Raw genomic sequence first — 57,671 nt, 5'->3', positions numbered from 1 at the left:
AATATGTATGCAGCTGCGGGCTGGGGAAAAGTGACGGTCAGGGACTTCTGTTTTGAGGATAAGTCAGCGAAAATGGAGCTTAGAGACAGTTGGGAAACGAAAATCAATATCGCGCAGGGGAAAAGGAAGGGTACGAATTTTATTCCGGCGCATTTCGCAGGAGTCATCAGCGGTCTGTTTGGCACGAACATTTGGTATCGAGTTGTGCAGGATCAAGTTGAGGGGCATGAATACAGTATTGTCGAATATTACCCTTCTGAGGTGACAGTCTCCCAAAATATTCGGGAGCTTGCCAAGAAGGAGGAAGAGCAGCAAATACAGCAGCTGGAAAAGCTGGCTGATGAGAAAACCAGCGAATTGAAGGAGCTTATTGAGAAGCTGTCCTCTCCGATTATCCCTGTGCTTGAAGGGATTGTCGTCGTGCCGCTGATTGGGGCGTATGATGAAGACCGGGGAGATAAGCTCGTGGTGAACACGCTCAATAATCTGCCAGCGTATAAGGCGAACTATCTCGTGCTGGATTTGACCGGCTTGGATCAGAACCTAGGGGCTCATACCGTCAGCATGATCGAGAAAATTGCCACAGCCGCATCCCTGATTGGGACAACAACCATCCTGGTCGGAATATCAGCCGAACTCGGGATCCAAATCACTCAATCAGCCATTAATCTATCCCGATTCGACTGCTTCCAGACCCTCCAGCACGGCATCCACTTCGCCCTCGGCCAGAGCGGAAGAGAAATCATCTAGGAGCAAGGGGACGTACCTGCTGCTTCCGATTGAAGCGCGGGGAAGCAGGGGGACGTATCTAGTGCTTCCATTTTAAATTGGAACAAAAACCCATCTGAAAAAGAAGCAGAGGGTACGTCCCTGTGTGTATAGGCATTTGCCTATGCACTTTTTTTATTTCTAAAGCTGTCGTTCTGGAAAGGAATTTGGCGACTTGCAAAGAATTAGTAGTATACTAATTTTTTTACTAAGGGTGTTTTCCATATGAATGAACAAGGGAAGCGGGTTGACTACGAACAATTTATTCCAAGAGAAAGCGGCTTTATTTTTAAGTTCGTGAAAAAGGATGGGCAATTCATTCATACTTTTATCGAAGGTAAATTGATTGAGAAATTGGGACTTACACCTGAATGTGTTAAAGGAAAATCATTGATGGATTTTCTTCCTCCAGAGCAGGCGATCCGAAAGGAAGCTTTTTATGAAAAAGCCTGGAATGGGGATAATGTGAATTATGAAGGAAGCTTTGGCGGTGTGCATTATCTAGCCATCCTGCACGCGACCCGGAGAGGTTCCCAGACTGTAGAGGTTATTGGTACTGCCATTGATATCACTAGGGAAAAAGAAAGGGAACGGCAGATACAGCAAATGGAGAAGCTCTCCATGGTGGGGGAGCTCGCGGCAGGCATTGCGCATGAGATCCGGAATCCGCTTACTTCAATTAAGGGATTTGCGAAAATCGTAAAGGAAAGTGTGGAAACTCCGCAGTTAAGGCAATACCTTGATATCATGCTGGAGGAAATGGATCGGATCAATAGCATCGTTAACGAATTTATGTTCATATCTAAGCCGTATGAGAATGTGAACTTTCAGCCAGTCAATCTGAGTAAGCTTATGCAGCATTGCATCCAGTTTATGGAGCCGCAGGCGATTTTAAAGAGCATTAAGGTCGATTTTCGTTTTGATAAAGAAATGATTGTGGTTTGTGATTCCAATCAGATCAAACAAGTGCTGATCAATCTTTTGCAAAATGCGATTGAAGCGACAGATAATAGCGGACACCACATTGCTGTGGCCCTGGAGGAAGTCAGTTTAAATACCATTATGATTATTATTAAGGATAAGGGCTGCGGCATCTCTGAAAGCAGGCATAAGAGGCTGTTTGAGCCGTTCTATTCAACAAAAGAAAAAGGGACAGGGCTCGGGCTGATCACCTGTAAGCGGATCATCGACCTCCATCAGGGCAGCATTGATATAGAAAGCAAGCAAGGTGAAGGAACCACAATAAAAATTATCTTGCCAAAACATATGGAGCAAGACATCAGGCCATTTACCGCTGAGGTTTCAGGGTAGGGAGCATGGGGACGTATCTCATGCTTCCATTTTTATTGAGGCTTAAAGGTGGACTCCATTATGGGAAGGGAAGCGCTGGGTACGTCCCTGTGCTTCTTAAGAAATAAACGGTTTTTTTTCTTGATTTTGGATACTTTAATATAGAGTTCCAAAAAGCAGTTGAGGTGAGATCGTTTATGATAACTAAGAGGCATTTACTATTCAATCTATCTATCATCATTTTTCCGTGGCTGACATTGTTATTCATTGGTAAACGAAGTTTCAGGCGCTATGCTTTTTCTGGCGTGTTCGTAGTGATTTTTGAAATCGTTAACCATTTGTACGGACATAAGCGGAAATGGTGGAAGTTCTATGATAAACGGCCATCTTTTTTTAAGGATGAACTGCCGTTTAGTATTGGTCCATACATGCCTCTTTCGATGTGGCTGCTGAAAATTTCATATGGGAATTTTCCGAAGTTTGTCATGCTTAATGTGATTGCGGATGGACTGTTTGCGTTCTTTTTCATTGATGTTCTGAAAAAATTGAAAATCATCAGCCTGAATAAGCTGAGTCATGTCCAATTCTTTTTCTATCTGCACTATAAAGCGTATTTAATGTATGGAGTGCAGTATTTGTATGAAAAAGTGAGAGGGCCATTGAGGACGATGTAGTTTTGTGCTTCCGCTTTTATAAAATTAGTACTAAGTGACTCTTAAGCAGGTTGAAAATATTTAATTCCAAATGCAAAATCTAGATTTGATTGCCTATTCGAGTAAACGTCTTATTTCTTAAGTAAAGCGCCCGCTTTGTCAAAATGGACAGAGCGGGCGTTTGTTTAGGTATATTGAAATGTTAAAAATCTTGATCGTATATCATATTGTTAGCCGGAAGGTTTTGTGCTCTGCTTCTCTTTTTATCTAATAATCGTATTCCTTCAATAAATATTCTTACAATCGTAAAGGTGAATGAGAGAATGAAAAATGTGTAATAGCCATTCCAGCCCTTGTGATATCTCACTAATCGAGTATTTTTTTCAAGCCAGCCCTCTAAGAGAGTCATTGGTAAACTAAAAAGAAAAACACTGAAAAAGGTGCTAATAGGCTTCATTTTATATGTAAATTGATTATACATGACACATGATAAAGGAAATAAAACATAGAGGAATACTATATTAGAATCAAATAATTTGGGGAAATATCGGATTGGGTATTCCACGTATTTCCTCTTTACAACTGGGCCGTCAAGCAAAGTGGAAATTAAAGTTTTAAATAAAAATATAAGGAACCAGTCTTTTGGCTCACCGCGCCTTCGCAATAAAAAAAATAAGCTCCCGATAATACCGAGTGTCGTAATCAAATGCAATATTGTCTTATCCTTCACCATAATCACCTCTCCTAAATAAAGTGTTCATTTTCAAAAATATTATGTAGTTTGGTCAAGTACTATTTTCTTTCAGCTCATAAAATAACTTCGATTAAAATGAGATTTAACTAACGAAGGAATCAAAGGTATTTTTTGAAAGAGTATTGAGTAGTGACTTACAGTTGGCAGGTTGCCATTCTGTCGGAACGGGCGGCTTTTTTTATGAAAAAGAGAAGGAACATATGACCAATTTATGGAACTGTAAAGGTAATAATATTTCTGGAATAAGGTGAAGAAATGGAAGTTAAAAAGCTGCCTAAAGTCGATTTAAGGGATTTAAAGCTAGAGGATGCAGATGATCGTTACAAATGGTGTTTAGACAGAGAGGTAACGAAGCATTTGAATATGCCTGACAAGTATCCACCTTTTACAATAGATGAAACGAGAAAATGGATTTCGATGTGCATTGGCCGTTCAAATGGATATGAACAAAAGGCGATTATCGCTGAGGACGGAAATCATATTGGCTGGGTCGACTTGAAGAATATCGACCGATTAAATTTACATGCTGAGCTGGGCATTGCCATTGGGGATAAAAACTATTGGGGCAAAGGGTACGGCTTGTCTGCCATGAGGGAAATGCTTTCCTTTGGTTTCAACGAACTAGGTCTTAATAAGATTTGGCTTAGGGTAGAAATCGATAACGACAAAGCAATTAAATCCTATAAAAGAATGGGTTATATCGATGAAGGAGTTTTAAGACAGGATCGGTTAAGAAATGGGGAGTTTGTGGATCGGGTAAGGATGAGCATTTTAAAAAGTGAATTTGAATACTGAAGCAAGCCCCGCTTTTCGTGGAAGCAAGGGGACGTATCTCGTGCTTCCGCAAATTTTGGGGTGAGAGCAATGGGACATGCTTCCGCTTTAAATTGTTAATTTTTCACTTTAAATTGTGAATTTTAAGCTATGAATCCCACATTAGAGGCAAAGGAAGCGCCCCTGTGCTTCCGAAGGAGATATTATGAAAATCATTGATACAATTCCTTATTTCATGGAAAACTATCGGTCTTCGGTGGATTTTCTTAGAGGCTATTATGCTCAATACCAGGATGTATTTAAGGAGTATTTTGCATATCACTGCAAAGATACGGAGGAGAGGCACCGGCAATCGCTGGCGAAATATCGGGAGGCTTTGCAGGCCATCAGTCAAGTCCATGAAAATATCGTTCCAATTATTAAGGAAGTCACGGATGAATACTTTAAGAGATATAAAGTTACCTTCCCGATTGAGATCAACCTGATTGTTGGCGGTTTTGGCTCGAATGCTTTCAACCATCGGCAAATCGTTCCTAATATTACATTTGCTTTGGAAAAATTGTCGCCTGTGCCGGAACATTTACAAGCAATTGTGGCACACGAGTTTGGGCATGCCGCTCAAAATATCCTTTCAAACGCGGCTGGGATGGATTGGGCAAAAATGAAGTGGGGCAACCCGCTTATCTGGCTGAACCAGGAGGGCGCGGCGACTCATTTTTCCAGAATGATTGCTCAGGACTTAAAGCCGCATGTCTATTTTTCTTTTAGCGATGAAGGGGACGATTGGCTGGACTTTGCTGAAGCAAATACGCAGATAATAAAAATGGAATTTGCAAAGGATTATGCTTTAGAGACCGCTGCGGCAATCTTCCGTGAGTGGTTCTCGATCAATGGCGGTAATAAATTTGGCCATAGCAGGCTGGGATACTATTTGGGAGATTTATTTTTTCAACATCAGGTGGAAAAGCTAGGAGACATGCAGGCCGTGTTAACCTGGAAGGAACCAGATTTCATCGAAAAAGTGGAACGCTGGCTAGGAGAGTAAGAACATGCGTGATTGTGCTGCCATTCAAGGGCGGCATTTTTTTTATGCAAAGGGACGTATCTCGCGCTTCCAACGTGTTTTAATATGGAATAGAAGCAAAAGGAACGTCCCCGTGCTTCTGTTCTATTTATCTCCAGGGTTCGTATGATATTAAGGAATATAACGAAATGGAGGAGGTTAAATGAAGGCGATTGTGTACACGAGATACGGTTCCCCTGATGTTCTTCAGCTGAAGGAGGTGCCTAAACCTGCTCCAAAGGACAATGAAATTTTGATAAAAATTAAAGCGACAACCGTTACAGCAGCAGATATTCGTTCGCGGAGTTTTACTGTGCCACCTGCTTTCTGGCTGCCTGCCCGATTAACTCTAGGTTTCAGGCAGCCGAAAAGAGAGATATTGGGTATGGAGTTAGCGGGCGAAGTCGAGGCAGTTGGGAATAACGTAAAAAGGTTCAAGACGGGTGACCAGGTGTTTGCAGCATCCCTAGCTGGTTTTGGTGCTTATGCAGAGTATAAATGTCTGCCGGAAGATGGTCCCGTATCAATTAAACCATCCAATATTACTTATGCAGAAGCCGCTGCTATTCCAATTGGAGCGAGAACGGCGTTATTTTTTCTGGAAAAAGCCAGTGTCCAGAAAGGCCAGAAAATTCTAGTCTATGGTGCCTCGGGAAGCGTTGGAAGCTATGCCGTACAGATTGCCAAGTACTTAGGTGCTGAAGTTACCGGTGTATGCAGTACCGCAAATGTGGACATGGTAAAATCTCTTGGGGCTGACAAGGTTATCGATTACACATCAGAGGATTTTTCCCGATCAGGGGAAACTTATGATGTGATTTTTGAAGCGGTAAACAAGAGTTCGTTTGCAGCTTGTATGAAATCGTTAAAAAGGGACGGCGTCTATATAAATATCACGGAACCATTACCTAGTCTTGAAATGCTATGGGCGAATATAACAAGCAAAAAGAAATTGATATTGAGCCGGAATTCGCCAGAAACTCCGGAAGCTCTGCACTTTCTCAAAGAACTTGTTGAGACGGGGAAGCTGAAAGTCGTTATTGATCGATCGTATGGATTCGAAGAGGTGATTGAGGCCCACCGATATGTTGAATTAGGACATAAGAAGGGAAATGTGGTCATAAATGTGGAGGATAACAAATTGTAATGCATGAGGGCGGGATGGATTAGTGATTCTTTGAATTAGATATAAAAGAAGCATATTTCTTCTGTAACATGTAAAGGTGCCGGTGATCCAAGAAGGATTAACGGCCTTTTTTGTTGAATTTCTTGAATAGACGGGGCAGCTCGATTTATGAAGTGAACATGATAAGTCATTTTACAGACTTAAAAAGAGTAAGAGTGATTTATGAAACCAACCACTAATTGCAGGGGTGGCCTTAAATGAAAATTATTGAAACCGAAAGGCTGTATTTGAGGGAACTGGTTTTGGAGGATGCACCGGAGCTGGCGAAGGTCCTTTCCGACCCGGAATCGATGCAATTTTACCCTGAGCCGTTTAGTCATGAAAAGGTGGAAGAATGGATCCGCTGGAATCTCGATAATTATAAACGATATGGGCATGGATTATGGGCCGTGATTTTAAAAAGTGGAGAGCAATTCATTGGGGACTGCGGCATCACCATGCAGCGGATTGAGGATGAAGTGGTTCCAGAGATTGGGTTCCATATCATAAAGGATTATTGGCATAAAGGATATGCCACAGAAGCATCGCTTGCCTGTAAGCAATACGCGTTTGAGGTGATGAAGTATCCCGAGATTTTTTCATACACCACTATTAAAAATATCGCTTCACAGAAGGTAGCGGAAAAAATCGGGATGCGCAAATATAAGATATTCGAGAAAAATGGTGAAAAACAAATTGTTCAAGCAGCGAAGCATGGGGACGCTTCTTCTGCTTCTGTTTTAATAGAAGCAGAAGATAATAGGAGCTGAACCATAGGAGAGGAAGCACTGGGTACGTCCCTGTGCTTCCAGCGGGGGAGGGCAATATGAAGACGGTAATTGCATTTAGCGGCGGCAAGGATTCTACTCTTGCTTTATATAAAATTCAAAATCAGCCTGGATATGAGGTGGATTCATTGTTGGTAACCCTTACCGAAGGGTTTGGCAGGGTATCGATCCATGGAGTCCGGCATGAATTGCTGAAGCAGCAGTCGGAGTCTCTGGGAATTCAATTGAGGGAGGTTTGGATTCCTCAGGATTGTCCGGATGCTAAGTATCAGGAGTTGATGGGCAAGGCAGTTGCGGACATGAAGGCTGATGGTGTTACACATATGGTATTTGGGGATATTCATCTGCAGGATGTTCGGGACTACCGGGTGAAAATGCTTGAAGGAACAGGGATTACGCCACTCTTTCCCCTTTGGGATCGGCCGGTTGAGGAGATTAGCCGGGAATTCATCGACCTTGGATTTAGGACGGTGCTGACATGTATTGATATGGATAAATTGGATAAAAGCTTCGCTGGCAGAGTGTATGATTCGGAGTTTATTAAGGAATATCCAAGAGAAGAATATGATATTTGCGGCGAGAATGGAGAGTTCCACACCTTTGTATTCGACGGGCCGAACTTTAAGTTTCCGATTGAATACGAATTGGGAGAACAGAGGATAACACCAGATTATTTTACTAAGAGGGATCGGTTTTTATTTGTTGATCTTGTTCCTATTAAAGTGGCGGATTGAAGGCAGGAGGGATGGAAGATGGCTGCAGCCTATAAATGGCTTGGATTAATTGTTTTAACTTTCATTGCTTTATTTATGTTCAAACATGGATTAGAGTTATGGTCTCTTGGAACCAATGTCGATGGTGATGGGATTGGAGTATACTTTTTAGGCCTGGAAATCAATGATCGCGTACCGGAAGCGGATATTCCTCAATATGCTATTGGTTTTTTTATCTCAGGTTTGATTACGATATTGATTTCTTTATTTCTTTTAACAAGGATATGGAGGCTGCGATGATCTATGTAATCCGGCATGGTGAAACAGATTTAAATAAGGACCGAAGAATGCAGGGGCGATCAGGTCTGCCGCTGAATGAAACAGGAATTGAGCAAGGGGAGAATCTAAAAGAAAAGTTCAATGGCATTAGATTTGATTATGTGTTTTCCTCCCCGCAAGAAAGAGCTGTCCAAACAGCTGAAATAGCCACAGGGATGAAGGCTATTATCGACCCGAGGCTTGATGTTTTTGATTTAGGTGAAGCAGACAGGCTGAAAATCAATGAAGTGAAAATGGATGGCGTGGTACCTGATTCAAGCGTTTATAAGGGAGTGGAAGACACCAGCCGATTTGTTGAAAGAGTGTTTAGTTTTATGAGTGGGCTTGAAGATAACTACGGTGATAGGGAATTGAATATCCTATTATCTGGACATAGGTGTACAACAGGATGTATTGGTTCTTATTTTAGAGGTATTCCTAAAGATGGCAATATTTTAAGGCACTCTTCGAATAATGGAGACTTTAAAGTCTATGAATTTAGCAGGAAAGAATCTGAATGATAGTTAACACGGGGACGTACCTAGTGCTTCCATTTTAAAAAGAGTTTGCGAGAGACAATGGCGCGATAGAAGCAAAGGGTACGTCCCTCTGCTTCAAAGAAAGGAAGTCTTGTTGGTGTATAGAGTAATGCTTATTGAGGATGATCTGCAGTTGAGTGGGCTGATGAAGGAAAATTTGGAGCGGTATGGGTATTCCGTGACGGTGCCGAAGCAGTTTGCGAATATAGTAGAAGAATTTAGAGAAGCGGATCCGGATATAGTTTTATTGGATATTAATCTGCCTTATTATGATGGCTATTATTTGTGCCGGAGTTTTCGCCAGGTATCCAATGTCCCCATCCTGATGATTTCTGCACGCAGCCAGGAGATGGACCAAATCATGGCGATTGAGCTCGGAGCAGATGACTACATAACGAAGCCGTTCACGTTTGATATGCTGCAGTCGAAAGTAAAGGCAACCATCCGCAGGGTTTATGGAGAATATGCCGCCAAGGAAGAAAAATTGACCTCTGTCGGACCGCTCGTTCTGGACGATAAGAATCTATCATTAGGATATAGAGGCAAAAAAGCAGAACTATCCAAAAATGAATACAAGCTGATGAAAAAGCTGATGGAGAATCATGGCTCCTTTGTCTCGAGGGAAGAACTGATTGAAGAAGTGTGGGATTCGCTCACTTTCGTCGATGATAATACACTGACGGTTAATATTACCCGGATCAGGCAGACGCTTGCAGAGCTGGGAATGAAGGACCTGATCAAAAGCAAAAGAGGAGTAGGGTATATGCTTGAATATGCTGAGGAGTGAAGCATGGAGACGTATCTTCTGCTTCCTTTTTGATAGTCACTTATTATAGGGGGAGCACGGGGACGTATCTTCTGCTTCCATTTTTGATAGTCATTTATTCTAGTAGGTTAGTAATTTTACTGAAATGGAAGCACAGGGTACGTCCCCCTGCTTTCTGGGAGCGGGAGTACCATGCTTCCTGGCTGAAAAAGAAGCACTGGATCCGTCCCCGTGCTTCGTGGAGGTTTTTATGTTGAGGGTGTTGTTGTTGGGTTTTTTGAGGGATCGGTTTCTCTTTATTTTGTTCTATTTGTTGAACATGGCTTGTGTTTTGTTGTTTTTTTATCTTAGTGTGCCGGGGGATACGGAGTTTTTTTATCCGATGGTGATTGGGCTTTTTTTGCTGGCGTTTTATTTAGTTGTGGACTGGCTTCGTTATTACCCGATGAACATGGCGATTGCGCGGCAATTAATGGATCAGCCTGCTGAGCTGAGGCCGCATACGGTTGAGCAGAGGGCGTATGAGCGCTTGCTGAACAAGCTGGTGGAGGAACATGCCGGTCGATACAATGATTTGAAGGAGCGGAGTAAGGAGCGGCTGTATTTCTTGTCCCACTGGATGCATCACTTGAAAACGCCTGTATCGGTGATTGAATTGATCATCAATAAAGAGGAAAAGACGGATGCGCTGGAGAAGATACTGCAGGAGAATAAGCGGCTGCATACTTCGATTGAACAAGGATTGACGATGATCCGCATGGATAGTCCTGAGAACGATTTTGAAGTGAAGTCTGTAGACTTGATTTTATCTCTGCGAAAATTGATTAATACGAGAAAAAAAGAACTGATCTATCAATCAATTTTTCCATCGATTGAATTCGAGGGAGAGGAAGTTTTTATCATCACGGATCCAAAATGGAATGAGTTTTTAATCAATCAAATCTTCTCAAACGCAATTAAATACTCCGGTTTGAAAGCTGGCAACAAAAGGCTGATCTTCCGGATTGTGCAAACTGATGAGCATGTTCTTTTAGACATCATTGATGAAGGCGTTGGCATGCCGGCATACGATTTAGAACGAGTCTTCCAGCCGTTTTTTACAGGTGAAAATGGGAGGAACTATCCAAACTCTTCTGGTATCGGGCTTTACTTAAGTAAAAAAATCGCCGATATTCTTGGTGCGGAGATCACAATAAAATCGGTGTTGGACGAAGGCACAGCTGTCACGATCAAATGGCTGAGGGGAAATAAATCCTAAGATACCTTACAAAACTGTAAGGTATTTTTTAGCGTTATCGATGGTTGGACTTTTGGTTGTATTTTACCATTGAGGTAGTTGAAAAGGAGGGGAACGATCGTGATTTTGGATGCTAAAAATATCGTGAAAGTTTATGGCGGGTCAAGCGGGGAAGGTTCAACCAAGGCGTTGAACGGTGTAAGTCTTTCCGTCAATGAAGGGGAATTAATCGCCATCATGGGGCCGTCGGGCAGCGGCAAAACGACTTTGCTTAATGTTCTGAGCGGGATTGACCAGGCCACTTCAGGCAGGGTGATGATAGCGGGCAAGGAAATAAGCGAGATGAAGGGTGATGCGCTTGCGCTGTTCCGGCGCCAGCAGCTTGGTTTTGTTTTTCAGGAATTCAATTTGCTGGATAGCTTGACGGTGAAAGAAAATATGATTTTGCCAATGGTGCTCGAAAAGAAAACGGCGGCCGATATGGAAACGAAGGTCCAAAGCCTGGCGAAGCTCTTTGAAATTGAGACGATTTTAGATAAATATCCTTATGCCATTTCAGGCGGACAGCAGCAGCGTACCTCGGTTGGCAGGGCATTGGTGAATGAGCCTGAGATCATTTTTGCCGATGAACCGACTGGGAATCTGGATTCCAAATCTTCAGCGGTGATCATGGAATGCTTTGAAAAAATTGTGAACGAGCTTGCGACAACTGTCCTGCTCGTCACTCATGATGTTTTTGCGGCCAGCTATTGCCATAAGGTCGTTTTTATCAAGGACGGAGTCATCCATTCAAGCATTGTGAAAAAAGGCACTAAAAAGGAATTCCTGAATCAGATTATGGCTCACCTTGCCGTCCTCGGAGGCCGGACCTATGACATTTAACCAAGTTGTCTGGAAGATGGCGAAGGCCGGATACAAGAAGTACATCTTCTATTATCTTTGCAACAGCTTTGCTGTGATGTTTTTCTTTATGTTTGCAACGGTTTATTTCAATGGCCGAATTGAGCAGGGGAAAAAGCTGGACGGAATTCAGGATGCTTTATCCATTCCGGGTGCTGCCCTGATCATCTTCACGGTTTTTTTCATCAGCTACGCACACAATGTTTTTATGAAGCGGAGACGGAATGAATTCGGCCTGTTCATGACATTAGGTATGTCGAAACGGGATATCAGCAAATTGCTCCTGTTTGAAAATGGTGTGATTGCTCTTTCTTCGATTTTGACGGGATTGCTTGCGGGCTCAATTTTTTCCAGACTCTTTTTCATGCTGCTGATGAACCGTGTTGGCCTTCAGGAGGAAATTCCGTTCGAGTTAAACAGTAAAATGTTCATCAGCTCTGTGAGTGCGTTTTTGGCTGTTTTTATCCTGGCAGTCGGGAAGTCGCTTTTCCAGACGCTGAGAAGCAGCCTGATCTCCAGCATGAGAAGCAACCGCTTTGCTGAGTCGATAAAATTACGAAGTCCGATCATTGGAGCTTTGGGGTTGCTGGTCATGGTCGGGCCGATCCTGATTCTTTATTTTACCTATTCAGAAACAGCCGGGGGTTTGCTGCCGCTCTGGACGATGATGATGCTGATCGGCTTGTTCATCACGCTGAATCAGTTCACCAGTTTCTTGATCAGCCTGCTAAAAAGGATGCCGGGCGTATATTACCGCAGGCTGCTGTTCCTTTCGGGACTTGACTACAAATTCAAGCAGCTGACATCGATGATCATGCTTGTCGCAGTCATGATCATGGTCACGATTTTTTACAGCACCTTGCTGTTGACCTTCTATAAGGCGTCGGAAAAAGATGCGGCAGCTAATAATCCGTATGATGTGGCTTTTTTTCAGACAGAAACGAAAAATGTTATTTCTGCTGCAGAGTTGAATGCGGAGCTGGACATGAAGGAGCATCAGGAAATAGCGGTTTTTTATCACTATAAAAAATTTGAGTATATGGATGGCTATGAGAGTTTTGCGTTTATGTCGGTGGGGGATTTCAATAAGCTGGCTTCGCAGGATCGAGGATTGGATGATGGGGAATTTCTCTTTTATGTAAATGCAGACCCGGAATACAGCAGCCCTGAACCAGCAAAGAGCTTAGTGTTTTCGAGTGGCAATAAGGAGACTGTGTATACCCTTAAGGACACGGTAGTTGAACGGCATATCAACTTATTGCCCAATGCACATGAATTTGTTGTTGTGAATGAGAAAGAGTTTGAGCTGATCAGAAGCGGATGGGATGGATTTGAATCCGAACTGCACTTAATCAATTTCAAGGATTGGAAAACGAGTGGAGAGGCAGTCGAACTCCTGAAGGCGAAATTTGAAAAAGCAAACCAGGCAGCTGCGCCGATGGATGAACTACATGCCCAGTTTGCCGATGAGCAAGAGGTTTTTCGCGTCCAATCGAAAATAGAGGATTACCATAAAAACAGAAATACAGCCGGGCTCATGTTTTTCGTCATCACTTTCCTGAGCATCATGTTCTTCATCGGCACCTTTGTGCTTTTGTATCTCAACCTTTTCGCAGAAATTGATGTTGAGAAGGCGAAATACAGGAAGCTGTACAAAATCGGCGTCACCTCCAGGGAAGTTAAAGCGAATATAGCCAAAGAATTACGGACAATATTCTTCAGCCCGACACTGATCGGCACCGTCCTGGCCTTCATCTACATCGTCATCCTGTCAACCGATGTCGGCGGGATATCAAAGAATCCGGATATGCTGCGACATTTCATCCTCATCGCGGGAATTTACAGCAGCATCCAGGTTGGAGCATACTTCTATGCGAAAAGAAAAATGATCCAACAATTGATGCCATAGCAGGAGCACGGGGACGTTTCTCATGCTTCCGTTTTCAGAGTGGAAGCACGGGGACGTTTCTTGTGCTTCCATTTTTTATTGAAACTTATTTATAGGGTATGCAAAACCGATCAGGAGAGAAGCAAAGGGTACGTCCCCGTGCTTCAAGCGACCTGTGCCCCACAAGAAGGAGAAGTGGTCTTTTGTGTTGAATTTCTTGGAATATACAGGGGTTTTTTTATGAAGGGAATTTGGTGAGGTATGTAATGGAGCTTAACTTTAATGGGTTGCTTAGAGAGGAGTTAACGATTCGTGAAATCCGGGAGGCTATGGATACGGGGAGGTTAACTTCGAAGGAATTGGTCATGTATTACCTATACAGGATTGCGAAGTTTGATCAGGATGGTCCTAAAATAAACTCGGTTCTGGAAATTAACCCTGATGCGATTTTTATTGCGGAAGGCTTGGATCATGAAAGAAAAACGAAGGGAGTGCGGGGGCCGCTTCACGGGATTCCAGTGCTTCTGAAAGACAATATTGAAACGAACGATAAAATGCATACAAGTGCAGGAGCCCTGGCATTGGAAAATCATATAAGTGAGAAAGACGCCTTTCTCGTAAAGAAGCTTCGGGAAGCTGGAGCTGTAATCATGGGCAAGACAAATATGACAGAGTGGGCTAACGGTATGGCATCGTCTATGTGGGCAGGGTACAGCTCAAGGGGCGGACAGACGCTCAATCCATATGGATCGGGAGAGTTGTTTGTTGGCGGGTCCAGCTCAGGTTCTGCTGTGGCCGTTGCTGCGAATTTTACTGTATTGGCCGTAGGGACTGAAACAGATGCATCGATTCTTAGTCCGGCAATTCAAAACTCAGTGGTGGGAATTAAACCGACCGTTGGCTTAATCAGCCGCAATGGAGTGATTCCTTTTACATATACACAAGATACGCCAGGGCCAATGGCAAGGACTGTGGCCGACGCGGCGATTTTGTTAGGAGCTTTAACTGGTGTTGATAAGGATGATCCTGCGACGAATAAAAGTCCAGGGTTGTCTCTCGAAGACTATACAGCCTTTTTGGATTCGGAAGGTCTTTCCGGTGCGAGAATTGGTGTTTTTCATGAAACGTCGGAAGAGTATTACAGGGATTCTGGCGAGTATGATGCAATGCTTTTTAACGATGTCATTAAAGTGGTTCGAAGTAAAGGGGCAGAAGTAATAGAGAATATTGAAATTCCTTCTTTTAAAAGAAAATGGAGCTGGGGAGTCCCTATTTATGAAATGAAACATGCATTAGGGAACTATCTCTCAAAATTGCCGGCAAATTTACCAGTGCATTCAGCTGCGGAATTAATCCAATTTAATAAAAACAATGAAGAGACAGCATTAAAATATGGCCAAAACATGCTCGAACATAGAGAGGGACTGCCGGATAATAATTTGTCCAACCCAGAATATTTAAAAGCAAAGCTGGAAGATTTATATTTTTCCCAGGAACAGGGGATTGATTATGCGATGAAAAAGAATAATCTTGATGCAATTCTTTTTCCTTCCTACATCGGCTCTACGATTTGTGCGAAAGCAGGCTATCCATCCATTGCCGTCCCTGCAGGCTATACAGCGAGCGGCAGACCCTTCGGAATCACATTCGCCGGCGGGGCCTTTAGCGAAGGAACATTAATCAAACTAGCATATTCATTCGAACAAGCTGCAAAACATCGGAAGGCGCCTGGTCTGAAGCATGGGGACGCTTCCTGTGCTTCTGCAGTTGAGTAGTGGAAGCACGGGGACGTTTCTTGTGCTTCTGTTTTGAGGAAAGAGGAAAATATTGTGTTTCAAAACTATATTGTGAAGAAGCAGAGGGTACGTCCCTGTGCTTCCAAGGGGAGTCAGCTTCATGTTAAATCGTGTCATTCGGCAATTTGGCTTGCAGGTCCAATCACAAAATGAGGTTGAAGATTCTTTTAGCTCTACTGTCTATCAATGTACCTTGTCTAACGGGGAGAATGTTTTTGTGAAAATTCCCTATACCAACCTGAAGTACCAGCGGGAGTTGGAGGCCTATGAAATTCTAAAAGGGAGGCTAGCCATTCCTGAATTGCTGGATTCCTGGTCAGGGGATGATGAGTGCCCTGGGGCGTTTTTGTTATCTGGTTTAAAAGGGAAACCGTTAACGCCGGAGGCTTCGCCGGCGGTAGCCTTTCAAGTGGGGGTTCTTCATGCAGAGATGCATTCCATTCATCCGCCTGATGAGAAAGTGTTAACGGGCATCCAAAATGAATTTGCGAATTGGAATGAATTTGTTGAACAGCAATTTAATAGTTTTGCAGAAGATGTGAAAGTCATTTTGGAATCACAGTTATACGAACAAGCCATTGAAAAGTTTGAGAAAATGAAAAATGAGCTGCCATCTCCAGACGGACCAAGTTTTGTACATATGGATTTTCGCCCAGCTAATATCATTGTGGACGGTGATAAAGTGTCCGGAGTTATAGACTTCGAAAGTGTCAGGTTTGGTTCAACGGAAGTCGATTTCACCAAACTGTATCGTGACTTTTTGAGCTTCGACCCTGTCTTAAATAAGTCCTATCAGGAAGGATATAAAAGTATCAGACCCTTAATTGATTTAGAAGTTGTCCTGCCTTTTTACCGATTTACAGATGCATTTAATAGCATTGGATGGTGTAAACGCCGTGGCATTGAGGAGAATGCTCTGTTTCTGGAGGAAAACTTAACGAGGTTAAAGGAATTTTTGCTATGAAGCATGAGGACGTTTCTCGTGCTTCTTTTTCAAAACAGAAATATGATGAGCAGTTCCCTTACTAAGGGAGCAGTAGCACGGGAGATTCCCGCTTTTTAGGGTAAGCTGCTTAGTCTGCATTAAAATGGCGAGGTTGCTAAAAACGAAACCTTTTCCAAATTTTTACGTAATAAGTAGGAAAGGGGGTTTTGTTTTGGGGAAAATTTTAAGTATTGTAATCACTTTGGTTTTCATATTGGGATTAAATTATGGAGTATCTGTTTACCTAAATGCAGCCTTTATAGACTACTCGTTTATTGTGGGACTCATAGCGGCATTGATAATAGGTTTTTTCACATCCAAAGGTGGATTTACTACCCAGAATAACAATATGATTGTCCAGTCCCAAACTATGTACAAGATGGAAGTTGAAAAATTAAAACTCACACCAACCTTTGCATTTTATACCGCAATTGTATATACCATTGTTTCTTTAATTATTACAATCTATTTTTACAGAAATTATTTTTAAAAGAATAGATTTATAGGGCGGGGTTATTTAGCGCTTTAAAGTGCCGGGGGTCTGACCCCCGGTGCTTTAAAGGGGTAAAGGGGCAGAGGTGTTTCGGAAAAACCCCTTGCTTCTAATCAAAAAGAAGCAAAGGGTACGTCCCCATGCTCCCATTTCACGATTAAAAAAGAAGCAAAGGGTACGTCCCCGTGCTTCCTCTTTCTTTTCTTGGGCTCTATTCCCGAATCTGTTACAATAGTATTGTTACTCCTCTTAAAATTCCTCAAATTTTTCTCATTGAAAGGAGCCCGCCTATCTTGCTTCAAAAAGCCCTTGAGTTATTGCAAAATCATTTTGGTTATTCGTCGTTTCGTCATGGCCAGGAACAGGCGATCAGTTCTGTCCTGGAAGGAAAAAACACTGTTTGTGTGATGCCTACTGGTGGTGGCAAGTCGATTGTTTATCAGATTCCTGCGCTGGTGCTGCCGGGTACGACGATTGTTATTTCGCCGCTCATCTCCCTGATGAAGGACCAGGTGGATACGCTGGTCCAGCATGGGATTCCGGCGACGTATATCAACAGCTCGCTGTCTGCCGGGGAAGCGGCGGCCCGCATGGATGATGCGCGCCGTGGAAAGTACAAGCTGCTGTACATTGCGCCTGAGCGTCTTGGTTCATGGGAGTTCATGGATGATCTGCAGGACATGGACATCCCGCTGATTGCTGTCGATGAAGCGCACTGTATTTCCCAGTGGGGCCATGATTTCCGCCCGAGCTATCTGCACATCTCGAGTCTTGCTGACCGGCTGCCGAGGCAGCCAATCGTGCTCGCGTTAACAGCGACGGCTACACCAAAGGTCCGGGAGGATATCTGCGCATCGCTAAAAATAAACCCTGAGAACACAGTGATTACAGGGTTTGAGCGGACAAACCTAAGCTTTTCTGTCATTAAAGGCCAGGACCGCCAGGCTTTTATGAAGGAATTTGTAAAAAAGAACGAAAAGGAAGCTGGGATCATCTACACAGCGACCCGGAAGAATGTTGACCAGCTTTATGAATGGCTGAAAAAAGAAGGTGTAAACGCAGCCCGCTATCATGCCGGCATGAATGATGAGGACCGGAACAGCGAGCAGGAACGATTTTTACAGGATGAAGCAACGGTCATGGTCGCGACCTCGGCATTCGGTATGGGTATCGATAAAAGCAATATCCGCTATGTCATCCATTTTCAGCTGCCGAAGAATATGGAGAGCTATTATCAGGAGGCGGGCCGTGCCGGCCGTGATGGTTTGGACAGTGAATGTATCGTCCTGTACTCCTCGCAGGATGTCCAGGTGCAGCGCTTCCTGATCGACCAGTCTGCCGATCGCGAGCGAATTGCCCCTGAGCTTGAAAAACTGCAGCAGATGGTTGGCTATTGCCATACCGAAGAGTGTCTGCAATCCTATATCCTTCACTATTTTGGCGAGACCGAAACGACCCCGTGCGGCCGCTGCGGCAACTGTACCGATGCCCGCGAAACGCAGGATGTCACGAAGGACGCGCAGATGGTGCTGTCATGCATCATCCGGATGGGCCAGAAATTCGGCAAGGCGATGACCGCCAATGTCCTGACTGGCTCGAAAAATAAAAAGGTCCTCGAGTTCCGCCTGGACAAACTGCCTACCTATGGGCTGATGAAGGACAGAAGCACAAAGCATGTGAATGACCTGATCGAATTCCTGATTTCCCAGGAGCTGATTGGCGTCGAGCATGGTTCGTTCCCAACGATTTTTGTACCGGCGAAGGGGAAGGATGTTCTTTTAGGCAAAACGAAGGTTTTCCGGAAAGAGGCTGTCCAAATTAAGCAGGTGGCAAATGATGATCCATTGTTCGAGGAGCTGCGGGCCCTGAGGAAGGCGGTGGCGGAAACGGAAAAGGTGCCGCCATTTGTGATTTTCTCCGATTCCGCTTTGAAGGACATGTGCCTGAAGCTGCCATTAACAGAAGCTGAGTTCCTGAATGTCAATGGTGTCGGTGAACATAAGCTGACGAAGTACGGAGCACCTTTTATCGAGAAAATCATCGAGTTTTGCGAGGAGCATCCGGAAAGGCAGCCAGTGCTGAATGCTGCTGCCGAGCCGCCAAAGCCTGCGAGGAAGAAAACCGTAGGCGACTCCCATCTGGAAACGTACAAGCTTCATCAGGAGGGGCTTAAGGTCGGAGAGATTGCGGCCAAACGAGAGCTCGCAGAAAGCACGATCGAAAACCATCTGACTCTTTGCATCCAGCAGAAAATGGACGTCGATTACTCGCTGCTGATTCCTGCCGAGTACCTAGGAGATCTCGAAAAAGCAGTCGCAGAAGCCGGCCGCGACAAACTTAAGCCGATTAAGGAACTCTTACCCGATGAAATCAGTTATTTTATGATAAAAGCGTTCTTATATATGTCGAAGCAAAAAGTGAAATAAACAAGAAAGACGGAACTGCCAAGGTTCCGTCTTTCTTTTTCACTAATATACAAGGAAAAATAACACATAAGCACATAGGCCAAAAACGCCGATGGGCATCGTCTCTTTGAATCCATCCTTCACACGAAGATGGGTCAGCACGCCTCCGATGCAAATAATTCCAAGCATCAGCGCTCCAGCTGCGGCATAATCAGTTTGCCAGAAACCTAAGATCAGTAACACCGAACATAGCAGTTCCACAATCCCTGTCACGATACGAAACCCCTGAGGAAGTCTCCAACGGTCAAAATTCTCCCGATGCATCTTCAACCCAAGCACCTTGCCCGTTCCGGCCGCGATAAAAATAAAAGCCAGTATGCCTTTTAACACCATTGAAGCAATCAGCATCCCCATACTTCCTTACATGATATTTATTCATCTTCACCTAGAAGATGATGGTAAAATGGAGAGGAGAAATTTGTGCGGGGGATGAAAATGGAGTTTTTAACACTATTGGCAATTGCCTTGCTTTTGGAGTTTGTCATCGAACCAATGTTTAAAATAAGAGAAAAAATGCTGGATAAATTCGGCAGTGTGAAGACTTTCATTATTGCCTTTCTGGTAACAGCCATAATTTATGTGTCCCTTGTGACATTTTATCCCGATTCATTTGAGACGAAGCTGCTTCCTTTTATTCTGCTGCTATTGATGCTGCACTTTATCCCAATCGGTTTTAGAAAAAATAGATAGAGGAGTATAAGGGATGCATCCTATAACGATTATTGAAATTATGATGGCGGTCGGAGTGATTCTTGGACTCTTAATTTTAGTGTTCATCTTTCCGAAAAAATACCGCAGGATTGGCCTCTGCATCGTTTTACTGGTCGCGCTCGCTGAACTCGTCTTTTTCGCTGTTCGGCCATTCTGGATTGATTATCATGTAGCAATCAAGACCGAGCAATTAGATGAATATCTTGAAACGAAGTACCCGGGGGAGGAATGGGAAATCAGCAGGAGAATAGGCCGCCAGTATGGACCGTACCAATTGGAAGTACGATTTGAAAACGAACCAGGCTGGGTCTATTTATATTCAATTAATGAGGATAAAATCAAGCAGGTATCAGTCGGGGTGCCAGACAGCGAATATTATGAAGCTGGGAAGCATTTCGAAGATTATGGGGAATAAGAGATCCTTATCAGTTGTTTAGCGATTGTGTCTTTTGTGAAATAATAAAATATCTGTTGCCATCATAAGGAGATCTGTATGTCTTTTCTAAAAAAAATTAAAAAGCTTGGCATGATCAAATTATATCCTGCACATATTCTTATCTTGGGATTCATGACTTTAATCATCATAGGAACAGCACTATTCATGATTCCCGCTGCCACTAGGGACAGGCATCATTTAAGCCTGATTGATGCGTTATTTGAGGCAACCTCTGCAGTCTGTGTTACCGGACTCGCGGTCGTCGATACAGGAACCACTTTTACGCTGTTTGGCCAGATTGTCCTTTTGGCCTTGATCCAGGTCGGCGGCTGGGGCTTCATGACAAGCGGAGTTTTAATGTTCATTGCCATGGGGAAGAAGATTGGCTTTAGGCAAAGGATGCTGCTACAGGAGTCGATGAACACTTTTTCGCTAAAAGGAATCATCCTGCTGCTTAGGCGCGTTATTGTGATCACCCTGACTGTTGAAGCAGTAGGAGCCACTATTTTGGCAATCCGCTGGTCGCAGGATATGAGTGTTGGAAAGGCAATCTACTATGGGATTTTTCATTCGATTTCGGCTTTTAACAATGCGGGATTTGGGCTGGAGCCAGACAGCCTGATGAAATGGGTCGGTGACCCTGCCGTGAATCTGGTTATTACAGGTTTGTTCATTATTGGCGGAATCGGCTTTTTCGTGATTGCCGACTTATTGGAAAAGAAAAAGTTCACCAGGGTCACGCTCCACACGAAAATCGTTGTCACGTTCACCCTGCTGCTAAATGTAGTAAGCACACTGCTGATTTTCGCCCTGGAATTCAATAATCCTGAAACACTTGGGAGCCTGGGTACGGCCGATAAATGGTGGGCTGCCTATTTTCAGGGAGTTGTTACTCGTACCGCCGGCTTCAATACGCTTGATACCAGCCAGATGACGTTAAGCTCGCTTGTCTTGATGATGGGCCTGATGTTCATCGGTGCCGCGCCAGGTTCGACAGGTGGCGGGATAAAGGTGACGACATTTGCTGTATTGATTCTGACGCTGGGAGCAGTCATTTCCAATAAGGAAGAAATCAATCTATTCCGCAGGAGAATCCCGAGTTCATTGGTATTCAGGTCTTTGGCAATCGCTGTTTCGGGTATGATTTTTATCTTTTTGATTTTCTTTTTGCTGACGATTACCGAAAAGGGAGCCGAGATGCATCTGATTGCTTTTGAAACTGTTTCAGCCTTTGGGACGGTCGGGATGAGCGCGGGTCTGACGGCGGACCTTAGCCATTGGGGCAAAATCCTGATCACGATCTTGATGTTCATCGGCCGTGTAGGCCCGCTCACGATGGCATTCGCATTGGCCATTCATACGAAAAAAGCAAATCTGCGTTACGCCGAGGAAAAAATTCTTATTGGGTAGGGCACTTTAAGGCCCATAAATCCTCCATGGGTGTAACTTTTTCCTCATTTTCTATGACAAATAGAATGAAGGATCTTTTTATATGGAGGAATAGCGATGAAAAAGCTATGGATGATATTACTGCTCGGATTACTGATTTCAGGATGCGGGACGGAAAAAGAAGTATCGAAGGCTGAACCTGCAGGTGGGACGGAAAACAAGGTACCAAAGGATGTGCCTGTAAATGGAACGGACAAAGGAGGGCAAGGAATCGTGGCAGGAGAAATGATGGCAGCCGTGACACAGCAAAGCCCGCTGGTTTTCAGTTACGAAGTGAAAAATCAGACAGAACAAGAAGTCACGCTTAAATTTACAAGCTCTCAAAGATATGATTATTCAGTTAAAAATAAAGACGGCGAAGAAATCTTCCTGTTTTCAAGCACAGCCGCATTCTTACAGGCTCTAGGTGAAGTGACGATCAAACAAGGAGAAACATTGGCCTATACCATCGACCTGAACAACCTTTCACTGGAAAAAGGCGACTACACAATCACAATCTGGATGACCCCAACCGGAGGACCAAAATACAAAGCACAACAAAAATTCACCGTAGAATAAGAAGCACGGGGACGTGCTTCTTTTTAATGGGCTTTTTTAGGCTGAATGGACGGTAACTTTTTTTACCAGGAAATCGTCGAATGGAAAAAGGGGGAAATAGAGATGAAAGCGATGCAGTTCTTTTTTCTGCTGTTGATAGCGATTTCGGTCATCGTGATCGGCTGTACAGGCAAGCTGGAGGCATCTGATGCCAAAGAGGGGTTTATTTTAGAGAAAAAAGAGGGTCGAATGCTGGTGGTTGAGGATATCAGCCGGGAAAGATATGAAGAACTCAAAGATGTTTCCAGTGAAGCGCTGATTGACCAGGGTGGGCTTGATTTGATCTGGGTGAGCTATGACAAGGCGGATCAGTTCAAAAAGGGCGGCCATATCGTATTCTGGCTGGACGGTCCTGTAGCCGAAAGCTATCCCGAGCAGGGGCGGGCCAAGAAAGTGGAAGCCAGATAAGCTTTTCGCAATCCGCCCTTTGTTATGATAAAATCTGACTTAGCTAATTCACAGCAAAGGACGGAAAACATGAGCAAAACAATACCGGTTACAAAGAACGATTTTATAGATGTAGTATTTGAGGATTTGACGCATGACGGTGCGGGCGTGGCCAAGGTCGATGGCTACCCGATTTTTGTACCGGGCGGCCTTCCCGGCGAAAAAGCGAGCGTAAAAGTCATCAAGGTGAACAAAGGATATGGTTTTGGACGCTTAATGGAGATTTTGGAGAGAAGCAGCTTCCGCGTGGAGTGCCCTGCTGAGGATGCCCATAAGTACGGCGGCTGCCAGCTGCAGCATATCAGTTATGAGGGGCAGCTGAAGTATAAGGAGAATCAGGTGAAGCAGGTGCTGACGCGCATCGGCAAGCTTGAGGATGTGAAGGTGCATCCAATTTTGGGGATGGAGAATCCCTGGCATTACCGGAACAAGGCGCAGGTGCCGGTTGGGGAGAAGGACGGCAGGCTGATCGCAGGCTTCTTCAAGCCGCGCAGCCATGAAATCGTTGATACGAACGAGAGTCTTTTGCACCTGCATGAAATAAATGAAGCCGTTCAGGCGGTAAAAGAAATCGCCAGTGAGCTCGGAATTCAGGCGTACAATGAGGAGTCGCACAAAGGAGTGCTTCGCCACATCATGGCCCGCTACGGCAGGCAGACCGGCGAGCTGATGGTCGTCGTTGTGACGAGAACGAATGAGATCCCTCATAAGAACAAGCTTGTGGAGGAAATTATCGCAAGGCTGCCAAAGGTAAAATCGATCGTGCATAATGTGAATTCGAAGAAAACAAATGTAATCATGGGCGATAAAACAGAGGTCCTCTGGGGCAGCGAGGTCATTTATGATTATATCGGCGATATCAAGTTCGCGATATCCGCGCGTTCCTTTTACCAGGTAAACCCTGAGCAAACGAAGGTGCTTTATGACAAGGCTCTTGAGTACGCCGAGCTGACAGGCGAGGAATCCGTCATCGACGCGTACTGCGGCATCGGCACGATCTCCTTATTTTTAGCGCAAAAAGCGAAGAAGGTATTCGGGGTTGAAATCGTACCGGAAGCGATTGAAGATGCAAAAAGAAACGCTGAGCTTAACGAAATCTCAAATGCAGAATTTGCAGTCGGTGAAGCTGAAAAAGTAATTCCTGCTTGGTATTCGGAAGGGAACAGTGCCGATGTGTTAGTAGTCGATCCGCCGCGAAAAGGCTGTGACGAAGCATTGCTGCAGACGATTATCGATATGAAACCTAAGAAGGTTGTGTATGTGTCCTGTAATCCTGCTACTCTTGCGAGGGATTTGCGGATCCTTGAGGATGGCGGGTATAAGACGGTTGAAGTGCAGCCTGTTGATATGTTTCCGCAGACTACGCACTGTGAAGCAGTTGCGAAGATTGTACTTGCATAAAATTTGAGAGCCTTATCCTTTGATGGATAAGGCTTTTTAATCAAGTTTAATCATATGAACAAAGTCTGCTGGATTAGCTGAGACAGTATTATGACGAAAGAGGGTTTTATATGAGAGTGATCGGAATTGATTTATCTGGACCTAAAAATCACAAGGATACTGTTCTCGCTATTTTTGAACAAAAGGGAACACACCTGCAATTGGTTAAGTGGGCAAATAATTTAAGTGATCAGGACATATTGAGCGAGGTCTTTTTGCAAAGTCAGCTAGATGAGGTAGTGATCGGCATTGATGCACCGTTATCCTATGAAGACGGTGGAGGAGATAGAGAAGGTGACCGGGAACTTAGAAAGTTTATTGTGAATTTAGGAATGAGAGCCGGGTCAATCATGCCGCCAACCTTAAATAGAATGGTGTACTTAACATTAAGAGGAATAAAACTTAGCAGAGAAATAGGAAATTTAAATTCCCTGCATCCAATTTCTATGGTGGAAGTCCATCCAGGAGCAGTAATTGGATCAAGACTATCCAGAGAAGATATTAAATATGCATTGGATTACAAACAAGAACAATCAGCTAGAAGTTTTATTCGCAATTGGCTTACGGAGCAAAAACTCACACTAATACCTATTGAAATTGAAGCAGAGAGCCATTCGATCGATGCATGTGCAGCTGCATTAGGTGCATGGCACTGGAAGTCTCCTTCGTATAAGCCAAAATGGATATTCCCGGCTTGCCCGCCGCTGCACCCTTATGACTATTGCTGTTAGGACGAATTCTTAATGAAGGAATTCGTTTCTTTGCGGCTTTGGACTCCTGATTACCAGCCATTTATAATAACCCGCCAGTAGGAAATACTGTATAAAACAAATGGTTAAATGGAGGACAGAATCATGCCTGAATTGCCAGAGATGGAAACATACAGAACATTACTGGGGTCACTGATCGGTGGGCAGAGAATTACAGAAGTTGAGATTGGGCGGGAAAAGTCCATTAACGTACCGGTTGACACTTTTGCTATGCAAGTTTCAAATCAAGCGATAAAAACGATTTCTAGAAGGGCTAAATATTTAATTTTTCAACTGCAGGATGGAAAGTGTTTACTTTTACACCTGATGCTTGGAGGATGGATGTTTTTTGGCAAAGAGGAAGATAAGCCAAACAGGACAATTCAAGTAAAGCTATCCTTTGGAGAACAACATTTATATTTCATTGGACTGCGGTTGGGCTACCTGCATCTTTTGTCACCTGAAGAGGTCGAGAAAGAGTTTGAAAAACTGGGACCTGAAGTGCTTGATCCTGCTTTTACATTGGATGCCTTTCATCAACTCATGCAAAAAAGAAAAGGAACGATCAAAACAACATTAATCAATCAAGAAGTGCTGGCTGGAATAGGGAATGGGTATTCCGATGAGATTCTTTGGCACTCACAGATTCGACCGGATAAAAAAATCACTGATCTTGATGATCAACAATTGTCACGGCTATATCATTCTATTCAGTTCATTCTTAAAAGAGGAATCGAACAAGGTGGGTATATGGAAAACCCGCTATATAAAGGAGATGCCAAAACAGGAGGCTATCAATTTTATGTTTATGACAGAGAAGGTGAAGCATGTTCGCGTTGCCATGCTTCCATTGTAAAAAGCGAAATTTCTTCAAGGAAGACTTTCTTTTGTCCTAATTGCCAGCAGTGAATGACAGTTTTTATGTTCCCTCGGACTAATCGTTCGGGGGATTTTTTGCCTTCTGGGATTAGCTTTTAGGCAGAGATAAGTAATTCTCAGTTTTTGTTCAACCGAATAGTATAATATGGATAATAACATTGTTTAAGAAAGAACGATGCAGGAATTTTAGATTGAAGTAATCGGGTAAAAAAAATTGGGCAACACATTAAGAAATTGAGGAGGAAGTATATGGAGGTTGCGCAAATTGTTGAACGAATAAATGACCTTTTTAATATAGCCAATAAGGAAATCTTTTTAAGTGAATCTGGGATTACATACAATGCAGATAAAAAAGTTAAAAAGGTAGGCTACTGTGTGAACCTAACGCTTGAAACGATAGAGGAAGCAAGAAATCGTGGAGTTGATCTGATGATGACACACCACGATGCATGGGATGAAATATATGGATTAAAAGAGACATGCATAGAAAAACTAACGGAATACGGTATAAGTCACTACTATAATCACTTGCCGCTTGATGACTGTAACTTTGGAACAAATGATAGTTTTTTAAAAAGGTTGGATTTAGAAATTGTCAAAAGGACCCACGAATGGGAAGGGTTATATTTTGGCAGAGTCGCAGAATATGCTGAGGAAATTGAGCTTGATGAATTAGTGGGGAATATTGAAAATCTGCTTGAAGAACCAGTTAGATTCTGGCGGTTTAATGATAGAAAGGTGAAAACAGTGGGCTTAGTCTGTGGTAATGGAGCGCCAACAGCTTGCCTTAAGGAAGCAATTCAAAATAAGTGTGATGTATATATTACAGGAGAATGTAACTTGTATACGATTCAATATGCTCAGTTTAAAGGGATCAATCTTATCATTGGAAGTCATACTTTCACAGAATTCTTTGGAATTGAAAGTTTAGCTTTGAAACTGAATGAGGATATAAAAGAACTTGAAATAGTGGCACTAAATGAAGTGCATTATGAAACGAATATAAAATAAGACATAATAATAGAGATGTTAAAGCTGAATTGTGATTTTTAAACCTGTTGATTGTAGTGGAAGGTGCGAAGACTCCTTCGGGATGAAGCGGGCAGGTGAGACCCCACAGGAGCAAAGCGACGAGGAGGCTCACCGCACGCCCCGAGGAAAGCGAAGCGCCTGGAACGAAAATCAACAGCCTCGTTTAACAGAGCCAAAAGTTAAAATATAGACTTCAATGACTCCATTTGGGATGTGGAAGGCAAGTAGATTTATAGGCGGGCAAACCACTATCATCTCCCCATTAAAACACACTATGAAGCTGTTGCGAAAACTATACTTGCATAAATATTGGAGCTTTATCCTTTGAGGATAAGGCTCTTTATATCCAATCCCACACCAAAAATTGGGCAATGAACCTGCCCTTCGATCTCTAAACATTATGTTATAATAACCTAATTAAAAAACTGTAGATATTTATAGATTAAGAGCCCATTTCAAAACTTTTTTTGTTAAAAAAGCAGGTGGATATATGGAAAATGCTCAAAATAAGGCATATCGTTGTCCGATCGTTTTGACCAATAAGGCGAAGAGTAAAATGCGAGAGGCTGGGTTGGATGAGCGATCGTTTTTTTTATTGGAGAAATCGTTTCATGTTTATATAGAAAAGTATCCGCAATCGGCAGAGGGTCTTAATTCCGCTGCCTTGTTTTTTGACATTGAAAGAAATGAAAGACTGGCAGAGGTATATGGCAGGTTTGTTGTCGTTTTACATTGTTTGGTAAAAGAGGATGGGTTTGTTGCGACAAATGTAACGACGAGACCCGCACATATCCCATTGCCGTCTAATTGGCGCCTTCCAGCAGATCTTACTTTTGACTTGAATGTTAAAGGTAGTGGGCCAATACCGTTTGGTTTACTGAACTTAATTCATAACATGCCGATTGCCCAGGAAAGTTCTATGTATGTGAAAAAGCGTATTGCGAGTTGGGAAGGCTACCTGAAAATTCAGGAGCAGTCCGCAGATATTCCTGATATAACATCCCGCTATTCCACGCTTATATTCAATGATGATTTCAGTCGGGTAAAAATAACAGGCTGTGAGCTGAATGAAAAGGATTGGAAGTCGCTCAAGGATATGAGCGTCAAGCTAAAGGGGATTGAGCAGGAGATTGGCAAAGTTCTGAAAGCGAATCGGTCGGCTTCCACGGTTGAGGTGGAGATACACAGTTATATGGAAGCTCAGGCCCGAAGGCAGCGGCTTGATGTACCTTCTAAGGAAGTCATCTTTAGCAATTTTGCAACCTTAAGCCAGCTGAAAAGACTTCGGCAAGGGTTTAAGCAATTGGAAAACGGTTTGGCCGCGAATCCTGAACTGGAACGCCTTTTATTTGAAAATAAGCCGCCGGTCAAAGAGGTCAAAAAACAGGCGAAGCTGCAATTTCACAATCGATTGAACGAGTTCCAGCAGGCAGCTGTCACGGGCGCTATGTCTGCTGAAGACTTATACGTCATCCAAGGGCCTCCAGGAACAGGAAAAACAACCGTTATTTCTGAAATCTGCCTGCAAAATGCGAAGGCGGGGCTGCGAACTCTAGTTGCGTCGCAGTCGAATTTAGCGGTCGACAATGCCCTCGGCCGATTGCTTGCAACTAAGGATATCCGAATCCTCAGAGTGGGGCGGACGGAAAGCATAGAAGAAGAAGGCAAAAAGTTCATCGAGGAAAATGTCGGACAGTATTGGAAAGACCATACGCTGCAGGAAGTCTCCAGCCAAATCGAAGTTCGAAACCAGCGGGAAACGGAAATAGAATTGGAATGGACCGCGAATGAACAGGCACAAGAGAGGCTTCAGCAACAGTGTGCACAATTGGAAGTTGAAATTGAGGCAAAGAAGAAAACGCAGCAGCAGTATAATGAAGTTCGGTCTTTAATTGAAAAGCATAAAAAGAACATTCATGAGGTTGAACAAGAGGGGCAAACAATTCAGCAGCTTATACAGAAAACCGAACAGTCCCTGCGTTTGATAAATGAAACCATTGCTAAAGACGAAGCTTTTTTGGCCGAAGAGCCTGATTGTGACTTGATTCAAAAAGAGTTGGAAGCCAACCAAGTAGAGATTGTACGGCTGCAAGACAGTGTAGCCCTTCAGGTGCTAGAAGACGAAATAAAGGAACTGAAACAAACGGCAGACAAGATTTCTGCTGAGTCTGAGACATGGAAAGAGGCCATGCTTCAGAAGGAAGCTATATCAGAAAGAATAAATGCCGCCAAAAAGTTTAACAGTTTAAAGTGGATCATTCTGGAACAAAATCTGACGCGCTCTCTGCAAGTGCAGTCATTAATCGCAAAGCTCGATCAACTTAGCGATAGAATCAGTCAGCTGGGTAAATTAAAGGAATTTAATGAAAAGTTAAATTCTGCGATTTCCTATCTTGAGCAGCTTTTGGGGGAGGAGAAGTACGGTAAGCTTCAGGAACAAGCGGGAAAAATGCCTCCCGTTGTTACGACAGCACTCGAAATTGACCAGTTTTTAGAGAAACTGAGAAGTGAGTTAAAAGAAAAATCAACCATTCATCATTACAGGATTGAAACCTATCTTAAGGCCCTTTATGGCCGGAGACATTTCATCTGGCAAAAAGCGAACCAGCTAAAATTGAATGATACAGATAAAAAGTTGGCACAAGAAGCGCTTCACCATTTGAAACAGGAACTGATCGGCCAGCTCCAGCCTATTCTCGATGAAAACAAGATGATGCAGCAAAAGTATCAAAGAGAGATGGACGAACAGACCGCCAAGCTTAATGTCCTGCAAAACAAACATGCACAAAAAATAGTCTCAGCAGTAATAATTCCAAATGCAAATGAATTGCTTCATGAAAAAGAAGCCAAAGCGTTTGAACTGCAAACAAAGATAGAGCAATATGGACAAGCCAGGCTCCGGGTAAAAATGAATCGTCAAAAACAGGAACAAGAATTTCTCCAGCTGCAGAAAGCAAAGCAGAAACAAACAGAAATCGGAGTCAGGCTTGAAAATCTCATCTGTATAATTAAAGAAAAAGAAGCTGAACAAATGCCGCTAAAGGAAATCATTTCTTTAGAACCCGAAAAGGAGCATGAAGAGGTATTAAAGAAGCTGGCTAGCGTTTCTTTTACCCGGGAGTCGTTGAAACAGGAAAAGCAGAGAATACCGCTGTTCCAGGATGTCCAGGGAATGTGGAAGTCATTGCTGGAAGAAGCAAATGACCATGACCTGAATGAAATTCGAAAGCTTTATGTGAAGCATGCAAATGTAATTGGAACAACATGTGTGGCCTCCGCCCGCAAAGACTTCATTGAAAACTACCCAATGTTTGACGTTGTCATAATTGACGAAGTATCAAAAGCAACACCGCCGGAGCTCCTTTTGCCGATGCTGAAAGGGAAAAAAATCATTCTGGTCGGCGACCATCATCAACTGCCGCCTCTTTTGGGGAACGATACACTGGAGGAAACGCTGCAGGAAATGGCGGAAGAAAGTGAAGACTTTGAAGGAAAAGCTGAACTTAAAAAGCTATTAAATGAGTCGCTGTTTGAACGGTTGTTTAAAAACTTGCCGAAAAACAATAAAACGATGCTTGCCATTCAATATCGGATGCATGAAAACATTATGGAAACGATAACGCCATTTTATTTGCAAGAAAACGAAGTGCTCCAATGTGGTTTAATTGACTCCGACCTGGATCGTGACCACAAGCTGGAATCACTGCACATCCAGCGGAACAATCATCTCCTTTGGCTTGATATGCCAAACGAGCCTATATTTTTCGAAGAAAGAATGAAAGGCGGAAAAAGCCTGTACAATCCTGCTGAATTGAAAAGAATTGGCGAATTGCTGAAGGAACTTGATGATGCAAGTGCGGAGGCAAAGAGATCTGGAAGAATGGATACCAATGAGAAAAAAAGTATTGGAGTTATAAGTTTTTACGGAGAACAAGTGAAAAGAATCGACCGCATGCTTCAACAGGAGCTGCATTTGCCCCACTTAACGATCCGCACAGGGACAGTGGACAGATTCCAAGGCATGGAGATGGATGTAATTCTGTTAAGTATGGTGCGTAATCACGATAATAAGCAGGATGATATCGGGTTTGCCAAAGACTATCGCAGGCTGAATGTAGCATTGTCGAGAGCAAGAGAGCTGCTTGTGATGGTGGGCAGCACGAAGATGTTCACCGAGCGGACGAAACATAGGGATGCCAGAAAAATGTATACTCACGTTTTTGAAACTGTCAAAAAGCACAATGGATTGCGAACCCTTGAAGAGGTGGGTATGAATGGATAAATTAAAAAAGCAGCTACATGCGAATTTACTTAAAAATCCAGCTGTCCAAATCAGGAAAGAGGTTATCTGGCAATTCCCGGTGACGATTTATACTGTGGCGTTTAATCGTGTAAAACGGTATAAAATGGACATTCTCATGAAAATGATGCTGCTCACTTTTGAAAAGGCCCAAATCCATCGTGCAGCCAATTTATCTCAACTGCTGCTGGTCGAGGAGCTGTTCATTGAAGATTTACTGAAGAAAATGCAGCGCACGGGTTTGATCACACTGGAAAAAGGAAGGTACAGGCTGACATCGAGAGGGCGCGAGCAGTTGAATACAGGGATTATGGAAGAGGAGCTGCCAGAAGAGTCGACAATGCTTTCATACAGCCCAATTCACGATGAGGTTTGGTCAGAGATGGCCGAGCCTTTGCCTGAAATTGACGAAGGACTGCCATATTACCGGTATGGAAGTCATCAGAACATCTTAGAGAAGGACCGTATTCTGCAAGTGCTGGCGGAGAGCGAAAATGGCGAGGAGGAAGGTGGCTTTCAAACAGTAGTGTCAGCTGTAAATAGCTTAGATCAGCTGAAAGTTGAGCACATCCCATGCCTCGAATTTCAACTCTACGATAAAGAACAGGACAAATTCTATGCGCGAGTCTGGAATACCTGTCTCCAACGCTGGGACGAAACGTTCGAAAAACAGATAGAAGAGAAAGAACGTCTGTTATGGCGGGAATAAGTTGAACGTTCTTGTGTTTCTATTTAAAACTAATAGAGGTGAACGGAAAGCAATGGGACGTATCTGGGATATGTCTCTTTGCTCCAGTCAATTCACTGTTCTTCCATTGTCTTTATTAGCTAAGCGTTTTTAACGCAGTCAATGGAATGCTATTTGAAGGTTAGTAGAGGATATATTGACTATACAAAGACTGTGAAGTTAAAATTACCATTCCCATCCGTTTGATAAAAAGTACCTAAGCATGGTATAAGTGTAAAAGAAGCAGGGACATTCTGCTTTTTAATTTTGGGATAAGGGGTTGGCTTGATATCCCTTAATGAGAGGAATTGAATTGCAAGATGAAAGAAAATTTCTGGCGTGATTTACCACGGCCATTTTTTATACTGGCACCAATGGAAGAAGTGACGGATGTTGTTTTCCGCCATGTAGTGAGCGAGGCAGCACGACCTGATGTGTTTTTTACCGAGTTTACAAACAGTGAGAGTTATTGCCACCCGGACGGGATCAAAAGTGTGCGGGGGCGTTTGACTTTTACCGAGGATGAACAGCCAATTGTCGCCCATATCTGGGGGGACAGGCCTGAAAACTTCCGGCAAATGAGTATTGGGATGGCGGAAATGGGTTTTAAGGGTCTGGATATCAATATGGGCTGTCCTGTCCCTAATGTGACGCAGAACGGGAAGGGAAGCGGCCTGATCCGCCGTCCTGAAGTGGCAGCGGAATTAATCCAAGCGGCAAAAGCAGGCGGGTTGCCAGTAAGTGTCAAGACAAGGCTTGGTTTCTCGGAAGTGGACGAATGGAAGGCCTGGCTAAAGCACATTTTGGAACAGGACATTGCGAATCTTTCCATTCATCTGCGCACGAGGGATGAAATGAGCAAGGTACCAGCGCATTGGGAGCTGATCCCGGAGATTAAGAAGCTGCGTGACGAGATCGCACCTGATACACTTTTGACGATCAATGGGGATATTCCTGACCGACAAACTGGCCTGGAGCTCGTGGAAAAATATGGCGTCGATGGAGTTATGATTGGGCGTGGAATTTTCCATAATCCATTTGCCTTTGAAAAAGAGAAGAAAGAACACAGCAGTGAAGAATTGCTGGATCTCTTAAGACTTCATATGGAGCTTCATGATAAGTATGCGCATTTAGAGCTGCGCCCGTTCACGGCTCTCCATCGCTTTTTCAAGATCTATGTAAAAGGATTCCAGGGAGCTGCTGGATTAAGAAGTGAATTGATGAACACCAAAACAACAGATGAAGTGCGTGAATTGCTTGAGCAGTTTTCCTCTAAGAATTTTGATACAGATTGAAGCATGGGGACGTACCTCATGCTTCTTTTGCTTTATGTGAAACGTTCACTGTATGAAGCAAAGGGACGTATCCAAGCTTCAGTTATGAGTTGTTTTCTCGATTGCCTGGTGAATGAAGGACAATAGGAGCAGAGGGTACGTCCCCGTGCTCCTATGCTTTTTCTTCCCACCAGCCAAAGGCGACTCTTGCATATAATTGTCTTTTTCCCGGGGACAAAAAGAATAAGGAAAAGGAGCTTCCCGGGGGGATGATGAACATTCCTTGAAAATCATGTTTTGTAAGGGTTGTGATCGGCTCAACTCTTCTTACAAAGGCATTTGTCCCAATGCTTGGATTTCCTGAAATGAAGCTGCCGCTTTTGATATTAACCTTGGGCATTGGCGGCGGATCAATGGCTTGGTTTCCAGCAGCGAAATTGTTTGATATTTTTCCGTTTCCAGGAAGGATGCTGCTGATCCAGGCTTCCGTGGTTAGTGGCTCATTGGAATAGTTGCTAATGGTGTAGGCGTTCAAAAATATATTCACATTGGAGTCCGCCGGGTTGACCAGTCCGCCCCATCCGTTGTAGCCACCACCGAAGGTTATAAGATCCGTTTGACCGAGAAAGTACTCACCGAGATAAGAGTGATAAACATTTTCGGGCAATACAGTGACCTCATTAAGCTGTTTTTCGATATCCTTTGACTCAAAGTTCATGTCTGTCTTCTCATGATCATGCATTCGCCGCTTCCTCCCACCATGTCAAAACGATTGTCCCTGAAATGTATTGATATCCCGGCGGCCGCAGAAGTATGGAGAAGGAGTCGCCGGGACCAATTATAATGGAGCCATTGTGTGAATCGCTTACAAGGGTGGAATTTTGGTTAACAATTCTATCAAATATATTCACACCTTTGGTCATGGGCTCAGCAGAATAGCCAGCAAATTTCATGACTGCTTTTGGAAGTGGAGAAGGTGTAATCGCCTGATTTGTTGGCGTTACATGGGACGAGACTTCTGCTTTTCTTGGAGGGTTGGCGTTTAACCAGATTTCACTGATGAAATTTTGATTTGAAAAGTTTGTTATCGTAAAAATATCGATATAGACATTCACTCCAGAATCAACTGGATTGACGATTCCGCCCCAGGCGTAATATCCGCCGCCGAAATTCAGTAAACCGGTTTTGCCGATAAAGTACTTTCCGCGTCTTGAATTCAAGGCTGGGCTGGTTACATTCACCACTTCAAATGGCTGTTTATCCATTTCATTTGGCATACCATAACTCCTAACTGTGTAATTTTCATAACCTATAGTATGAAAAAATGTGGGCAGGAGTTCAGGTTGATTTTGGCGGGGAAGCACGGGGACGTATCTCGTGCTTCCGTTTTTTAGAAGCGCAGGGTACGTCCCCGTGCTTCCTACATCTAAAGTTGTAGAGAATCTCAATCTTATTATTCAATACAGTTTCTTCGGGGTTGGATATGATAGGTTCATAAGATTTAGTGGGGAGTGGACCATATGATGCCAGGGACTTTGTACGAAACTCATATTTATACAACAAACTTAGAAGTTTCAGTGGAATTTTATAAAAATTTAGGTTTGGATTTAGCCCGTGTTATCCCAGAGAGAAAAGTTGCTTTCTTTTGGTTTGATAGAAACAATAAGAAAGATCAGATGCTGGGAATTTGGGAGCTGCCTGAAGATAAGATGAGAAAAAGTCATTTTGCATTCAAAGTAAATTATGATGAAATAAGAAATTCAGTTCAGTGGTTAAAAGACAGAGGGCTTGAAGCAGTTTCTGCATTTGGGCATGAAGGGAAAGAACCAGTCGTTTTAAGCTGGATGCCAGCCGCCAGCTTATATTTCCACGATCCCGATGGCAATGAATTAGAATTTATTCACATCTTGGAAGAAGAAAAACAGACAGATAAAGACATTCTATATCTATCAGAATGGGAAAATCTATAAACTCAAAGGAAGCATGGGGACGGAAGCATGGGGACGTATCTCATGCTTCCTTTTTTTGTGGCAAGAGGATGGTTGAAGCATGGAGACGGATCCATTGCTTCCTGCTATGAAACTATAAGCCAATCTACCTGAGTGGACGAAGGAAAATAGAAGCAGAGGGTACGTCCCCTTGCTACCAGCTATTAGTTGTAATCCGAAATGCCTGAAGGAATGAGGGAAAATAGAAGCACAAGGAGCGTCCCCGTGTTCTCTAAATTAGGCTTTTCTGTCCACATCATTAATTTATTCAAATAATTCCAATTATTCATGAAGTTTCGCCTCTAGAAATATATAATAAATCCTATCAAGTGGAAATTGATGGGAGGAATGGGAGTATGAAGAAGAATTTTGTTTTACCTGTAGTTTTGTCGTCGGCAATGTTGGTAGGTTCTATTCCGGTTAGCAGTGTGTTCGCACAGCCTGTTGATTCAAGTGTGGCTGCTGGTGGACAAGCTTCCAAGGAGTGGAATGAGAAGGCGAGTGTTCCTTTGTTCGTGAAGGAGCGGTTTGCAGAAAAATTCTCTTCTAGCACAGCTGCTGAAGCATTAAATTACCTAAAGAAGAACCAAGACAAGACTGGTATTCTTCATCCTGATAAAAACCTCAAGGTGAAGAGCACTCAAAAAGATAAGCTGGGCATGACTCATGTTCGCTTCAATCAATCCGTGAATGGCGTAAATGTTGAAGGTGCCGAGGTTGTTGTTCATTTTAACAAGAATAATGAGGTCGTCTCCGTCAATGGAAGAACCAATCAGACAATTGCGGAGGGTTCAGTTGACACCAATGCTTCATTAAGCAGTGAAGATGCTTTAGACGCAGCACTGGCATCTGTCAATGCACCAGAAGAGCTGACATACGATCCTACTTCGGAGCTTGTTGTTCTTCCTTTTGAGGGTAAAAATTTCACAGCTTATAAAGTGAATGTCAACTTCATGGGAGATGAGCCTGGCAATTGGTTCGTTTTTGTGGATGCAAAAACGGGAGAGGTGATCGACAAGTACAATGGCTTGATGCATGCTGATGAGCAAACGCAAAACGGAGCTGGGAAAGGTGTCCATGGCGAACACAGGCAGCTGCATATTACGCAGGTAAAAGATGCGAATGCTGGTACCAAGTTTGCATTAGCCGATTACTCCCATAAGGACCTTGGAGGAATCGTTACGTACGATGCTAAAAATGATAACACATCCAGTAACGACACTGTTTATGTTGGGAATTCAGCCGCATTCATCAGCGACTATGATCGCGCGGCTGTCGATGCCCATTATAATTCCGAAAAGGTATATGACTATTATCTAAATGAACATGGCCGTAATTCCCTTGATGGAGAAGGGATGGCGATCATTTCAAAAGTTCATTATGGCAACAATTACAACAATGCTTCCTGGAATGGCCGCTGGATGACATATGGTGATGGGGATGGAAAGTTCATGATTTCGCTATCAGCAGGCCTTGATGTCGCGGCCCACGAAATGACTCATGGTGTCATCTCCCATTCAGCAAACCTGGTATACCGCAATCAATCTGGAGCGCTGAATGAATCGTTCGCCGACGTCTTTGGCGCACTCGTTGACGACAGCGATTGGGAAATGGGCGAGGATATCATGGCTCCGGAGGCTAAAGCAGCAGGTTCAACTGTCTTGCGCAGCCTGAGCAATCCAAACGGCGTCATCGTCTCAAATGAGCAAAGAAGGGCGTACAGCACAAATGGCGGAGTCTACCCGGATCATATGGACGAGTTTTATCACATGCCAACCTCCGTTGATGGCGGGGGAGTCCATGTTAACTCATCAATCACGAACCATGCTGCGTACCTGATTGGCGAAGAACTTGGCAGGCAAAAGCTCGGGCAGATTTACTATCGCGCCCTGACAGTATACTTAACGGCCAATTCAGACTTCAGTGACGCTCGCAAGGCCATTGTCCAGTCCGCAACCGATCTCTATGGCGAAGGCAGTGCAGAAGAAGCCGCAGCAAATGCCGCGTTTGACGCAGTCGGAATCTATTAATTCACTCAATTGGCCGAAAGAAAACCATTTGTGCAATTACTCAGACGAAAAGTATTTTAATAGATCGTGCTGCAAAAACAGATACAACAGTTAAAAGTGTGGCGCAACATATTTTAACAAAGGCAACTATCCTATGGTAGTTGCCTTTCAAAGTATACGAAAAAAAGTTCACGTAATTGTTGATAAGTTTGAAAAAAACTCAAATAAAATGAATGCGTAGTATGGTATTATTTTTTCTGCAGGCATACAGCAAATAGAAATAAGATTAATATCCACTTTTCAAATCCTCACGTACCTCACTTATATAATTTCCTTCATAAAAACCAATATAATTTCCTTATTAAATTATTCAAACTTTCCGGAATACCTCTTTGTTGGCTCCTCGTAACTTCTGTTAAAACCGTCTCGTATCCTTTCATCATCTTTCAGCAATCATTTCAATTTTTTTTACAATGAAAGGGGTGGTCAGCAATGTAAACTTTTAATCAGGTGTTCTAATCATAGGTGTTTCAGTTTTAAAGTTGAAGGAGGAATTATAATGGGTCATGATATTTCCGGGTTCAATAAAGCAAGGGAAGAAATTGCCTATGCCCGTTTTAGCATGGGAAATCGAAATGCCATCCTGCTGTACGGTTTACTTGATGCATATCAGTTCTATGCAGGCGTTAGTGGATCAGGCAGAAGTTCAATCTTCTCGGCCAAACAATTTGAAAAGGCTTTGAATGAATATAAGAAAATATTTAAAACTGAATCCCTGTCTGAAAGGGATTGCGTATCCTTGGATCAAAAACAAATCCTGATTTTCATCCAAAACTGTCTGGCAACAGCACAAACAGAAGAAAAAGTAGAAGTGTATTTTGGCTAGTATGTTCTGCAATGCTTGTTATGCTTTCAATGCTCCTCCGTCTCAATAGCAGTCTAGAAAATATCTCCGCTCAAATTACTTACATCCACAAAATATCAATTCATTAATCAACCTGTTTACTTTACCCGAATTCCTAAAACATGGCTTTGTATAGCGGGGCGCATGAATGTAAAAAGACGTACCTTCAGGCAGGCTCTTAATAGCGACCCCCTTTTCTTCCTATGGATAGGAAAGAAGAGTGAGCCTCATTTGAGTCGATCCAAGACTCTATTTAAAAAACGCCAAACCTCCTGTTCCACACTGATCAAATAGACTGTCTGACCCAGGCTTTTTTCTGAGATGGCATTTTGGAATGTCTGCCGGATGTTCTTTTTATATGCTTCACATGGGGGCTTCTGCATCTGATCACCGTATTGGTCAGTCATTTCCTGTCTTGTTAGGTAATGGTCTAATTGCATGTTCTCCCTGTGCATCATTACTAGCAAGATGAAAAAAAGACTACGAAAAGCCAAATGAATAGAAGTTTTCCTAACCTAAAAGAAGCTGTAAAAATATCACCAAAATTCACTAAAAATTAACTAAATATTCTATCTTTGGTGTAATAATCCTGAATTGTGGAGAGTCCAACATGAGAGGGGGGAGTAGGCAAAATATCGGTGAGCAGGTGATTGCGGTAGAGGACTGTGCCAGAGAAACAGAAGCAGAGGGTACGTCCCCCTGCTTCTAATCTCTTCTAATACTGACGGGATACAGGTATGGTGTGTCTGGTTCTTTTGTTTCTTCCCATTTGGATACTTTTATGACGGGCAAGGGGTTGCCCATGTAGGCACCGCTTTGGATTATGCCTTCGATTTTGATCCATGTGTCTTTTTCGATTTTGGCTGCGTCCGGGAATTCTGAGAGGAATCCGATGATGCTGGCATCTGCTATGCAATGGGTGACGAGGAATCGTGAGACGACGAGCTGATTTTCGGTGAAGCCATCTTCTTTATAAACAAAGCCGTACAGGTTCACTTTTCTTCCCTGGAATTTATTAATATTTGAACTGATTTCATCGTAGTAACTTGAATAGATGCTGTCATTGAAGACGATCGTGGAGCCTTCCTCTAATTCTTTCATCATCCTGTTATATTCTTCTTCTGTTTGTTCATTTTCGTACCCGGTTGCGGTTTCGGTGCCTTCTGGTATGGCAGTGTCTTGGCCGGATGCCTGGCCAGGATCATCTTTTACCGTTTCTTCTTCACTTGCAGTAGGGCTTGCCTTCTTTTCTCCGCCGCTTTTACTTGAGCCTGCAATCGACAGCATGGCCCCTTTTTTATCTGCAATCGATGAGTCCAGAATCTTTGCAGGTAGCATAAATCCTGTTAGCAAAGGCAGGATGATGATGGAGTACGACAGCAGTTTTTTTAATGTAAAAGGGGTGGTGCCATGGTCATGAAGATGATCATGTGAGCAGCAATCATCGTGGCCGCATGTGTCTTCATTGCCTGAACCTCGTATCGTCCATATCCTGGTGATCTGAATGAAAAATAACAATAAGAACAGAAAAGCTGCCGCCTGGCTAAGGAGTATATATTTCGGGTTGATGAACAGATAGATGTCACCTGTAAAATGCATCATATAGAGCATGGCGGAAAACCCTAGCAAAATTAACGCTCTGGCGGCCTGCTGTGCATGGAATTGCATGATTACACCTCCTAAAGCATGCTGCTGAATAGCATCAGAGTGGTAAATACAGTTGCTGCGACAAGCGCAAGAACGGTCATGACAAACTTAAAGCGGAATACGCTCAGCATCATCAGCGTGTTTTTCAAATCGATCATCGGCCCGAAGACCAAGAACCCAAGTATCGAGGTGGAAGGGAAAATGCTGCTGAACGATGCACCGATGAAGGCATCTGCTTCCGAACAAAGGGATAGGAAATAGGCTAGTCCCATCATGACAGCAAGGGAAGACGCGGTGCCGCTGCCAATCTCCAATAAGGTTTTTGCAGGCATATAGGTTTGTACCAATGCGGCAAGGAAGGCGCCTGCGATTAAATACTTTGCCATATCGAAAAATTCGTCAATCGAATGCTGAAGCATCGCCCAAAATTTCTCCAGGAATGACTGTTTTTTTGCATGGGAGTGATTGGCAATTGAAATCGATGATTTAAACTGTGTGCCTTTAAAGAGGGCACCAACCATCAAAGCTACAAGAATCGCAATAACGAAGCCGAATCCCATACGAAGGGCGGCTATTTTAAAATCATTGCCAAATGCCATATATGTAGACGCGATGACAATCGGGTTGATGAGCGGGCCAGTCAGCATGAAGCCAATGGCTGCTGCGACTGGAACCCCCTTGCCAACGAGCCTGCGGATAATGGGCACAATGCCGCATTCGCATGCCGGAAAAAGAGCGCCAACACTGCAGCTCATGATAACTGCCAAGTATTTGTTTTTAGGAATCCATTTGCTTATATGGTCCTCTGTAACGAAAATCTGGATCATTCCTGCAATAAGGACACCAATCAGCACGAATGGGAACGCCTCTATTAAAATGCTCAAAAAAATCGTATTCAAGTTTAATAGGGATGGGGGGAGTTCGATTTTATCCTGAAAACCTGTACCAAGACTTAGAAGCCATATCAATGCAAGGATGACAGCGAATCCTGTGAGATCAAGAATATTCGACCGGATCAGACGAGTCATATTACCTCCTGAAAGTTTTATATTTGCTAGAGTATATAATTTTTAGTAATAAAATATGCTAGCTTTATGGAAAATAGTAGAACCGATAAGGAGATTAATTTAACACTTTCTCTAACGTATTTATGTTTTTTCGCATCAGGCTAAAATAATCCTCATCATTCTTCATGTCTTCGGCTGTGATTGACTCCAGGTTGTAAAGTGTTACGGCCTCCGCTCCAATTTCACTCTTAATCATTTCCGCTACCCGCGATGATACATTTTGCTCAAATGCAATGTATTTAAGCTTATGTTCTTTTGCTTCTTCAATGAGTAGGGACAATTCTCTTTGGGAAGGCTCCTCTGTTGGGGAAAGTCCATGAACTGCAATCTGATTGATTCCATACCGATTGGCCCAGTAGCCATAGGCTTCATGGGCAACAAGCAGATGATTCGTTGCAGCATTCCCGGTCACTTCCTTAAACTCCTTGTCTAGTTCCTTAAGCTCTAGTTCTAGTTGGGTGAAATTCTTTTTGAATTCCTCTTCCTTTTCTGGCATCAGCTTGATCAGGGAATCTTTAATATTGGAAGCAAGTTTTATAGACAAGATTGGATCGAGCCAAACATGAGGGTCAATATTTTTGTGTTGTTCATTGTCCTTATGATCTTCGCCGTGATGTTGCTCATCATCGGAATGGGCGGCTTCATCTTCATGGTGTTCATCATCGGGATGGGCAGCATCGTCTTCGTGAGGCTCACCATGTGAGTGATGTTCTCCTTCTTCATGTGTATGATCGGAATCTATCATCTCTACATTTTCTGCAGCTTTCAGGATCAATACTTTTTCATCTTCCAATGCTTGTTGGGCTTTTTCAGCAAATCCTTCGATACCGGCACCTGAATAGATAAATAAATCTGCCTCGGCCAGCTTCATCATATCCTTGGTGGAGGGTTCAAAGCTGTGGGCATCAACATTTGGAGGGAAGATGCTGTTAACGTCTATGTATTCGCCGCCGATTTTTTCAGCAAAGTCCTGAAGAGGGTAGATGGTGGTATAAACAGTAAGTTTGTTAGATTCGGGATTGTTTTCGCTGTTTGTTTCTTTATTGGAGGAGCAGCCTGTCAGTGATACCCCAAGGGATAGAAGCAATCCAAGTGATAAATTAGAAAATTTCATAGTGATCTCCTTTTATTCTTTTTCAAATCGAAACGATTACGATTTAAAGTGTAAAACAGAATAATGAATTTGTAAATGATTTTAGGAATCATTACGATTTATTTTTGTAATTGAATTTAATGTGTAAGATTTTTTGAGTAAAAATATTTATTTGACAAGTTTTAACGAATGGGGTTAATATACGTTTTAAATCGTAATGATTACGATTAATGAATGATCACAACACTTTTTTCTCTCAGAAGGGCCCTCTGATGGAAAAAGAAAATTGAGGTGCAGCATGAACAAAAAGATTCCTGTAACAGTATTGAGCGGATACCTTGGTTCCGGAAAAACAACATTATTAAATCACATATTGAACAATCGTGAGAATAAAAAAATCGCTGTCATTGTCAATGATATGAGCGAGGTGAATATTGATGCTGCATTAATCAAGCAGGGTGGCTTTTCAAAAACAGAGGAGAAGCTGGTCGAGCTTCAGAATGGCTGTATTTGCTGTACGTTAAGAGAGGATCTTGTCATTGAAGTGGAGCGGCTGGCAAAGGCTGGTGATATTGATTATATCGTGATTGAGTCTTCCGGTATTTCAGAACCGATTCCTGTCGCACAGACATTTACATATGTAGATGAGGAGCTGGGGATTAATTTAGGAGAATGGTGCAAGCTCGATACAATGGTCACAGTCGTTGATGCAAATAGATTCTGGCATGATTTTTCTTCTGGTGAAAGCCTTCTGGACAGGAAGCAGGGAACTGATGAGCATGATACTCGTGAGGTAGTGGATTTATTGATCGACCAAATTGAGTTTGCCAATGTCATTGTCTTGAACAAAAAGGACCTCGTTGATGGAGAAGTTCTATCAGAACTGAAGGCGATGCTGCAGAAGCTGAATCCAGGAGCGAGAGTTATTGAATCCAGTCATTCTAAGGTTAACCTTCAGGAAGTTCTTGATACAGGTCGATTTGACTTTGAAGAGGCAAGCCAGGGAGCGGGCTGGATCAAAGAATTAAACGAGGAACACATTCCGGAAACCGAAGAGTATGGCATTTCTTCATTTGTTTACCGAAGAAAGCGTCCGTTTCATCCTGAGCGATGGATGACGTGGCTTGAGTATTGGCCGGAGGAAATCGTCAGGGCAAAAGGCTTCTTTTGGCTGGCGACACGAAATGATACGGCCGGATTATTATCACAGGCTGGACCATCCATCATGCTGCAGGCTGCAGGGAATTGGGTTGCGGCCTATCCAGAAAGTGAAATAAACGAGATTCTAAGCGAAGAGCCGGAATTGAAAACAAAATGGGACAGTGAATTTGGAGACCGAATGACAGAGCTTGTCATGATTGGTGTGGAAATGGACATTGATGAGATTGCAGCTTCCCTGGACGAATGTCTGTTAACGGAGGAAGAAATGCCAATGAATTGGGCCGATTTTCCCGACCCATTGCCGCCATTTACTGAACCATTAGAAAATGCAATTTGATTTATACTTTGAGGAATTACGGGGGTAATCATAATGAGAGTCAATATAACACTAGCATGCACAGAAACTGGAGACCGAAACTACATTACAACCAAGAACAAACGGAATAATCCAGATCGAATCGAACTAATGAAATACAGCCCGCGGCTGAAAAAGAAGACCCTTCATAGAGAGACCAAATAAGAGAGGTGGAAGCATGGGGACGTTTCTCATGCTTCCTTTTTCATTTAAGAGGAGTTTGATCTTTTGAGCTTGAAAAAAGAAGCAGAAGGTACGTCCCCCTGCTCCCAGCAAAAGAAGCAAAGGGTACGTCCCCGTGCTCCCAATGAAATTCATGTATATACATAGGGGTTCCTTCATATATATGGTGGTGGAATTATGGGAAAAGGGGTGGGCGAATGGCTAATCCGATTGTGGCGAGGTCGTTGGATGAAATTGCTTTTTGGTCAAGGATCATGAAGGAGCATGCTTTATTTTTGAGCTTGGGATTTACGTATGAACAGAAACAGCTGATTGCTGAGGCGCAGCAGTTCATTACGGTTTTTGAACGAATCGAGGAGAAGCTTGCCAGGTTTTCGGTGAATTCTGATATACGGCAGGTTCAAGCTTTTAACACTGAGGTCTATCAGGCGGCAGCTGCTATTTGGAGCTATAAAAGGAAGGTGCTGGGGTTAACGCTGCGCTGTGAAATCCGGCATAATAACTTTCCTTTGTTAGTTGACCATATCAGCAGGGAGGCGGCTTATTTTGCCAATCGACTGAAAGATCTTAATGAAGGGAAGCTGGCACCGGAGCCTGATACTATTATTGAAGAAAATGTATTCTTCTTAAGAATCATGGCTGACCACGCAAAATTCATCGGCCATCTGTTGGATCCATCGGAAAGAAAGCTTGTTGAACAGGCGAGGGAATTCAGCCACGATTTTGATCAGCTTGTTTTCCAGGCTGTGGATCTGGATTCGATGAGGCCGCAATCAGAAACCGTGCCGTTATTGGATCAATTCCTGGACCAAAACAGAGTTTCCGTTGCCTCGCTCAGGGATTTCAAGAAGACGGCCAGGGAATTAATTGAAGCCTGCCGGATAAAAAGCAATATTCATCCTCTTTTAGCTGATCATACATTCAGGGAAGCTGAACGATTCCTGGAAATTATCGATTTATTTGAGGCCAACCTGAAAGGGCAAAAGCTTCAAGGTTAAAATTGGATAGGGTAAATTCTGCTTTTAAGAGGATCGGCCATAAATATATTGAACTAATGCATTTAAGCCCGAAACTATAATTTCGGGTTTTTTATTTGCATTCTAAATTAATAACTGAATATTTGGATAGTTAAAACTTTTTGTTAATTCATGTTTATGTATTGTAAAATCTTCTTTTTGCATCTATAATACACGAAACGAGGACAGTTGTATTTTTGCAGAGGACAAAATTACCAGTATATATAGTGCCTCTATAAAACAACGAAACTGAAAAATGGACAAACTATTGGGGGAGACGGCTATGAGTAATTTACTGAAGAAGTGGAATCAAATAAGCCTGGTGAAACAAATCATTGCAGGTTTGGTAATTGGTATTATCCTTGCTTTAGCAATTCCGGAAGTGGCTAAACCGGTTGTGATTTTTGGAACATTATTTGTAGGTGCTTTAAAAGCCGTGGCTCCTGTATTAGTGCTGCTGCTGGTCATGTCGGCCATTGCCCAGCACAAACGCGGTCATAAAACCAATATGAAAACAATTGTTACTCTCTATCTTTTCGGCACTTTTGCAGCCGGGCTTATTGCGGTCATCGCAAGCTTCATGTTCCCGGTCAGCCTTAAACTTACAGCCGGTGCAGAAGGACTGACGCCTCCTGGCGGTGTGGTCGAAGTGCTTAAAACATTATTGCTTAACATCGTTGATAACCCAGTTAACGCTATCATAAATGCAAATTATATCGGTATTTTAGCCTGGGCGGTGCTGCTTGGCCTGGCTTTGAAGAATTCATCTGATTCAACTAAAACAGTGATTGGGAATTTATCTGATGCAATGTCCAAAATTGTTACATGGGTGATTAAATTCGCTCCGCTTGGCATCATGGGCCTTGTTTTTGAATCAATCACTGCAAATGGTCTTGATTCCTTGCTTGGCTATGGGAAATTGATCGGCATTCTGATTGGCTGCATGCTAATTGTTGCTTTTGTGGTCAATCCACTGATTGTGTTCACTCTGATCAGACAAAATCCTTATCCGCTTGTCTTTAAATGTGTGAAAGAAAGTGGAATTACAGCATTCTTCACGCGCAGCTCAGCTTCAAATATCCCTGTAAACTTAAAAATTTGTGAGGACTTAGGTCTGAATAAAGATGCCTATTCTGTTTCCATTCCATTAGGCGCGACAATTAACATGGCCGGAGCTGCTGTGACCATTTCAGTTATGACACTAGCAGCTGTCCATACACTAGGAATCCAAGTGGATATCCCTACTGCCATCCTCTTAAGCGTCGTTGCCGCAATCAGTGCATGCGGTGCATCTGGAGTAGCTGGCGGATCACTATTGTTGATTCCACTTGCAAGCAGCCTGTTCGGAATTCCGAATGACGTTGCCATGCAAGTCGTCGCTGTCGGCTTCATCATCGGTGTGTTACAGGACTCCTTCGAAACAGCCCTGAACTCATCAACAGACGTTCTATTCACAGCCGCAGCCGAATTCAAGAATTGGCGTAAAGAAGGCAAGAAGATCGAAGTCAAGAAAGCAGCTTAATATCGCGGGGAAGCACGGGGACGTACCCGTTGCTTCCCTTTTTTTTAGGCGTTCCTCTTTACAAGATTTAAAGAGCGTTACGGATCTCCATAGAGTAACAGATTAGTAATGGGTAAGAATGAAGAGCAGCGGTGTTTTTCGAGGGAGAAGCAATTTCAGCTTTCTGCGAGTATAGCTGAACAGTGGAGAAGCAGGAGAAGCGTCCCCGTGCTTCCGCTTTTTTCGATTGGGAGGAGCGGGAATTCGAAAGGGTTCTTGCTTGATAGGCATGGACCATGAAACTTCCTAGGGGTTAAATCAAAATACAAAGGGTGATAGTGGAGGAATAAATGAGATACTGGACAAAAAAAGCAGTAAACCTGGAACATATCCAACTCCCCTGCAAAAAATATAACATGGAAAGATTCCAGATCATTTTTCCATGAGGCATCATGAGTGATTTCTGCCTGCCTATTATTCCAGCATGTAAGATGCATGGTTAACTTTTAAAATAAACAAAGAATAAAGAGCCTTTTCCTTTTAGATCAGGCTCTTTTTATCTACTTTTTTAACTGTATTGACCTTACCTTTTGATGCATTTCCTCAGGCCACCATGCCCCGCAATCATCAGACACAATACAGGCAGCACATTTCTCGAGATCATACACCTTCATTCCAGTGATGGGCGGGGAATAGAGATGGAGTGTAACGAGCCCCTGTTCATCGGCTGCCTGCATTTTATGAACGCCCTTTTTTGGTGCGTAAAAGAATTTTCCCTTTGGGTAATGCTCCTTGAACAATTCCTTGGGTAAGATATTTCCCTTGACCTCGTAGACTGAATTAATCGATGTTCCATTAAGAACCTGAATCCAGCCCTCGGAATCGCCGTGATCATGTGGAGCACATTCTAAATCAGACCAATTCATCACTAGCAGCTCGACATCTTCACTTTTATACAGAAGTTTACGATAATAGGGCTTATTTTTGGGCGATTGGAGTATCGGCTCTATATTAGCGAGCAAAAGATTCAGGTTGATTAATGCTTCCTTCATCTCGGATTTTGAAGGATTTTTAAGCGAATCTAACAACTGTTTTGCCTTAGGATTCAAAGTCATGAAACTTTCCTCCTTCTTATGCAATTCATCTGGCTGAAAGGTCAGTGTCTTTTTTCCATGAATCGTTTCAGTATGGGCATTAGGCTTTCGTTGACGATGATTACCCCTATAATAATTATGATTCCGCCAAGCGCACTTATGAGGATTAATTTTTCCTGTAAAAGAAAAATTGCAGCAATCAGTGTGGCGATTGGCTCAAGGTACAAGAACATTGAAACTTTTGAGGCATCAAGCACTTCAAGGGCTTTCCCCCAATACCAATATCCGATTCCTGATACAAAGATCGCGAGGAACAACAAATGTGCCCACTCTGCCGGGGTCAGCAAGGAAACGGATTCCCAGCCTCTGCTTCGGATGATGAATGGAGTGGTCAGCAGGAAACCAATCAAGCTCATATAAAATGTCACGACCAGCGCAGGATAGGGGATTCGCAGCTTTTTTAAAAGGATGGAATAGACAGCCCAGTTCAGCGTGCTCAGGAGCATGAGGAGAAAGCCAATGCTCATAGTGAACTCAAAGGAATGTCCAACTCGAGATGTTGTGATGATCATGACGCCAGTAATCGCTATTATCATCCCGATGGTCTTCGGCAGGTTCATTTTCTCATGCAAAAATAAGACAGATAGAATGACGGTGAAGATGGGGGAGAAAGAAATCAGCCACCCGGCAGAGGATGCATTGATGGTTAACAATGCTGTTGCCTGAAGAATTTGATGCACGAAAACTCCCAGAATGCCGAGGACGATTAAATGAGGGACGTATTGGATAGAAATTCGCAGCCTACTGCGATTGATTAAAAGAATCATCAATAAAAAGAAAGCCCCCAGGCCGAATCGCAGCACCATTATAGAATAAGGGTCGAGTTTTACGAGCAAAGCTTTCGTCGAAACAAAAGAAACACCCCAAAAACTAATCGATAATAAGGCGTAAAATGAAGCGGTAAGCTTGGTACGGAACGGGATCATAGGCTGAGAAATCCTTTCGGCGAAATTCTTTTTATCATCATATGCTTGTCCCGAAATAAGATGAAAGGTTTGTACGGAAGATTGTGGATTGCTATCAAACAAAAGTTTTGGAGTCAGGAAACCTTTTGTCGAATTTAGAATATAAATATAGAAAGAAAATGGAGTGATAAACATGAGGAATTCACGTATTCAGAGAAAAATCTTGATGTATTCCTTGATCTGTCGGAAGATAGGGATTTTAAATGAGGAGGAATACAATCGAATCATCGGTAAATCATTTTATAATTAAATGAACCAAAGCCAGGTATTGATGTGATAAAAACAGCCTGATCCACATTTGGATAAGGCTGTTTTGCTGGCTGTTATACAAACCCACTGATTCTGTTGCATGGACTTATGATTTGCTGCCCCTTCTTTAAGGGTGGAAAGTGCATCGGGTTCTACCCCATGAAGAAGCACAAGAAGCGTCCCCGTGCTTCCGCCTTTCATCATGGAAAAGGAAGCACAAGAAGCGTCCCCGTGCTTCCGCCTTTCATCATGAAAAAGAAGCACAAGAAGCGTCCCCGTGCTTCCGCCGTTCATCCTGAAAAAGAAGCACAAGAAGCGTCCCCGTGCTTCCGCCGTTCATCATGAAAAAGAAGCACAAGAAACTTCCCCGCGCTTCCACTTTTCATCATGAAAAAGAAGCACAGGGTACGTCCCTGTGCTTCAGAAGAAGCGTCCCTGTGCTTCCGCATGTTACATGCTGGCTGTCTGTGATTCTGTCTGTTGGATTCGCTGTTTTTTGGATTTCCGGAAGTGCAGCAGTTCGTAGATGACTGGGATGACGATAAGTGTTAGGAGGGTGGCTACTGCCAGCCCGCCGATTACTACGACTGCAAGGCTTTGAGATACTAGGTTGCCTGTTTCTGCTTTTTTATAGAGCAGCGGCACCATCGCGGAGATGGTTGCGACTGCGGTCATGAATATTGGTCTCATCCTTGTGGCGGCGGCTTCGACGAGCGCATCGCGAAGGATCATTGTTTCTTCGTTTTGTTTTACTCGGTCTAAAAGGACGATGGCGTTTGTCACAACGATTCCGATGAGCATCAACGCGCCAAGCAAGGCTGTGATATCAACAGGGATTCTGCTGATCAGCAGGCCGAGGATGGCTCCGATCGCCGCAAGCGGCAAGGAGAATAAAATGGCGATTGGTGCGCGCATCGATTTGAATGTGATGACCATAATCAAGAATACAAGTCCGATGGAAACGGCCATTGTAATGTACAAGTCAGTGAAATCATCCATTTGCTGTGCATTTGCACCGCCGACAAGTGCTTCAACACCATCCGCAAATTCAAGACCCTTATCGCCAGGTGTCCCGATTACCACTTTGTTGATGGCGGCAGCGACCTCGGATAGATTTCTCGGATCGACTGTCGCTGTGACACGGATATATGTGTCTCCGTCCTTATGGAATCTGCTTGTCGCTTCCTCGCTTTTTTCAAGGCTTGCAAGGTCTGAAGCAAGCGCTGGTCCAGCAGCTGTCATGACTGGAATGTTTTCGAGATCTGCTGGTGATTCAGGATCCACGATTGGTTCCATGAATACAGCTGTTTCTTTTCCATCAAGAGTGATCGTGCCTGCAGGCAGGCGGTTCAGCATACCTGCCAGCTGTCCGGCCAGTTCACCGGCGTTTGCCTTGGCAGGATCTACCTTTAAAGTGTAGACGGTCTTCTTAGCTTCCTGATTGGTTGAAACCTTTTCAACATGCTTGATGTCCTGGATTTCTTCTTTGATTTTTGCTGCTGCGCTTTCAATGTCCTCGATCTTTTCACCGACAACATCGATCGTTACCTCTGTACCGCCGCCCCCAATTAGAGATGCAGCTACGACGGAGAAGCCTGAATCAGGATATTTCTCTTTTTGCGTTTCGATTTTCTTGACGATTTTATCCATGTCATCTTTATTCTTCGGGATGACCATGAACGAGCCGGTAGTTGGCGAGCGGACTTCACCGAACTTTGCTTGTTCTTCAGAGTTGCCAAGCTGTGTAAAAACATCCTTTACCTCGCTCAGCCCCAAAATATACTCTTCCAGTTTAAGTGTATTTTCTTTTACTTCTTCCAAAGGAGTGTCATTTGGATAATTCAGGTTGACGGATACAAGATCCTTTGTTGAATTGTCTACCGCGCCTTTAGGCATGACTGCATAAGTTCCGATGGATCCGGAAAATAAAAGGAATGACAGCAGGAGGATAACCCATTTGTGATTGAGCGACCATTTCACAAAGCCGGTGAACCGTTTTGAAGGGTTATGCTCATGCAATTTTGTATTTTTCAAAAGGCCTGCACTCATCAGGGGCACGACTGTAAGGGCCACTAAAAGCGATGTCAGCAGGGAATACGTTAGCGTCAATGCGAACGGCAGAAGGAAATCCTGGAGTCCGCCGCTGACAAGCCCGATTGGTAAAAATACCGCAACGGTTGTAAGCGTTGACGCTGTAATCGCCGGGCCAACCTCTTTCGTCGCATTTAGGATCAATTCCACAGAGAACTTTTCTTTTTGCAGCTTCCTGAAAATATTTTCGATGACCACAATACTGTCATCGACCAATCGGCCGACGGCAACGGCCACTCCGCCCAGTGTCAGGATATTGAGAGTGACGCCTGAACGGGCTAAAAGGAATAAAGTCAGTGCCAGCGATAAAGGAATTGAGATAATCGTGATGATGGTTGAACGGATATTCCTTAGGAAGACCATAATGACAATCGTTGCAAACAGTGCACCGAGAAGGACTTCCTTCATCATCGAGCTGACGGATGACTTCACCATATCGGCAGTGGCAATGACCACTTCTGCATGGGCATCAAGATATTTTTTATTGATTTCTTTTGCTGTTTCTCTAAGCTCTTTTGTCACCGATACTGCATTGGCGCTGCTTTCCTTCGTGACAATCAGAAGCAGGCCCTCTTCAGCATTGACGCGCATCATGACGCCTTCTGCTTTTTTCGTTTCGATCTTAGCGATATCTTTTAAAATGACCCCAGGAGCTACCGGGAGCTGTTCAAGGTCAGAAATGCCATCAATGGCACCAGAAACCTTGATATTGCTAGCCTTGCCATCGATTGTTTTTTCGCTGATGGCAGCGGAAAGGTTCTTGCCCTGGAGAACGCCCATTACCGCCTGCAGCGGTACCTGCTTTTCAGCAAGGAGGCTGTTATCAACTTTAATAGAAACATAGGAATTGTCTTTGCCGAAGGTCTGGATGTTGCCGACACCATCTATGTCTTTGAATTTAGGGAGTATGTTCTTGGATGCGTACTCGAGATTTTCGGCGGTCGGGCCGTCCTCGAAGGTGATGGCGATATCTGCGATGGGAATCATGGAGGTATTTAGCTGGACAACATTAGGTTTTGAGACATTTTCAGGAAGCTGTACTGTACTTAATAATTCCTGTACTTCCTGTTTTGCTTCTTTCATATTTGTGCCTGATTCAAATAGAACATCGATTTTCGTGTATCCGTCTCCGGTTGTGGAAAAAATATTGCTCTTTCCCTTAACACCTGAAATTGCGGATTCAATCGGTGTTGTGACCTGATTTTCCATTGTTTTGGAATCCGATCCCTGTCCCATGACGACAACCATTACCCGCGGTTCGTCAGCAGACGGGAGGAATTCCATAGGCAAGGTAAAATAGCTTGCCAGGCCAAGGAGCAGGGTCAAAACGGTCACTAATTTGACTGCCGCCTTATTACGGAATGCCCACTTCGTAATTAAATTCATGTAAAACCACCTCATAATAGGAAAAATTGCCTATATAGCAATATTGACTATAACACCTCAGTAGGAAAAATGGAATATATTTCTTAAGGGCTTTTAGAACAGAGAAGCTAAAGTCATTATGAAACTTAGAAAGATTTGTTCGCGGGGGTAAGGGAGTGATACGGAATAAAAGTTAGAAGCAGAAAAGCCGTCTAGCCCCCTGTGTTCACAATGTGTAAAAAGCACTTCGCAATAGAGGTACAGAAATTCGTCGAGAAGATTAGCGATAGTTTTCTGCGGGATTAATTGATTAAAAATAATAAAAGCTTGATGTGCTAGTTGGTTTCTTTGCTTTTTTTAATTACGAAAAAGCCGTCCTCTCTTCCTGAAGTTCTATAATAGAAATTGGGTTATTTAAATAGTAAGCTGGTGTGCTTAGGGGGATGGACATAATGATCACACTTACTATGTTGTTATTGGGTTTATTGGTAGGCTTTATCGGTGCAGGGGGATCGGGTTTCATTATTGCTATTTTGACTGTTGGATTTGGGGTGCCTATCCATACTGCGCTGGGGACGTCGCTGGCGGCAATGGTTTTTACCACTCTCTCAGGGGCTTACAGCCATTATCGGCAGGGGAATATAGATTTGAGGACAGGCCTGACTGTAGGCGTCTTTGGGGCCATGGCTGCTTTTGGGGGTTCGAAAATCGCGGTATGGATTCCCGTTGGGTCCATGCACTGGCTGACTGCGGGCATGCTGTTTTTATCCGCTGTCATGCTGATGGTCCGGCTGTTTATCGTTAATAAAATAGTAGATACGGGAGCAGCAATTCCGCGGAAGGGCATTCAGCTCATACGTTCTGTGTTGGTAGGCGCCATTACGGGGTTATTATCGGGGACATTTGGAATCGGCTCCGCTCCGTTCATACAGCTTGGGCTAATGATCGTTTTGGGTCTTTCCGTGCAAAAATCGGTCGGGACAACGATGCTGGTCATTTTGCCAATTGCTCTGGCTGGCGGGACTGGCTATTATTTTGAAGGATACTTTGATGTCATCCTTTTGGTGCAAGTATTGGCTGGAACAATGGTGGGGTCGTACATTGGAGCGAAATTCACAAACAACGTGCCGCTGCCAGTCTTAAAAAGTGCGATGGTGCTAACGCCGATCATGGCCGGGGCTATCTTGTTAGTTGAGTGAATATATGATATTGAAGACCAGCAGGCAAGAAGATTACCTGCTGGTCTTTTTATTTATATGAAAATTCATCCAATAAATCCGTTTACAAAATCATGCAATCCTGAGATAATAAAATGGAATTTCGGAGGGAGGAAAGTAAGTTTATGGAACCAACATCTAATTGCTGATTATTAATTTTTGAAAATTAATATGAATTTCTATGGAGTGTAAATTCGCCTAATTTGTTTAGGTTTATTTGTTATGCTCTTATGGAATGAGGCAATTAGAAGGTAACTTACTTTACTGAACTCGGAATGATTAGGGCTCTCCAGGCAATTTTTTGGAGACGGCATAGGAACGGACTGTGCTTTTTTAGGCATGGGATTTTCGCCGGCCCAATTTAATCATATTCATGAGCATTCAAGACTGTAAGAAGACACCCTCTTCTTATGGTCTTTTTTATTTTTAAAATTAAATAGTAAAAGAAGTTCTTCTTTGTCCTGTCCATAAAAGCGTAGCTTAAATATGGATGAAAGAAGGAATATATATGTTCGAATTAAAAGTGCATGGCATCAAAAAATATATGGAAGCGACGCTGGTCGTGGAGAATTTTACATTGGAAGCATTTGAGGGCGACAGAATCGGGATCGTTGGTGCAAACGGAAGCGGCAAGAGTACGGTTCTCAAGCTGATTGCGGGCATTGAACCGATGCATTACTACCCAGGCTACCCGCAAACCTCAAGCCCTGGCTACGATGAAGGCTTGATCCACAGGCCGAGAGGGGCAACGTTTGCTTACCTTGAGCAGATCCCGGAATATCCTGAAGGGCTAAAGGTCATCGATGTGCTGAACCTGGCGTTTGAGGAGGTTCACGAAATCGAAAAGCAGATGCGCGAGCTGGAAGTGCAAATGCAGGTTTTGGAGGCTGGAGCTCTTGAAAAAGCGCTGAATAAATACAGCGACCTTGTCCAGCTGTATGAAGTGAAGGGCGGGTACGAACAGGAAGAGAAAATGGGCAGGGTCTGCACGGGCCTCAAGTTCAGCGAGAGCTTTTTAAACAAGGATTTCGATTTGCTGAGCGGCGGGGAGAAGACGACGGTCGGGCTCGGGAAAATCCTGATTCACCAGCCTGACATCCTGCTGCTTGATGAGCCGACCAACCACCTTGATATGGATTCAATTGAGTGGCTCGAGGGCTTTTTGAAAAATTACAAGGGAATTGTGCTGATTGTTTCGCATGACCGCTATTTCCTTGATAACGTCGTGAACAAAATCGTCGAGATCGAGGACATGACGACGATTTCCTACAAGGGGAATTATTCCGCTTTTATCAGCCAAAAAGAAGAGAATATGCGCATTCAATATGAGCATTTCCGCGAGCAGCAGAAAAAGATCAACAGCATGGAGAAGCAGGTCATGAGCCTTCGAGACTGGGCGCTGCGTGCGGATAACAACAAGTTTTTCCGGAGAGCAGCAAGCATCCAGAAGAAGATCGACAAGCTGGACCGCATTGATAAACCAGTATTCGAACGCCGCAATATGAGGCTGAATTTTAACGATGCCGTGCGTTCCGGGAACGAAACAATCAAGGCGGTCGGGCTGTCGAAGCGTTATGAAGACAAGGTGATCCTTGATGACGCCGATTTGATGATCCATTATGGCGAAAGGGTCGGGCTGGTTGGGCCTAACGGCAGCGGGAAGACGACGTTCTTGAAGCTGCTGCTGGGAGAAGAACAGCCGGATGCAGGTGTTGTCGAGCTGGGCGCGAATGTAATGGCCGCCTATCTGCCGCAGAAGATTGTTTTTGCCAATGAAGAGCTGACCGTGCTTGAATGCTTCCGTGAGGACATCTCGATCGTTGAAGGGAAAGCGCGGGAATATCTGGCGAAGTTCATGTTTTATAAAAAAAGCGTCTTCAAGAAGGTGAAGTTCTTATCAGGAGGCGAGCGCATCAGACTGAAGCTGGCGATGCTGATGTTCCAGGATATCAATCTGCTGATCCTCGACGAGCCGACGAACCACCTTGATATCGATTCCATCGAAACGCTTGAAGCCGCGCTTGATGAGTTCAAAGGGACGATTTTCTTTATCTCTCACGACCGTTATTTTATCAATAAGATCGGAGAAAGAGTCATCGCGCTTGAGGATTTTGGATTCAAAAGCTATGCCGGGAATTATGATTTTTACCGAAGCGAGAGGGCTGCGGTTGCTGAGGTTAAAGAAGAAGAGCTCCCTGTAAAAGCAAAGCAGGAGCGGGTGCGGGTCAGGCAGGCGGATGCAGAATCGGAGAAGGCGAAGGTGCTGGAGGAGATCGAGCGTCTTGAAAAAGAAATCGTCGTCGTGGATCTGGCGATGGCGGCACATTCTGATTATGAGCAGCTAAACGAACTTTATGGAAAAAAACAAGACCTGGCCTTGGCATTGGATTCCGCGATGGAAGTGTGGATGGGCTATGAGGAATAAGGTGAATGAGATGCGTTTTGGACCTGAGCCAACGAAGAAGTATGCGAAAATTGATTACAATGGCGTTTGTTTCATTAAAAATTTGATTACGAAGCCGAATATTTTTGTCGGCGATTACAGCTATTGCCACAGTGAAAAAGATGCTGAGAAGTTTGAAGAGAATGTGCTTTATAATTACATCTACAACACAGATAAGCTGGTCATTGGCAAGTTCTGTTCAATTGCCTCTGGCGTAAAGTTTTTGATGAATAGCGGAAATCATCGTGTAGATGCTTTTACCACTTACCCGTTTCCGATTTTTGGGCAGAGGTGGGACGATGAAATCCCTGAGGCTGATTACTGGGAGCAAAGAGGCGACATCGTGGTCGGGAATGATGTTTGGATTGGGATTGAGGCGCTGATCATGGCCGGCGTGACGATTGGGGACGGCGCCATCATTGGCGCTCGCTCCGTTGTGACGAAGGATGTCCCGCCTTATACGATTGTTGCCGGGAGCCCGGCCCGTGTCATTAAGCAGCGATTTCCGGATGAGGTAGTTGAGAAGCTATTAATGCTGCGGTGGTGGGATTGGGAGATTGAGAAGGTTACCGAAGAGATTCCTGCTTTGCTGAGCGGGGATCTGGGTGAATTGGAAAAGCTGATTTATGAAGATAAAGTGCGCTCCTCCTAGTGGGGGAGCATTTTTATGTTTTTATGGGTTTGAATTGGGAAATGGTAAGAGAAACAAGGAAAGCAGGTGGTGGAATGAGTGTTTTAACCGTCGATGGCAGGAAGGATAGAGGCAAACTCTTTAAGGAATTATTGATTCCTGTTGTGGGTGGAATGGTAACAGGGATGGTCGCATCAAAGAATGCGAAGGAAATCTACAGCCGACTGAAGAAGCCAGATTATGCGCCGCCCTCCTGGGTCTTCCCCGTCGTGTGGACTGGCCTTTACGCATCGATGGGATTAGCGAATTACCGGGTTTCGCTGAAAAAGAAACCAACCACTGCTGCGAATGCCCTTTATGATATCCAGCTTGGATTGAACTTCCTCTGGTCCTTCTTGTTTTTTAGGTGGGGACTGAGGGGCACCGCCTTTGCCGAAATCGCGCTGCTGCTGGGGATGATCACGCTGACCACTTACCAATATTACCAGAAGGACAAGGTCGCGGGCAGTCTGATGATTCCTTATGTAGCGTGGGTTGGGTTTGCGATGAAGCTTAATTATGATTTTTGGAGGTTTAACCGCTAGGGGTAAAACGTAGAGGGTTTGCGGAGTATTGGAAAGGGCCCCATAACAATTAGAGCGGAAGGAAGCAACCGCTGAATTGAAATGTGCCCTCAATGCAAAACCAAAGGTAAAACCGCGGGTGAAGTGTTATTGAGCATGGACCTCATTGCACTTCGATTGTAGAAATCGTTGTTTAAATGCAATGAGGAAGGCTCTCGATACAGTTCGACTGAAAAAATCGTGGTTGAACTGCAATGAGAAGGACTCTCGATACAGTTCGACTGTAAAAATCATTGTTGAACTGCAATGAGGAGGACTCTCAATACAGTTCGACTGTAAAAAACATTGTTGAACTGCAATGAGGAAGGCTCTCGATACAGTTCGACTGTAAAAAACATTGTTGAACTGCAATGAGGAGGACTCTCGATACAGTTCGACTGTAAAAAACATGGTTGAACTGCAATGAGGAAGGCTCTCGATACAGTTCGACTGTAAAAATCATTGTTGAACTGCAATGAGGGAGGCTCTCGATAGTCAAGTCCTGATTACTGTGTAAAATAAATGGCAAGTGTTTTCTACCTGAACCTTTTCATTTTTTTTTGCGAAACTTCCATGGATTTTTTTCTTCATCTCCAGGGAGGGATGTCAAATGGTTTTCAATTTGACATGCCTC

The 57,671-nt window shown here is 43.6% G+C and carries 51 protein-coding genes (1 of these 51 running past the window's edge); 41 read left to right on the top strand and 10 right to left on the bottom strand.

Annotated features, from left to right (window positions below):
• From AC3EBE_RS12265 to AC3EBE_RS12255, 3 genes are all read left to right on the top strand, one after another.
• On the top strand, positions 1–750 hold the 3' portion of the coding sequence (locus AC3EBE_RS12265; RefSeq protein WP_488595319.1) for an STAS domain-containing protein. The gene continues 270 nt to the left of window position 1, outside the view; the window shows 750 of its 1,020 coding nt (coding positions 271–1,020); its start codon lies beyond the left edge, outside the window; it ends in the stop codon at positions 748–750.
• Positions 751–993: 243 nt separating this feature from the next.
• Positions 994–2,079: an ATP-binding protein gene (locus AC3EBE_RS12260; RefSeq protein ID WP_488595318.1), complete on the top strand. Its 1,086-nt coding sequence runs from the start codon at positions 994–996 to the stop codon at positions 2,077–2,079.
• A 176-nt stretch (positions 2,080–2,255) separates the two neighbouring features.
• Positions 2,256–2,732 carry a hypothetical protein gene (locus AC3EBE_RS12255; RefSeq protein WP_488595317.1) on the top strand — a complete coding sequence of 159 codons (477 nt, stop codon included), beginning with the start codon at positions 2,256–2,258 and terminating at the stop codon, positions 2,730–2,732.
• Positions 2,733–2,913: 181 nt separating this feature from the next.
• Here AC3EBE_RS12255 and AC3EBE_RS12250 read toward each other — a convergent pair whose 3' ends face one another.
• On the bottom strand, positions 2,914–3,444 hold the full coding sequence (locus AC3EBE_RS12250; protein WP_488595316.1) for a CBO0543 family protein: 531 nt from the start codon (positions 3,442–3,444) through the stop codon (positions 2,914–2,916).
• A 276-nt stretch (positions 3,445–3,720) separates the two neighbouring features.
• On the opposite strand from AC3EBE_RS12250, the gene AC3EBE_RS12245 reads away from it, so the two are divergent.
• The 15 genes from AC3EBE_RS12245 (at position 3,721) to recQ (ending at position 19,316) form a co-directional block, all read left to right on the top strand.
• The gene (locus AC3EBE_RS12245) at positions 3,721–4,260 is read left to right on the top strand and encodes a GNAT family N-acetyltransferase (protein WP_488595315.1); all 540 of its coding nucleotides are present in this window, start codon (positions 3,721–3,723) and stop codon (positions 4,258–4,260) included.
• A gap of 184 nt (positions 4,261–4,444) precedes the next feature.
• Positions 4,445–5,284 (top strand): M48 family metalloprotease, encoded by an 840-nt coding sequence (locus AC3EBE_RS12240; protein WP_488595314.1) that lies wholly within the window; start codon positions 4,445–4,447, stop codon positions 5,282–5,284.
• Positions 5,285–5,465: 181 nt separating this feature from the next.
• Positions 5,466–6,449 (top strand): NAD(P)-dependent alcohol dehydrogenase, encoded by a 984-nt coding sequence (locus AC3EBE_RS12235; RefSeq protein WP_488595313.1) that lies wholly within the window; start codon positions 5,466–5,468, stop codon positions 6,447–6,449.
• Positions 6,450–6,685: 236 nt separating this feature from the next.
• Positions 6,686–7,237 carry a GNAT family N-acetyltransferase gene (locus AC3EBE_RS12230; protein WP_488595312.1) on the top strand — a complete coding sequence of 184 codons (552 nt, stop codon included), beginning with the start codon at positions 6,686–6,688 and terminating at the stop codon, positions 7,235–7,237.
• Positions 7,238–7,293: 56 nt separating this feature from the next.
• Positions 7,294–7,989 carry a Dph6-related ATP pyrophosphatase gene (locus tag AC3EBE_RS12225; RefSeq protein ID WP_488595310.1) on the top strand — a complete coding sequence of 232 codons (696 nt, stop codon included), beginning with the start codon at positions 7,294–7,296 and terminating at the stop codon, positions 7,987–7,989.
• A gap of 18 nt (positions 7,990–8,007) precedes the next feature.
• On the top strand, positions 8,008–8,268 hold the full coding sequence (locus tag AC3EBE_RS12220; protein ID WP_488595309.1) for a hypothetical protein: 261 nt from the start codon (positions 8,008–8,010) through the stop codon (positions 8,266–8,268).
• On the top strand, positions 8,265–8,807 hold the full coding sequence (locus AC3EBE_RS12215; RefSeq protein WP_488595308.1) for a histidine phosphatase family protein: 543 nt from the start codon (positions 8,265–8,267) through the stop codon (positions 8,805–8,807). The genes AC3EBE_RS12220 and AC3EBE_RS12215 overlap by 4 nt, the downstream gene beginning before the upstream one ends.
• Positions 8,808–8,922: 115 nt before the next feature.
• Positions 8,923–9,612 (top strand): response regulator transcription factor, encoded by a 690-nt coding sequence (locus tag AC3EBE_RS12210; RefSeq protein WP_488595307.1) that lies wholly within the window; start codon positions 8,923–8,925, stop codon positions 9,610–9,612.
• A 361-nt stretch (positions 9,613–9,973) separates the two neighbouring features.
• A complete protein-coding gene (locus AC3EBE_RS12205) occupies positions 9,974–10,849 on the top strand; it encodes a sensor histidine kinase (RefSeq protein ID WP_488595306.1) in 876 nt (291 codons plus the stop codon).
• Between the two features lie 96 nt (positions 10,850–10,945).
• A complete protein-coding gene (locus AC3EBE_RS12200) occupies positions 10,946–11,710 on the top strand; it encodes an ABC transporter ATP-binding protein (protein WP_488595374.1) in 765 nt (254 codons plus the stop codon).
• Positions 11,700–13,637: an FtsX-like permease family protein gene (locus AC3EBE_RS12195; RefSeq protein ID WP_488595305.1), complete on the top strand. Its 1,938-nt coding sequence runs from the start codon at positions 11,700–11,702 to the stop codon at positions 13,635–13,637. The genes AC3EBE_RS12200 and AC3EBE_RS12195 overlap by 11 nt, the downstream gene beginning before the upstream one ends.
• A 245-nt stretch (positions 13,638–13,882) precedes the next feature.
• Entirely contained in the window at positions 13,883–15,391 is a 1,509-nt protein-coding gene (locus tag AC3EBE_RS12190) for an amidase family protein (RefSeq protein ID WP_488595304.1), read from the top strand.
• A gap of 121 nt (positions 15,392–15,512) precedes the next feature.
• Complete coding sequence (locus AC3EBE_RS12185; protein ID WP_488595303.1) at positions 15,513–16,376, top strand: aminoglycoside phosphotransferase family protein; 864 nt, start codon at positions 15,513–15,515, stop codon at positions 16,374–16,376.
• A gap of 193 nt (positions 16,377–16,569) precedes the next feature.
• Entirely contained in the window at positions 16,570–16,887 is a 318-nt protein-coding gene (locus tag AC3EBE_RS12180) for a hypothetical protein (protein ID WP_488595302.1), read from the top strand.
• A 296-nt stretch (positions 16,888–17,183) separates the two neighbouring features.
• On the top strand, positions 17,184–19,316 hold the full coding sequence (gene recQ, locus AC3EBE_RS12175; RefSeq protein ID WP_488595301.1) for a DNA helicase RecQ: 2,133 nt from the start codon (positions 17,184–17,186) through the stop codon (positions 19,314–19,316).
• A 42-nt stretch (positions 19,317–19,358) separates the two neighbouring features.
• Here the strand turns inward: recQ and AC3EBE_RS12170 are convergent, their stop codons facing one another.
• Positions 19,359–19,703, bottom strand: coding sequence for a DoxX family protein (locus AC3EBE_RS12170; RefSeq protein WP_488595300.1), 345 nt, complete (start codon positions 19,701–19,703; stop codon positions 19,359–19,361).
• Between the two features lie 87 nt (positions 19,704–19,790).
• On the opposite strand from AC3EBE_RS12170, the gene AC3EBE_RS12165 reads away from it, so the two are divergent.
• The 12 genes from AC3EBE_RS12165 to AC3EBE_RS12110 all read left to right on the top strand — a co-directional run bounded on the left by AC3EBE_RS12165 (position 19,791) and on the right by AC3EBE_RS12110 (position 33,417).
• Entirely contained in the window at positions 19,791–20,045 is a 255-nt protein-coding gene (locus AC3EBE_RS12165) for a hypothetical protein (protein WP_488595299.1), read from the top strand.
• A 13-nt stretch (positions 20,046–20,058) separates the two neighbouring features.
• On the top strand, positions 20,059–20,481 hold the full coding sequence (locus AC3EBE_RS12160) for a hypothetical protein (protein ID WP_488595298.1): 423 nt from the start codon (positions 20,059–20,061) through the stop codon (positions 20,479–20,481).
• 78 nt (positions 20,482–20,559) lie between these two features.
• Positions 20,560–21,912, top strand: coding sequence for a TrkH family potassium uptake protein (locus AC3EBE_RS12155; protein WP_488595297.1), 1,353 nt, complete (start codon positions 20,560–20,562; stop codon positions 21,910–21,912).
• Between the two features lie 96 nt (positions 21,913–22,008).
• On the top strand, positions 22,009–22,509 hold the full coding sequence (locus tag AC3EBE_RS12150) for a BsuPI-related putative proteinase inhibitor (RefSeq protein ID WP_488595296.1): 501 nt from the start codon (positions 22,009–22,011) through the stop codon (positions 22,507–22,509).
• 102 nt (positions 22,510–22,611) lie between these two features.
• Positions 22,612–22,956, top strand: coding sequence for a DUF3221 domain-containing protein (locus tag AC3EBE_RS12145; RefSeq protein WP_488595295.1), 345 nt, complete (start codon positions 22,612–22,614; stop codon positions 22,954–22,956).
• A gap of 69 nt (positions 22,957–23,025) precedes the next feature.
• On the top strand, positions 23,026–24,396 hold the full coding sequence (gene rlmD, locus AC3EBE_RS12140) for a 23S rRNA (uracil(1939)-C(5))-methyltransferase RlmD (RefSeq protein ID WP_488595294.1): 1,371 nt from the start codon (positions 23,026–23,028) through the stop codon (positions 24,394–24,396).
• 110 nt (positions 24,397–24,506) lie between these two features.
• A complete protein-coding gene (locus AC3EBE_RS12135) occupies positions 24,507–25,166 on the top strand; it encodes a DUF429 domain-containing protein (RefSeq protein ID WP_488595293.1) in 660 nt (219 codons plus the stop codon).
• 123 nt (positions 25,167–25,289) lie between these two features.
• On the top strand, positions 25,290–26,093 hold the full coding sequence (gene mutM, locus AC3EBE_RS12130) for a bifunctional DNA-formamidopyrimidine glycosylase/DNA-(apurinic or apyrimidinic site) lyase (protein WP_488595292.1): 804 nt from the start codon (positions 25,290–25,292) through the stop codon (positions 26,091–26,093).
• A gap of 219 nt (positions 26,094–26,312) precedes the next feature.
• Complete coding sequence (locus tag AC3EBE_RS12125) at positions 26,313–27,074, top strand: Nif3-like dinuclear metal center hexameric protein (protein WP_488595291.1); 762 nt, start codon at positions 26,313–26,315, stop codon at positions 27,072–27,074.
• A 511-nt stretch (positions 27,075–27,585) separates the two neighbouring features.
• Entirely contained in the window at positions 27,586–31,377 is a 3,792-nt protein-coding gene (locus AC3EBE_RS12120) for a DEAD/DEAH box helicase (protein ID WP_488595290.1), read from the top strand.
• Complete coding sequence (locus AC3EBE_RS12115) at positions 31,370–32,104, top strand: hypothetical protein (protein ID WP_488595289.1); 735 nt, start codon at positions 31,370–31,372, stop codon at positions 32,102–32,104. Before AC3EBE_RS12120 ends, AC3EBE_RS12115 begins: the two co-directional genes overlap by 8 nt.
• 338 nt (positions 32,105–32,442) lie before the next feature.
• The gene (locus AC3EBE_RS12110; protein WP_488595288.1) at positions 32,443–33,417 is read left to right on the top strand and encodes a tRNA dihydrouridine synthase; all 975 of its coding nucleotides are present in this window, start codon (positions 32,443–32,445) and stop codon (positions 33,415–33,417) included.
• Positions 33,418–33,568: 151 nt separating this feature from the next.
• Here the strand turns inward: AC3EBE_RS12110 and AC3EBE_RS12105 are convergent, their stop codons facing one another.
• The gene (locus tag AC3EBE_RS12105) at positions 33,569–34,138 is read right to left on the bottom strand and encodes a DUF6143 family protein (RefSeq protein ID WP_488595287.1); all 570 of its coding nucleotides are present in this window, start codon (positions 34,136–34,138) and stop codon (positions 33,569–33,571) included.
• Positions 34,131–34,673, bottom strand: coding sequence for a DUF6143 family protein (locus AC3EBE_RS12100; protein ID WP_488595286.1), 543 nt, complete (start codon positions 34,671–34,673; stop codon positions 34,131–34,133). The genes AC3EBE_RS12105 and AC3EBE_RS12100 overlap by 8 nt, the downstream gene beginning before the upstream one ends.
• A gap of 243 nt (positions 34,674–34,916) precedes the next feature.
• Between AC3EBE_RS12100 and AC3EBE_RS12095 the strand changes: the two genes are divergently transcribed.
• The 3 genes from AC3EBE_RS12095 to AC3EBE_RS12085 all read left to right on the top strand — a co-directional run bounded on the left by AC3EBE_RS12095 (position 34,917) and on the right by AC3EBE_RS12085 (position 38,279).
• Positions 34,917–35,366, top strand: a complete 450-nt coding sequence (locus AC3EBE_RS12095; protein WP_488595285.1) for a VOC family protein — start codon at positions 34,917–34,919, stop codon at positions 35,364–35,366.
• A 374-nt stretch (positions 35,367–35,740) separates the two neighbouring features.
• Positions 35,741–37,414 (top strand): M4 family metallopeptidase, encoded by a 1,674-nt coding sequence (locus AC3EBE_RS12090; RefSeq protein ID WP_488595284.1) that lies wholly within the window; start codon positions 35,741–35,743, stop codon positions 37,412–37,414.
• A 538-nt stretch (positions 37,415–37,952) separates the two neighbouring features.
• Complete coding sequence (locus tag AC3EBE_RS12085) at positions 37,953–38,279, top strand: hypothetical protein (protein ID WP_488595283.1); 327 nt, start codon at positions 37,953–37,955, stop codon at positions 38,277–38,279.
• A gap of 723 nt (positions 38,280–39,002) precedes the next feature.
• On the opposite strand, the gene AC3EBE_RS12080 is transcribed toward AC3EBE_RS12085, so the two are convergent.
• The 3 genes from AC3EBE_RS12080 to AC3EBE_RS12070 all read right to left on the bottom strand — a co-directional run bounded on the left by AC3EBE_RS12080 (position 39,003) and on the right by AC3EBE_RS12070 (position 42,125).
• Positions 39,003–39,965 (bottom strand): TIGR03943 family putative permease subunit, encoded by a 963-nt coding sequence (locus tag AC3EBE_RS12080; protein WP_488595282.1) that lies wholly within the window; start codon positions 39,963–39,965, stop codon positions 39,003–39,005.
• 11 nt (positions 39,966–39,976) lie between these two features.
• Positions 39,977–40,972 (bottom strand): permease, encoded by a 996-nt coding sequence (locus tag AC3EBE_RS12075; protein ID WP_488595281.1) that lies wholly within the window; start codon positions 40,970–40,972, stop codon positions 39,977–39,979.
• 94 nt (positions 40,973–41,066) lie between these two features.
• Positions 41,067–42,125, bottom strand: coding sequence for a metal ABC transporter solute-binding protein, Zn/Mn family (locus AC3EBE_RS12070; RefSeq protein ID WP_488595280.1), 1,059 nt, complete (start codon positions 42,123–42,125; stop codon positions 41,067–41,069).
• A 277-nt stretch (positions 42,126–42,402) separates the two neighbouring features.
• On the opposite strand from AC3EBE_RS12070, the gene AC3EBE_RS12065 reads away from it, so the two are divergent.
• The 4 genes from AC3EBE_RS12065 to sstT all read left to right on the top strand — a co-directional run bounded on the left by AC3EBE_RS12065 (position 42,403) and on the right by sstT (position 46,341).
• Positions 42,403–43,602 (top strand): GTP-binding protein, encoded by a 1,200-nt coding sequence (locus AC3EBE_RS12065; protein ID WP_488595279.1) that lies wholly within the window; start codon positions 42,403–42,405, stop codon positions 43,600–43,602.
• Between the two features lie 33 nt (positions 43,603–43,635).
• Positions 43,636–43,785: a 50S ribosomal protein L33 gene (gene rpmG / locus AC3EBE_RS12060; RefSeq protein ID WP_207502617.1), complete on the top strand. Its 150-nt coding sequence runs from the start codon at positions 43,636–43,638 to the stop codon at positions 43,783–43,785.
• Between the two features lie 215 nt (positions 43,786–44,000).
• A complete protein-coding gene (locus tag AC3EBE_RS12055; protein WP_488595278.1) occupies positions 44,001–44,801 on the top strand; it encodes a DUF2935 domain-containing protein in 801 nt (266 codons plus the stop codon).
• Between the two features lie 301 nt (positions 44,802–45,102).
• Positions 45,103–46,341, top strand: coding sequence for a serine/threonine transporter SstT (sstT, locus tag AC3EBE_RS12050; RefSeq protein WP_488595277.1), 1,239 nt, complete (start codon positions 45,103–45,105; stop codon positions 46,339–46,341).
• 539 nt (positions 46,342–46,880) lie between these two features.
• On the opposite strand, the gene AC3EBE_RS12045 is transcribed toward sstT, so the two are convergent.
• The 3 genes from AC3EBE_RS12045 to AC3EBE_RS12035 form a co-directional block, all read right to left on the bottom strand.
• Entirely contained in the window at positions 46,881–47,435 is a 555-nt protein-coding gene (locus AC3EBE_RS12045; RefSeq protein WP_488595276.1) for a cysteine dioxygenase, read from the bottom strand.
• 41 nt (positions 47,436–47,476) lie between these two features.
• Positions 47,477–48,400 (bottom strand): DMT family transporter, encoded by a 924-nt coding sequence (locus tag AC3EBE_RS12040; protein ID WP_488595275.1) that lies wholly within the window; start codon positions 48,398–48,400, stop codon positions 47,477–47,479.
• Between the two features lie 738 nt (positions 48,401–49,138).
• Positions 49,139–52,165: an efflux RND transporter permease subunit gene (locus AC3EBE_RS12035; RefSeq protein ID WP_488595274.1), complete on the bottom strand. Its 3,027-nt coding sequence runs from the start codon at positions 52,163–52,165 to the stop codon at positions 49,139–49,141.
• Between the two features lie 428 nt (positions 52,166–52,593).
• Between AC3EBE_RS12035 and AC3EBE_RS12030 the strand changes: the two genes are divergently transcribed.
• The 4 genes from AC3EBE_RS12030 to AC3EBE_RS12015 all read left to right on the top strand — a co-directional run bounded on the left by AC3EBE_RS12030 (position 52,594) and on the right by AC3EBE_RS12015 (position 57,019).
• Complete coding sequence (locus AC3EBE_RS12030; RefSeq protein WP_488595373.1) at positions 52,594–53,343, top strand: sulfite exporter TauE/SafE family protein; 750 nt, start codon at positions 52,594–52,596, stop codon at positions 53,341–53,343.
• A 526-nt stretch (positions 53,344–53,869) separates the two neighbouring features.
• Positions 53,870–55,786 carry a ribosomal protection-like ABC-F family protein gene (gene abc-f, locus AC3EBE_RS12025; RefSeq protein ID WP_488595273.1) on the top strand — a complete coding sequence of 639 codons (1,917 nt, stop codon included), beginning with the start codon at positions 53,870–53,872 and terminating at the stop codon, positions 55,784–55,786.
• Between the two features lie 10 nt (positions 55,787–55,796).
• Positions 55,797–56,456, top strand: coding sequence for a CatB-related O-acetyltransferase (locus tag AC3EBE_RS12020; protein ID WP_488595372.1), 660 nt, complete (start codon positions 55,797–55,799; stop codon positions 56,454–56,456).
• 74 nt (positions 56,457–56,530) lie between these two features.
• Positions 56,531–57,019: a TspO/MBR family protein gene (locus tag AC3EBE_RS12015; protein ID WP_488595272.1), complete on the top strand. Its 489-nt coding sequence runs from the start codon at positions 56,531–56,533 to the stop codon at positions 57,017–57,019.
• Positions 57,020–57,671 lie beyond the last annotated feature (652 nt).

Source organism: Mesobacillus sp., from assembly GCF_057785455.1.
This window is presented reverse-complemented; position numbering and strand designations above follow the sequence as displayed.

Bases quoted from the DNA above. Each gene is read 5' to 3' on its own strand.
- AC3EBE_RS12065 (WP_488595279.1), top strand. From the start codon at position 42,403: ATGAACAAAAAGATTCCTGTAACAGTATTGAGCGGATACCTTGGTTCC.
- AC3EBE_RS12020 (WP_488595372.1), top strand. From the start codon at position 55,797: ATGCGTTTTGGACCTGAGCCAACGAAGAAGTATGCGAAAATTGATTAC.
- AC3EBE_RS12230 (WP_488595312.1), top strand. From the start codon at position 6,686: ATGAAAATTATTGAAACCGAAAGGCTGTATTTGAGGGAACTGGTTTTG.
- AC3EBE_RS12215 (WP_488595308.1), top strand. From the start codon at position 8,265: ATGATCTATGTAATCCGGCATGGTGAAACAGATTTAAATAAGGACCGA.
- abc-f (WP_488595273.1), top strand. From the start codon at position 53,870: ATGTTCGAATTAAAAGTGCATGGCATCAAAAAATATATGGAAGCGACG.
- AC3EBE_RS12115 (WP_488595289.1), top strand. From the start codon at position 31,370: ATGGATAAATTAAAAAAGCAGCTACATGCGAATTTACTTAAAAATCCA.
- AC3EBE_RS12055 (WP_488595278.1), top strand. From the start codon at position 44,001: ATGGCTAATCCGATTGTGGCGAGGTCGTTGGATGAAATTGCTTTTTGG.
- AC3EBE_RS12145 (WP_488595295.1), top strand. From the start codon at position 22,612: ATGAAAGCGATGCAGTTCTTTTTTCTGCTGTTGATAGCGATTTCGGTC.
- AC3EBE_RS12245 (WP_488595315.1), top strand. From the start codon at position 3,721: ATGGAAGTTAAAAAGCTGCCTAAAGTCGATTTAAGGGATTTAAAGCTA.
- AC3EBE_RS12260 (WP_488595318.1), top strand. From the start codon at position 994: ATGAATGAACAAGGGAAGCGGGTTGACTACGAACAATTTATTCCAAGA.
- AC3EBE_RS12220 (WP_488595309.1), top strand. From the start codon at position 8,008: ATGGCTGCAGCCTATAAATGGCTTGGATTAATTGTTTTAACTTTCATT.
- AC3EBE_RS12160 (WP_488595298.1), top strand. From the start codon at position 20,059: ATGCATCCTATAACGATTATTGAAATTATGATGGCGGTCGGAGTGATT.
- AC3EBE_RS12035 (WP_488595274.1), bottom strand. From the start codon at position 52,165: ATGAATTTAATTACGAAGTGGGCATTCCGTAATAAGGCGGCAGTCAAA.
- rpmG (WP_207502617.1), top strand. From the start codon at position 43,636: ATGAGAGTCAATATAACACTAGCATGCACAGAAACTGGAGACCGAAAC.
- AC3EBE_RS12135 (WP_488595293.1), top strand. From the start codon at position 24,507: ATGAGAGTGATCGGAATTGATTTATCTGGACCTAAAAATCACAAGGAT.
- AC3EBE_RS12095 (WP_488595285.1), top strand. From the start codon at position 34,917: ATGATGCCAGGGACTTTGTACGAAACTCATATTTATACAACAAACTTA.
- AC3EBE_RS12205 (WP_488595306.1), top strand. From the start codon at position 9,974: ATGGTGATTGGGCTTTTTTTGCTGGCGTTTTATTTAGTTGTGGACTGG.
- AC3EBE_RS12085 (WP_488595283.1), top strand. From the start codon at position 37,953: ATGGGTCATGATATTTCCGGGTTCAATAAAGCAAGGGAAGAAATTGCC.
- AC3EBE_RS12195 (WP_488595305.1), top strand. From the start codon at position 11,700: ATGACATTTAACCAAGTTGTCTGGAAGATGGCGAAGGCCGGATACAAG.
- AC3EBE_RS12240 (WP_488595314.1), top strand. From the start codon at position 4,445: ATGAAAATCATTGATACAATTCCTTATTTCATGGAAAACTATCGGTCT.
- AC3EBE_RS12165 (WP_488595299.1), top strand. From the start codon at position 19,791: ATGGAGTTTTTAACACTATTGGCAATTGCCTTGCTTTTGGAGTTTGTC.
- AC3EBE_RS12070 (WP_488595280.1), bottom strand. From the start codon at position 42,125: ATGAAATTTTCTAATTTATCACTTGGATTGCTTCTATCCCTTGGGGTA.
- AC3EBE_RS12105 (WP_488595287.1), bottom strand. From the start codon at position 34,138: ATGCATGATCATGAGAAGACAGACATGAACTTTGAGTCAAAGGATATC.
- AC3EBE_RS12040 (WP_488595275.1), bottom strand. From the start codon at position 48,400: ATGATCCCGTTCCGTACCAAGCTTACCGCTTCATTTTACGCCTTATTA.
- AC3EBE_RS12255 (WP_488595317.1), top strand. From the start codon at position 2,256: ATGATAACTAAGAGGCATTTACTATTCAATCTATCTATCATCATTTTT.
- AC3EBE_RS12125 (WP_488595291.1), top strand. From the start codon at position 26,313: ATGGAGGTTGCGCAAATTGTTGAACGAATAAATGACCTTTTTAATATA.
- AC3EBE_RS12190 (WP_488595304.1), top strand. From the start codon at position 13,883: ATGGAGCTTAACTTTAATGGGTTGCTTAGAGAGGAGTTAACGATTCGT.
- AC3EBE_RS12080 (WP_488595282.1), bottom strand. From the start codon at position 39,965: ATGCAATTCCATGCACAGCAGGCCGCCAGAGCGTTAATTTTGCTAGGG.
- AC3EBE_RS12110 (WP_488595288.1), top strand. From the start codon at position 32,443: ATGAAAGAAAATTTCTGGCGTGATTTACCACGGCCATTTTTTATACTG.
- AC3EBE_RS12120 (WP_488595290.1), top strand. From the start codon at position 27,586: ATGGAAAATGCTCAAAATAAGGCATATCGTTGTCCGATCGTTTTGACC.
- AC3EBE_RS12225 (WP_488595310.1), top strand. From the start codon at position 7,294: ATGAAGACGGTAATTGCATTTAGCGGCGGCAAGGATTCTACTCTTGCT.
- AC3EBE_RS12250 (WP_488595316.1), bottom strand. From the start codon at position 3,444: ATGGTGAAGGATAAGACAATATTGCATTTGATTACGACACTCGGTATT.
- rlmD (WP_488595294.1), top strand. From the start codon at position 23,026: ATGAGCAAAACAATACCGGTTACAAAGAACGATTTTATAGATGTAGTA.
- mutM (WP_488595292.1), top strand. From the start codon at position 25,290: ATGCCTGAATTGCCAGAGATGGAAACATACAGAACATTACTGGGGTCA.
- AC3EBE_RS12235 (WP_488595313.1), top strand. From the start codon at position 5,466: ATGAAGGCGATTGTGTACACGAGATACGGTTCCCCTGATGTTCTTCAG.
- AC3EBE_RS12155 (WP_488595297.1), top strand. From the start codon at position 20,560: ATGTCTTTTCTAAAAAAAATTAAAAAGCTTGGCATGATCAAATTATAT.
- AC3EBE_RS12090 (WP_488595284.1), top strand. From the start codon at position 35,741: ATGAAGAAGAATTTTGTTTTACCTGTAGTTTTGTCGTCGGCAATGTTG.
- AC3EBE_RS12015 (WP_488595272.1), top strand. From the start codon at position 56,531: ATGAGTGTTTTAACCGTCGATGGCAGGAAGGATAGAGGCAAACTCTTT.
- AC3EBE_RS12075 (WP_488595281.1), bottom strand. From the start codon at position 40,972: ATGACTCGTCTGATCCGGTCGAATATTCTTGATCTCACAGGATTCGCT.
- AC3EBE_RS12185 (WP_488595303.1), top strand. From the start codon at position 15,513: ATGTTAAATCGTGTCATTCGGCAATTTGGCTTGCAGGTCCAATCACAA.
- sstT (WP_488595277.1), top strand. From the start codon at position 45,103: ATGAGTAATTTACTGAAGAAGTGGAATCAAATAAGCCTGGTGAAACAA.
- AC3EBE_RS12150 (WP_488595296.1), top strand. From the start codon at position 22,009: ATGAAAAAGCTATGGATGATATTACTGCTCGGATTACTGATTTCAGGA.
- AC3EBE_RS12100 (WP_488595286.1), bottom strand. From the start codon at position 34,673: ATGCCAAATGAAATGGATAAACAGCCATTTGAAGTGGTGAATGTAACC.
- AC3EBE_RS12045 (WP_488595276.1), bottom strand. From the start codon at position 47,435: ATGACTTTGAATCCTAAGGCAAAACAGTTGTTAGATTCGCTTAAAAAT.
- AC3EBE_RS12170 (WP_488595300.1), bottom strand. From the start codon at position 19,703: ATGCTGATTGCTTCAATGGTGTTAAAAGGCATACTGGCTTTTATTTTT.